The 57,671-nt window shown below is 66.5% G+C and carries 49 protein-coding genes and 1 tRNA gene (1 of these 50 running past the window's edge); 27 read left to right on the top strand and 23 right to left on the bottom strand.

The genetic code is table 11. The features are described from left to right. The 5 genes from AB0M74_RS29665 to AB0M74_RS29645 form a co-directional block, all read left to right on the top strand. On the top strand, window positions 1-211 hold the 3' portion of the coding sequence (locus AB0M74_RS29665) for an AMP-binding protein (RefSeq protein WP_366529595.1). It extends 248 nt beyond the left edge of the window; only the last 211 of its 459 coding nucleotides appear in the window; the start codon falls outside the window, past its left edge; it ends in the stop codon at window positions 209-211. Window positions 212-475: 264 nt separating this feature from the next. Further along, complete coding sequence (locus AB0M74_RS29660; protein ID WP_366529594.1) at window positions 476-13,666, top strand: amino acid adenylation domain-containing protein; 13,191 nt, start codon at window positions 476-478, stop codon at window positions 13,664-13,666. After that, window positions 13,663-14,637 carry an ATP-binding cassette domain-containing protein gene (locus AB0M74_RS29655; protein ID WP_366529593.1) on the top strand — a complete coding sequence of 325 codons (975 nt, stop codon included), beginning with the start codon at window positions 13,663-13,665 and terminating at the stop codon, window positions 14,635-14,637. The genes AB0M74_RS29660 and AB0M74_RS29655 overlap by 4 nt, the downstream gene beginning before the upstream one ends. Next, complete coding sequence (locus AB0M74_RS29650) at window positions 14,634-15,452, top strand: ABC transporter permease (protein WP_366529592.1); 819 nt, start codon at window positions 14,634-14,636, stop codon at window positions 15,450-15,452. Before AB0M74_RS29655 ends, AB0M74_RS29650 begins: the two co-directional genes overlap by 4 nt. After that, window positions 15,452-16,261 carry an ABC transporter permease gene (locus AB0M74_RS29645; RefSeq protein ID WP_366529591.1) on the top strand — a complete coding sequence of 270 codons (810 nt, stop codon included), beginning with the start codon at window positions 15,452-15,454 and terminating at the stop codon, window positions 16,259-16,261. Before AB0M74_RS29650 ends, AB0M74_RS29645 begins: the two co-directional genes overlap by 1 nt. Before the next feature lie 94 nt (window positions 16,262-16,355). Here AB0M74_RS29645 and AB0M74_RS29640 read toward each other — a convergent pair whose 3' ends face one another. The 4 genes from AB0M74_RS29640 to AB0M74_RS29625 form a co-directional block, all read right to left on the bottom strand. Beyond that, window positions 16,356-16,724: a type II toxin-antitoxin system death-on-curing family toxin gene (locus AB0M74_RS29640; RefSeq protein WP_366529590.1), complete on the bottom strand. Its 369-nt coding sequence runs from the start codon at window positions 16,722-16,724 to the stop codon at window positions 16,356-16,358. Further along, a complete protein-coding gene (locus AB0M74_RS29635; RefSeq protein ID WP_366529589.1) occupies window positions 16,721-16,915 on the bottom strand; it encodes a ribbon-helix-helix protein, CopG family in 195 nt (64 codons plus the stop codon). Before AB0M74_RS29635 ends, AB0M74_RS29640 begins: the two co-directional genes overlap by 4 nt. 187 nt (window positions 16,916-17,102) lie before the next feature. Continuing rightward, window positions 17,103-17,978, bottom strand: coding sequence for an oxidoreductase (locus AB0M74_RS29630; RefSeq protein ID WP_366529588.1), 876 nt, complete (start codon window positions 17,976-17,978; stop codon window positions 17,103-17,105). Window positions 17,979-18,098: 120 nt separating this feature from the next. Further along, window positions 18,099-19,475: a lipase family protein gene (locus tag AB0M74_RS29625; protein WP_366529587.1), complete on the bottom strand. Its 1,377-nt coding sequence runs from the start codon at window positions 19,473-19,475 to the stop codon at window positions 18,099-18,101. Between the two features lie 199 nt (window positions 19,476-19,674). Between AB0M74_RS29625 and AB0M74_RS29620 the strand changes: the two genes are divergently transcribed. Next, a complete protein-coding gene (locus AB0M74_RS29620) occupies window positions 19,675-20,307 on the top strand; it encodes a TetR/AcrR family transcriptional regulator (RefSeq protein ID WP_366529586.1) in 633 nt (210 codons plus the stop codon). Window positions 20,308-20,326: 19 nt separating this feature from the next. Here AB0M74_RS29620 and AB0M74_RS29615 read toward each other — a convergent pair whose 3' ends face one another. Both AB0M74_RS29615 and AB0M74_RS29610 read right to left on the bottom strand, forming a co-directional pair. Continuing rightward, window positions 20,327-21,295 carry a sigma-70 family RNA polymerase sigma factor gene (locus AB0M74_RS29615; protein WP_366529585.1) on the bottom strand — a complete coding sequence of 323 codons (969 nt, stop codon included), beginning with the start codon at window positions 21,293-21,295 and terminating at the stop codon, window positions 20,327-20,329. Window positions 21,296-21,395: 100 nt separating this feature from the next. Beyond that, the gene (locus AB0M74_RS29610; protein ID WP_366529584.1) at window positions 21,396-21,710 is read right to left on the bottom strand and encodes a hypothetical protein; all 315 of its coding nucleotides are present in this window, start codon (window positions 21,708-21,710) and stop codon (window positions 21,396-21,398) included. 108 nt (window positions 21,711-21,818) lie between these two features. Between AB0M74_RS29610 and AB0M74_RS29605 the strand changes: the two genes are divergently transcribed. The 6 genes from AB0M74_RS29605 (at window position 21,819) to AB0M74_RS29580 (ending at window position 28,566) form a co-directional block, all read left to right on the top strand. Next, complete coding sequence (locus tag AB0M74_RS29605) at window positions 21,819-22,505, top strand: TetR/AcrR family transcriptional regulator (RefSeq protein ID WP_366529583.1); 687 nt, start codon at window positions 21,819-21,821, stop codon at window positions 22,503-22,505. Window positions 22,506-22,628: 123 nt separating this feature from the next. Then, window positions 22,629-23,309: an alpha/beta hydrolase gene (locus tag AB0M74_RS29600; protein ID WP_366529582.1), complete on the top strand. Its 681-nt coding sequence runs from the start codon at window positions 22,629-22,631 to the stop codon at window positions 23,307-23,309. A gap of 80 nt (window positions 23,310-23,389) precedes the next feature. After that, complete coding sequence (locus tag AB0M74_RS29595) at window positions 23,390-25,426, top strand: MDR family MFS transporter (protein ID WP_366529581.1); 2,037 nt, start codon at window positions 23,390-23,392, stop codon at window positions 25,424-25,426. Between the two features lie 60 nt (window positions 25,427-25,486). Beyond that, complete coding sequence (locus tag AB0M74_RS29590; RefSeq protein WP_366529580.1) at window positions 25,487-26,134, top strand: PadR family transcriptional regulator; 648 nt, start codon at window positions 25,487-25,489, stop codon at window positions 26,132-26,134. 214 nt (window positions 26,135-26,348) lie between these two features. After that, window positions 26,349-27,551 (top strand): FAD-dependent monooxygenase, encoded by a 1,203-nt coding sequence (locus AB0M74_RS29585; RefSeq protein ID WP_366529579.1) that lies wholly within the window; start codon window positions 26,349-26,351, stop codon window positions 27,549-27,551. A gap of 91 nt (window positions 27,552-27,642) precedes the next feature. Continuing rightward, window positions 27,643-28,566, top strand: coding sequence for a LysR family transcriptional regulator (locus AB0M74_RS29580; protein WP_366529578.1), 924 nt, complete (start codon window positions 27,643-27,645; stop codon window positions 28,564-28,566). A 192-nt stretch (window positions 28,567-28,758) separates the two neighbouring features. Here the strand turns inward: AB0M74_RS29580 and AB0M74_RS29575 are convergent, their stop codons facing one another. After that, window positions 28,759-29,568 (bottom strand): helix-turn-helix transcriptional regulator, encoded by an 810-nt coding sequence (locus tag AB0M74_RS29575; protein ID WP_366529577.1) that lies wholly within the window; start codon window positions 29,566-29,568, stop codon window positions 28,759-28,761. 132 nt (window positions 29,569-29,700) lie between these two features. Here AB0M74_RS29575 and AB0M74_RS29570 point away from each other — a divergent pair, with 132 nt between their 5' ends. Together AB0M74_RS29570 and AB0M74_RS29565 are read left to right on the top strand one after the other, a co-directional pair. Then, entirely contained in the window at window positions 29,701-30,144 is a 444-nt protein-coding gene (locus AB0M74_RS29570) for a hypothetical protein (RefSeq protein WP_366529576.1), read from the top strand. Window positions 30,145-30,214: 70 nt separating this feature from the next. Beyond that, window positions 30,215-31,234 carry an NAD(P)-dependent alcohol dehydrogenase gene (locus AB0M74_RS29565; RefSeq protein WP_366529575.1) on the top strand — a complete coding sequence of 340 codons (1,020 nt, stop codon included), beginning with the start codon at window positions 30,215-30,217 and terminating at the stop codon, window positions 31,232-31,234. 108 nt (window positions 31,235-31,342) lie between these two features. On the opposite strand, the gene AB0M74_RS29560 is transcribed toward AB0M74_RS29565, so the two are convergent. Further along, window positions 31,343-31,798, bottom strand: a complete 456-nt coding sequence (locus AB0M74_RS29560; protein ID WP_366529574.1) for a hypothetical protein — start codon at window positions 31,796-31,798, stop codon at window positions 31,343-31,345. 35 nt (window positions 31,799-31,833) lie between these two features. After that, window positions 31,834-32,613 carry an HNH endonuclease family protein gene (locus AB0M74_RS29555; protein ID WP_366529573.1) on the bottom strand — a complete coding sequence of 260 codons (780 nt, stop codon included), beginning with the start codon at window positions 32,611-32,613 and terminating at the stop codon, window positions 31,834-31,836. 710 nt (window positions 32,614-33,323) lie between these two features. On the opposite strand from AB0M74_RS29555, the gene AB0M74_RS29550 reads away from it, so the two are divergent. Then, window positions 33,324-34,196, top strand: coding sequence for a haloalkane dehalogenase (locus AB0M74_RS29550; RefSeq protein WP_366529572.1), 873 nt, complete (start codon window positions 33,324-33,326; stop codon window positions 34,194-34,196). Between the two features lie 170 nt (window positions 34,197-34,366). Beyond that, a complete protein-coding gene (locus tag AB0M74_RS29545) occupies window positions 34,367-35,245 on the top strand; it encodes an RNA polymerase sigma factor (RefSeq protein ID WP_366529571.1) in 879 nt (292 codons plus the stop codon). Between the two features lie 60 nt (window positions 35,246-35,305). Here the strand turns inward: AB0M74_RS29545 and AB0M74_RS29540 are convergent, their stop codons facing one another. Both AB0M74_RS29540 and AB0M74_RS29535 read right to left on the bottom strand, forming a co-directional pair. Then, window positions 35,306-36,547, bottom strand: a complete 1,242-nt coding sequence (locus AB0M74_RS29540; RefSeq protein ID WP_366529570.1) for a TDT family transporter — start codon at window positions 36,545-36,547, stop codon at window positions 35,306-35,308. A 163-nt stretch (window positions 36,548-36,710) separates the two neighbouring features. Then, entirely contained in the window at window positions 36,711-36,998 is a 288-nt protein-coding gene (locus tag AB0M74_RS29535; RefSeq protein ID WP_366529569.1) for a hypothetical protein, read from the bottom strand. Between the two features lie 199 nt (window positions 36,999-37,197). Between AB0M74_RS29535 and AB0M74_RS29530 the strand changes: the two genes are divergently transcribed. Next, window positions 37,198-38,106, top strand: a complete 909-nt coding sequence (locus tag AB0M74_RS29530; protein ID WP_366529568.1) for a LysR family transcriptional regulator — start codon at window positions 37,198-37,200, stop codon at window positions 38,104-38,106. Between the two features lie 61 nt (window positions 38,107-38,167). Here the strand turns inward: AB0M74_RS29530 and AB0M74_RS29525 are convergent, their stop codons facing one another. Further along, window positions 38,168-38,830 (bottom strand): PhoU domain-containing protein, encoded by a 663-nt coding sequence (locus AB0M74_RS29525; protein ID WP_366529567.1) that lies wholly within the window; start codon window positions 38,828-38,830, stop codon window positions 38,168-38,170. Window positions 38,831-39,151: 321 nt separating this feature from the next. Between AB0M74_RS29525 and AB0M74_RS29520 the strand changes: the two genes are divergently transcribed. The 4 genes from AB0M74_RS29520 (at window position 39,152) to AB0M74_RS29505 (ending at window position 43,004) form a co-directional block, all read left to right on the top strand. Then, entirely contained in the window at window positions 39,152-39,547 is a 396-nt protein-coding gene (locus AB0M74_RS29520; protein ID WP_366529566.1) for a nitroreductase/quinone reductase family protein, read from the top strand. Window positions 39,548-39,986: 439 nt separating this feature from the next. Continuing rightward, a complete protein-coding gene (locus tag AB0M74_RS29515) occupies window positions 39,987-41,078 on the top strand; it encodes an ionic transporter y4hA (RefSeq protein WP_366529565.1) in 1,092 nt (363 codons plus the stop codon). Window positions 41,079-41,374: 296 nt separating this feature from the next. Further along, window positions 41,375-42,100: a hypothetical protein gene (locus AB0M74_RS29510; protein ID WP_366529564.1), complete on the top strand. Its 726-nt coding sequence runs from the start codon at window positions 41,375-41,377 to the stop codon at window positions 42,098-42,100. A 64-nt stretch (window positions 42,101-42,164) separates the two neighbouring features. Continuing rightward, on the top strand, window positions 42,165-43,004 hold the full coding sequence (locus AB0M74_RS29505) for an aminoglycoside phosphotransferase family protein (RefSeq protein WP_366529563.1): 840 nt from the start codon (window positions 42,165-42,167) through the stop codon (window positions 43,002-43,004). Window positions 43,005-43,226: 222 nt separating this feature from the next. Here AB0M74_RS29505 and AB0M74_RS29500 read toward each other — a convergent pair whose 3' ends face one another. Further along, window positions 43,227-43,853, bottom strand: a complete 627-nt coding sequence (locus tag AB0M74_RS29500; protein WP_366529562.1) for a TetR/AcrR family transcriptional regulator — start codon at window positions 43,851-43,853, stop codon at window positions 43,227-43,229. Between the two features lie 232 nt (window positions 43,854-44,085). On the opposite strand from AB0M74_RS29500, the gene AB0M74_RS29495 reads away from it, so the two are divergent. Next, window positions 44,086-45,321, top strand: a complete 1,236-nt coding sequence (locus AB0M74_RS29495; RefSeq protein WP_366529561.1) for a cytochrome P450 — start codon at window positions 44,086-44,088, stop codon at window positions 45,319-45,321. 129 nt (window positions 45,322-45,450) lie between these two features. Here AB0M74_RS29495 and AB0M74_RS29490 read toward each other — a convergent pair whose 3' ends face one another. The 4 genes from AB0M74_RS29490 to AB0M74_RS29475 form a co-directional block, all read right to left on the bottom strand. Beyond that, window positions 45,451-45,678: a hypothetical protein gene (locus AB0M74_RS29490; protein ID WP_366529560.1), complete on the bottom strand. Its 228-nt coding sequence runs from the start codon at window positions 45,676-45,678 to the stop codon at window positions 45,451-45,453. A 61-nt stretch (window positions 45,679-45,739) separates the two neighbouring features. Then, window positions 45,740-46,114 (bottom strand): DUF5313 family protein, encoded by a 375-nt coding sequence (locus AB0M74_RS29485; RefSeq protein WP_366529559.1) that lies wholly within the window; start codon window positions 46,112-46,114, stop codon window positions 45,740-45,742. Then, entirely contained in the window at window positions 46,111-46,605 is a 495-nt protein-coding gene (locus AB0M74_RS29480) for a MarR family transcriptional regulator (protein WP_366529558.1), read from the bottom strand. The genes AB0M74_RS29485 and AB0M74_RS29480 overlap by 4 nt, the downstream gene beginning before the upstream one ends. A 185-nt stretch (window positions 46,606-46,790) precedes the next feature. Continuing rightward, window positions 46,791-47,960, bottom strand: a complete 1,170-nt coding sequence (locus AB0M74_RS29475; RefSeq protein WP_366529557.1) for a cytochrome P450 — start codon at window positions 47,958-47,960, stop codon at window positions 46,791-46,793. Window positions 47,961-48,170: 210 nt separating this feature from the next. Between AB0M74_RS29475 and AB0M74_RS29470 the strand changes: the two genes are divergently transcribed. Beyond that, entirely contained in the window at window positions 48,171-48,614 is a 444-nt protein-coding gene (locus tag AB0M74_RS29470) for a hypothetical protein (RefSeq protein ID WP_366529556.1), read from the top strand. Between the two features lie 2 nt (window positions 48,615-48,616). After that, complete coding sequence (locus AB0M74_RS29465; protein ID WP_328412783.1) at window positions 48,617-48,772, top strand: DUF6131 family protein; 156 nt, start codon at window positions 48,617-48,619, stop codon at window positions 48,770-48,772. A gap of 19 nt (window positions 48,773-48,791) precedes the next feature. Here the strand turns inward: AB0M74_RS29465 and AB0M74_RS29460 are convergent, their stop codons facing one another. The 4 genes from AB0M74_RS29460 to AB0M74_RS29445 all read right to left on the bottom strand — a co-directional run bounded on the left by AB0M74_RS29460 (window position 48,792) and on the right by AB0M74_RS29445 (window position 53,101). Further along, window positions 48,792-49,526 carry a VIT family protein gene (locus AB0M74_RS29460; RefSeq protein ID WP_366529555.1) on the bottom strand — a complete coding sequence of 245 codons (735 nt, stop codon included), beginning with the start codon at window positions 49,524-49,526 and terminating at the stop codon, window positions 48,792-48,794. Window positions 49,527-49,536: 10 nt separating this feature from the next. After that, the gene (locus AB0M74_RS29455) at window positions 49,537-51,129 is read right to left on the bottom strand and encodes a GMC family oxidoreductase (RefSeq protein ID WP_366529554.1); all 1,593 of its coding nucleotides are present in this window, start codon (window positions 51,127-51,129) and stop codon (window positions 49,537-49,539) included. 95 nt (window positions 51,130-51,224) lie between these two features. Further along, window positions 51,225-51,770, bottom strand: coding sequence for a YdcF family protein (locus AB0M74_RS29450; protein ID WP_366529553.1), 546 nt, complete (start codon window positions 51,768-51,770; stop codon window positions 51,225-51,227). Window positions 51,771-52,048: 278 nt separating this feature from the next. Continuing rightward, window positions 52,049-53,101 (bottom strand): AraC family transcriptional regulator, encoded by a 1,053-nt coding sequence (locus AB0M74_RS29445; RefSeq protein ID WP_366529552.1) that lies wholly within the window; start codon window positions 53,099-53,101, stop codon window positions 52,049-52,051. 33 nt (window positions 53,102-53,134) lie between these two features. On the opposite strand from AB0M74_RS29445, the gene AB0M74_RS29440 reads away from it, so the two are divergent. Together AB0M74_RS29440 and AB0M74_RS29435 are read left to right on the top strand one after the other, a co-directional pair. Continuing rightward, complete coding sequence (locus AB0M74_RS29440) at window positions 53,135-54,646, top strand: NAD(P)/FAD-dependent oxidoreductase (RefSeq protein ID WP_366529551.1); 1,512 nt, start codon at window positions 53,135-53,137, stop codon at window positions 54,644-54,646. Window positions 54,647-55,193: 547 nt separating this feature from the next. Next, the gene (locus tag AB0M74_RS29435; RefSeq protein ID WP_366529550.1) at window positions 55,194-55,724 is read left to right on the top strand and encodes a hypothetical protein; all 531 of its coding nucleotides are present in this window, start codon (window positions 55,194-55,196) and stop codon (window positions 55,722-55,724) included. A gap of 30 nt (window positions 55,725-55,754) precedes the next feature. On the opposite strand, the gene AB0M74_RS29430 is transcribed toward AB0M74_RS29435, so the two are convergent. Next, a complete protein-coding gene (locus AB0M74_RS29430; protein ID WP_366529549.1) occupies window positions 55,755-56,228 on the bottom strand; it encodes a hypothetical protein in 474 nt (157 codons plus the stop codon). A 35-nt stretch (window positions 56,229-56,263) separates the two neighbouring features. After that, complete coding sequence (locus AB0M74_RS29425) at window positions 56,264-57,337, bottom strand: MerR family transcriptional regulator (RefSeq protein ID WP_366529548.1); 1,074 nt, start codon at window positions 57,335-57,337, stop codon at window positions 56,264-56,266. 141 nt (window positions 57,338-57,478) lie between these two features. Here AB0M74_RS29425 and AB0M74_RS29420 point away from each other — a divergent pair. Continuing rightward, window positions 57,479-57,552: transfer RNA gene (locus AB0M74_RS29420), tRNA-Met, on the top strand. Window positions 57,553-57,671: the final 119 nt, after the last annotated feature.

Genomic DNA, 57,671 nt, shown 5'->3' with positions numbered 1-57,671 from the left:
CATCGCCAAGACCGGCGCTGTCGCCGTCGCGGCGGGCACGCCTACCCACGGCGCCGCCTTCGGTGTGACCACCAAGGCACAGCGCGGCGAGCTCGCCGATTCGCTCGGCTGGCTCCTGCTCGACGATCGCTCGACGCTGGTGCATTACATGACCGGTTCGGACGCGCCGATCACCGACGCGGAACGCGGCACTGTACTCAAGATCGCCTGATCCGGCCCGTCCATCGCGGGCCGGATCCCGGCTCCCCTGGGTAGCTGGGGGAATGCCGCGTTTCGTACCGAGATCACCAACATTCCGAAGACGCCACCTGTCGACACCATCGAGGGGAAAATAGCCATGTGCACGCCGGTCGAACCATCCGCAGCAGTCGTTTCGACGCGGTCGGTTCCGGTCGGCTGAGGAGTGACAACCGCCGAGGGGCCGGTACGGCTCGACCAGCGGACCGAGGTCCGAGATCAGCACGCAGGAATCCCTATGCAGCAGCAATCCCGCTCGCCCATCGCGGCGAGCAATGGTTTGCCCGCGGGTGCGTTCGCGCTGTCCGCGGCCCAACGCGGAATCTGGTTTGCTCAGCACTTTGCTGGTGACAACCCGATTTCCATCGCCCAGTACGTCGAATTCGTCGGCCCGGTCGACGTCGACGTACTGGCCGCATCGGCGCGTCAGGCCGGCCGCGAGTTCGGTACCGGCTACCTGCGCCTGATCGAGGTCGACGACGCCCCCTTCCAGGTCATCGACACCACCCTGGACGACCGGATCATCACCATCGACCTGCGCGCCGAACCCGATCCGGCGGCGGCGGCGCAGGCCTGGATGCGCGCGGAGTACACCGCGCCGCTCGAGCTGCTGCGCGACCGGTTGTGCGACGTCAAGATGTTGCGCCTCGCCGACGACCACTGGTACTGGTATTCGCGAATCCATCACATTGTGCTCGACGGCGTCGGTGCGATCACCATGCTGCAGCGCACGATGGATCTCTACAACGCGGCCATCGAGGGACAGCAGCCTCCGGAGGGCAAGGCCGAGGACCTACGCAAGATCGTCGACGCGGACGTGTCCTATCGCGATTCGGAGCGTTTCGAGGCCGACCGGCAGTACTGGCGCGAGCACCTGGCGGGGATGGCGGAGCCGGTGAACCTTGCCGGCCGCTTCGCCGCGGTCGACGCGCACCCGCGGCTGGTCAGCGGCACACTGGCGGCCGAAACCGCCGAACTGCTCGATGCCGTCGCGAAGGCGAGTTCGTCGAGCATGGCGCCGGTGATCGTGGCCGCGTTCGGCGCGTATCTCGCCGCGATGACCGGTGCGCCCGAGGTGGCGCTGAGTCTGCCGGTGTCCGCGCGTACTACGGCGTCGCTGCGGCGCTCCGGCGGCATGGTCGCCAATGTCGTGCCGTTGCGCCTGACCCTGGATCCGACCGCGACGGTGGGCCAGTTGATCCGGGCGACGCAGAGCGAGCTCACCGGCGCGCTGCGCCGACCGCGCTATCGGCAAGAAGACATCGTCCGCGATCTCGGCTGGGCCCTGGACGAGGCTGCCTCGTTCGGTCCGACGGTGAACCTGATGATGATGGACTCCCGGATCCGCCTCGGGTCGGTCACCGGCCGCCTGCATGTGCTCACCTCCGGGATGATCGAGGACCTGTTCGTCAACGTGTATCCCGGTGTGGCGGGCGAGAGCACGCACATCGATTTCCAGGCCAATCCGAATCTCTACGGTGACACCGAGCTGGTCGCGCACCACGCCCGTTTCAGCGCGTTCCTGTCCCGCTTCCTCGCCGCGGGCGCGGATGCGGCGCTGTCCACGGTGCCGGTAGTGTCCGAGGCCGAGCAGGCCGAGCTTGTTCCGGCGTATGGGCCGAATGGAGTTGTACCGCAAACACTTCCGGGCATTCTCGCCGCGGGCGCTGCTATCGACCCCGACGCGGTCGCCATTCGGGCCGGCGAGATCGTTATGACCTACCGCGAGCTCGACGAGCGCTCGAACAGGTTGGCCCGCTTGCTGATCGCGGCGGGTGCGGGCCCGGAGCGCACAGTGGCGATCTCGATTCCGCGCTCGCTGGAGTCCGTGGTCGGGATGTGGGCGGTGGCCAAGACCGGTGCGGCGTTCGTGCCGATCGACCCGAACTACCCCGCGGACCGGATCCAGCACATGGTCGGCGACAGCGGGATCGTCGCGGGTCTCACCGTCGCCGCGGCGCGGGCAGCGCTGCCGGACCGGGTGGCCTGGCTGATCATGGACGACGATGCGACCGATCGTATGGCAGCGATGCAGGATTCGTCGTCGATTACCGATGCGGAGCGCACCGCGCCCGTGCTGCTCGACCAGACCGCCTACGTCATCTACACCTCGGGATCGACGGGCCTGCCCAAGGGCGTCATGGTGTCACATCGTGGACTGGCGAATCTGGCTACCGGCTCCGGCTCCAGCTTCGGTGTGACCGCCGATTCTGTGGTGGCACACGCTGTCTCGCCGAGTTTCGACATCTCGGTGGAGGAACTGCTTGTCGCCTTCGCCGTCGGCGCGACGGTCGCGGTGGTACCGCCGTCGGCATACGCCGGTGAGGATATGGCGCAGGTGCTACGCACGCACGGCGTCACCCATCTGAATGTGACTCCCGCCGTGGTGGGTTCGCTCGATCCCACGACGCTGCCCGCGCTGCGCACCGTCATCGTCGGCGGCGACGCGTGCCCGCCGGAGCTGGTGGCGAAGTGGTCGGATCGCAGACTGCTCAACGGGTACGGGCCCACCGAAACCACCGTCACCACGACCCTGAGCGCACCGATGGCGCCGGACGCACCCGTCACGATCGGCAGTCTGGTGTGCGGCGTGTCGGCCGTCGTACTCGATCCCTGGTTGCGGCCGGTGGCCATCGGCACGATCGGGGAGCTGTATCTGGCAGGCGACGGCGTCGCCCGCGGCTACCACCAGCGCAACGGGCTCACCGCGAGCCGATTTGTCGCCAACCCGTACGAGCCGGGAGCGCGCATGTACCGCACCGGAGATCTGGCGCGCTGGCATCGGCGCGCGGGACGGCTCGAGCTGGACTACGCCGGGCGCAGCGACTTCCAGGTGAAGGTGCGCGGTTTCCGTATCGAACTCGGTGAGGTCGACGCCGCGCTGCAGCGTCACCCCGACATCGACTTCACCCTGACCATCGGGGCGACGACGCCGTCCGGAGCCACCGCGCTGGTGTCGTATGTGCTGGCGAAGCCGGCCGCGCAGGTGCAGCCAGAAGAATTGAAAGCCTTTGTCGGCGCGACACTTCCGGCCCATATGGTGCCCGGTGTCGTGATGGTGCTCGACAGCCTGCCGCTCACCCCGGTCGGCAAGGTGGATCGCCGGGCACTGCCCGCACCGGATTTCACCGCTCGCAGCACTACACGGCGCGCGCCGAGCACACCGAACGAAGAAGTGCTCGCCCCGCTGTTCGCCGAGGTACTCGGGCTGGACGAGGTGGGTATCGACGAGAATTTCTTCGCACTCGGTGGCGACAGCATCGTGTCCATTCAGCTGGTGTCACGGGCACGGGCGGCAGGTCTTTCCTTCAGCGCGCGAGACGTGTTCGAGCGCAAGACCGTTGCCGGTCTGGCCGCCATCGCCGCCGACGCGGCTGCCCATCAGGTACGCGAGCTGCCCGGTGGCGGTGTCGGCCCGATCGAGCTCACACCGATCGTGCACGCGATGCTGGAGCACGGCCAGCCGTGGCAGCGGTTCAGCCAGGCGGTACTGGTCGGCCTGCCCCGCGGCGTCGAGCGCGCACAGCTGACCAAGGCATTGGCGACGCTCATCGATCATCATGACGTGCTACGCAGCATGCTGCGACGATCGGCGGCGGGCTGGGAATGGGTTGTCGGCGCGGCTGGTTCGGTCGATGCCGACAACCTCATCGACGTCGTCGCCGCCGGTCCGGATCCCGCCGAGACCTACGAGCGCGAGTTGCAGCGCGCGGCCGACCTGCTCGACCCCGCCGCGGGCGTCGTGGTGCGCGTGGTGTTGATCGAGTCACCGGACGCCGATCCGCGGTTGTGGCTGGTGCTGCACCATCTTGTGGTGGACGGGGTGTCGTGGCGAATCCTGTTGCCGGACTTGGTCACCGCATTGATCGGCGGGACATTGGAGCCGGTCGGCACGTCGATGCGGCGCTGGGCGCACGGCCAGGTCGAGGCCGCGGTCGGCCGAGCCGGTGAACTCCCGGTGTGGCAGCGGATTCTGGCCACTCCCGATCAGGAACTCGGTGCCCGCGACCTGGATCCGGCGCAGGACGTGGTCGCGACCATGGCGGACGTGCGCACGACGGTGCCCGCCGAGGTGGCCGGTGCCGTGCTCGAACTGGTGCCGGACCGATTCCACTGCGGCGCCGACGACGCGCTGCTCACCGCGCTCGCCATGGCCGTATGCCGCTGGCGTCCGCGCACGGCTGTGCTGCTCACGCTGGAGGGCCACGGGCGTGAGGAGGCCGTGCTGCCACACGCCGCCGTCGACCGCACCGTTGGCTGGTTCACCAGTGTCTATCCGGTCGCGATCGACCTGACCGGCATCGACCTCGACGACGCCTTCGCGGGCGGCCCCGCGGCCGGAGCCGCCATCAAGGCGGCAAAAGAACAGTTGCGCGCGATCCCGGACAAGGGCGTCGGCTACGGCATGCTGCGCTACCTGAATCCGGAAACCGCTGCCGCGCTGACGGATACCGGGACCCCGCAGATCAGCTTCAACTATCTCGGGCGCGCGGCAACCGGAGGCGCGGGCGCAACCTGGCAGCCCGAGCGATTCGCCGCGACCAATGACGACCGCGCACCCTTGGCCGCCGTCGTCGACATCAACGCCATCATGAGCGACACCGAGCTCGAGGTGACCTGGGGCTACGCAGCACGGATTCTCGACGAGGCACAGGTGCGTGAGCTCGCCGACCTATGGGCGGACGCGCTGCGTGCCCTGGCCGCGCATGCGCGGACCGAGGACGCGGGCGGACACACACCGTCGGATTTCGACCTCGTCGGGGTGACCGCGGCCCAGCTGGACAGTTGGGAGCAGAGCTACCCGGATCTGATCGACGTGTGGCCGCTCTCGCCACTGCAATACGGCCTGCTCTTCCACGCCTGGTACGACTCCGACACCGCCGACGGATACACCGTACAGACCAGGCTCGCCCTTGCCGGTCGCGTCGACGCGCCCCGTTTGCGTTCGGCCGCACAGGCATTGGTCGAACGGCACGAGAACCTGCGGGTCGCCTATGTGGAGACCGACGACGGTCCGCGCCAGCTCGTGCTCGCGGCTGCCGAGATCCGGTGGTACGAGCTGGATCTGAGCGCGATCACCGACACTGTCGAACAAGACCGTGAACTGGAACGCCGCATCGAGGTCGACGCGAGCACCCGTTTCGACCTCACTCGTCCGCCACTGCTGCGTTTCACCCTCATCAGGACCGCGGCCGAGGACTACACACTGGTGATGACGAATCACCACTTGGTGCTCGACGGTTGGTCGACCCCGCTGCTGGTGCGCGAGCTACTGACGATCTACATCACCACCGGCGCGGCGGGGCAGCTCCCCGCGCTGCCGCCCGCCCCTTCCTACCGGGAGTTCCTGTCCTGGCTCGACAGACAGGACAACGCGGCCTCGATCGCGGCGTGGCAGCAGTCGCTGGCCGGGATCGACGCCCCGACGCGCGCGGTGCCGACGCTGGCGGGGATCGAATCCACCGAATCCGGCATGGTTTCGGTAGATCTGCCCGCCGAGGCCGTTGCGCGGCTGGAGAAGTCCGCGCGCGAGGCGGGCGCGACGGTCAACACCTCGGTGCAGGTCGCGTGGGCGCTGCTGCTCGCGATGGTGACCGGCCGCACCGATGTGGTGTTCGGCGGTACGGTGTCCGGCAGGCCGCCGCAGCTGGCGGGCGTCGAGGACATGGTCGGACTGTTCATCAACACGCTGCCGGTGCGGGTGCGCCTGGAGCCGGGTGAGCGGGTCGTCGACCTGCTGGCGCGCCTCCAGTCCGAGCAGGCGCGGCTGCTGGATCATCAGCATGTCGGGCTCGCCGCGATCCACCAGGCCGTCGGGCTTGCCGAACTGTTCGACACACTGACCGTTTTCGAGTCCTACCCGATCGATCGGGAAGTGCTGTCGCAGTCGCTGGATATCGCGGGCATGCGGGTGCTCGATGTGACAGGGACCGACGCGACGCCGTATCCGTTGAACCTCATGGTCATTCCGCTGCCCGGCGGCCCTGCGGGCGACAGCATGCGGATCGCCGTGAAGTTCATGGCCGACCAACTGGCTGCGCCCGCGGCACGCCGGTTGCTCGACCGCTTCGTGCTGCTCCTGACGCAGATCGCCGAAAAACCGCAACAGGCGGTGGCGCTGGTGCAGCATTGCGATCGCGACGAACGCGCCGCCTTGTTGCCGGTCCGCGGGGCCGCCTCGATGCCGCCGCGCACGCTGCCCGAGATCCTGACCTCCGGTGCTGCCATCGCCCCTGATGCCACTGCGGTCAGTGCGGGCGGCGTGTCCATGACCTACCGCGAACTGGACGCCTGGTCGAACCGTTTCGCCAGGGTGCTGCTGCGTCGCGGTGTCGGCCCCGAGGTGTTCGTCGTGCTCGCGCTCACCCGCTCGGTGGAGTCGGTGGTCGCGGTGTGGGCGCTGGCCAAAACCGGCGCGGCCTTCGCGCCGCTGGATCCGAGCTATCCGCCGGAGCGGATCGAGCACATCCTCACCGACTCCAAAGCGCCGATCGGCGTGACGGTCTGTGCGACCGGTGAGACGCTGCCCGGCACCATCGACTGGCTGCTGTTGGACGACCTCAACACCATCCGCAAGGTGATGACGGTGTCCGACGCGGCCATCACCGACGAGGAGCGCGGCCGCGTCATCGACATCGAGCAGACCGCCTACCTGATCTATACCTCGGGTTCCACCGGCAAGCCGAAGGCTGTGCTGCTGAGCCATCGCGGTCTGGCGAACCTGGTGACGACCCAGCGCAATTCGCTCGATCTCGACCCGACCGCACGGGTCTTGCAGGTCGCCTCACCGAGTTTCGACGCGTCGGTGTTCGAACTGCTCATGGCGAACGCCGCCGGTGCGAAGCTGGTGCTGTCACCGCCGGATGTGTACGGCGGCAGCGCGCTCGAGCAGCTGATCCGCGACGAGCGGATCACCCATGCGGTCATCACGCCGTCGGTGCTCGCCACCATGGATCCCAGCGACCTCATCGAGCTGCGCATGCTGGCGGTGGCCGGTGAGGCGATCAGTCCGGAGTTGACCGCGCAGTGGGCACCGGGTCGCCGAATGGTGAACCTGTACGGCCCCACGGAATTCAGCATCTGGGCGACCGGGCCGAGCGAGCTTCGAATCGGCGAACCGGTCACCATCGGCGGACCGGTTCAGGGCGCGGCGGTGATGGTGCTCGACCCGTGGCTGCGTCCCGTCCCGGTCGGCATCACCGGTGAGCTGTACCTGGCGGGACCTGCCCTGGCGCGCGGCTACTTCAATCGGTTCTCGATGACCGCGGGACGATTCGTCGCCAACCCGTACGGCGCGCCGGGGGAGCGGATGTACCGCACCGGCGACATGGTGCGGTGGGTGCCGGATAAGCCCGGTGAGCTGGACTACCAGGGCCGCAGCGACTTCCAGGTGAAGATTCGCGGCCTGCGCATCGAACTCGGCGAGATCGACGCGGTCCTCGCCGCTGACGAACGGGTGGAATACGCGGCGACGATCGGCCGTGCCGGACCGGCGGGGGAGACCGTACTGGTGTCGTATGTGGTTCCCGTCGCCGGGGTGGTGCTGGACACCGAGCAGTTGCGTAACCAGATCGCCACCACGCTGCCGGGATACATGGTCCCCGGCTATCTCATCGCACTGGCCGAGGTTCCACTGACCCCGGTGGGCAAGCTGGACCGCAACGCGCTGCCGGTGCCCGATTTCTCGGTCTCGAGACGCGCCTATCTCGCGCCGCGCACACCCGTCGAGTCGGCCGTCGCGGAGGTGTTCGCCGACGTGCTCGACACCGAGCGGGTCAGCATCGACGAATCGTTCTTCGAGCTCGGCGGCAACTCGCTGAGCGCGACCCGGGTTGTCGCCAGGATCAATTCGGCACTCGGCGCGCGGATCGCGCTGCGCGACCTCTTCGATGCCCCGACCATCGCCCAGCTTTCGGCGCGGATCGTGCCCGCCACCGGTGGCGATCGGAGCAGGTTCGTCCTCGCTGCGCGGATTCGGCCGGACCGAATTCCGTTGTCGCCCGCGCAACAGCGCATGTGGGTGCTCAATCAGTTGGATCCCGGTTCACCCGCCTACAACATCGCGGTGGCGCTGCGGCTCACCGGCACGCTCGATATCGATGCCTTGCGGGTGGCGGTGACCGATGTCGTCGACCGGCACGAAAGTCTGCGCACCGTGTATCCCGCCGACGCGGACGGGCCACGGCAAGTGATCTTGCGCGGTGCGGCAGCGCTGCCCGCGCTAACCGTGGTGGACACCGAAGACGGTGTGCCGCTGCGTAATCGGATCGCCGAGCTGACCGGTACCGGATTCGACATCGGCACCGCGCCGCCGCTGCGGGTCGGATTGTTGCGCGTCGCGCCCGAGGTCCACGTGGTGGTCCTGGTGGTCCATCACATCAGTGCCGACGGTTCGTCGATGGCACCGCTGGCCGGCGACCTGATGACCGCCTATGCCGCGGGCACGGCGGGGCCGCCACCGGCGGTGCAGTATGCCGATTACGCGCTCTGGCACCGCGAGCTGCTCGGTGACGAGCGCGATCCCGAGTCGATGGCCGCGCACCAGATCGGCTACTGGACCGACGCGCTCACCGGTGCACCCGACCTGCTCGAACTCCCCGCCGACCGACCGCGGCCCGCCGTGCAGACAATGCACAGCGCCGATGTGGATTTCGAGATCGACGCGGCGCTGCACCGGGCCATGAGCGAGCTCGCGGCCACGGCCGACGTCAGCCTGTTCATGGTGGTGCACGCCGCGCTCGCGGTATTGCTCGCCCGCCTCGGCGGCACCGACGACGTCGTGATCGGCACGGCGATCGCGGGGCGCGGCGAGGCGGCCCTCGACGGCCTGGTCGGCATGTTCGTCAACACCCTCGCCCTGCGCACACCGGTCGACCCGAACGCGGGCTTCCGCGAGTTCCTCGCGACAGTGCGCTCGACCGACCTCGACGCGTTCGGCAATGCCGATGTGCCGTTCGAACGGCTCGTCCAGGTGCTGAATCCGACACGGTCGACCGCGCACCACCCGATCTTCCAGGTATCGCTGTCGCTCCAGAACTTCGTCGAGCCGACCCTCGAATTGCCCGGTCTGCGCATCGAGGTCGAGGACCTCGACCGGGACGCCGCGCAGTTCGACCTGACTTTCGATCTGCGAGAACATCTCTCAGGGACCGAACCAGCCGGGCTGAGCGGCGTACTGTCCTACGCGACGGACCTGTTCGACGCGGCCACCGCGGCGACAGTGGTGGCCCGGTGGCAGCGTGTGCTGAATGCAGTGGTCCTCGACAGCGATCAGCCCATCTCCGCTATCGACGTGCTCGCGGAATCCGAGCGCGAGACCCTGGTTCCGGTGCGCGGTCCGGCCGGCGTCGGAAAATCGACGCTGGCGCAGGTCTTCGCTGCGTCGGTGTCGACCTATCCGGAGCGACCTGCCTTTGTCGTCGAAGGGCGCACCACTACCTACCGCGCGCTGGACGCCCGCGCCAACCAGCTCGCCCGCGTCCTGATCGGCGCCGGTGCCGGGCCGGAAACCATAGTCGCGCTCGGTCTCACCCGAGGGGCCGAACTGCTCACCGGCATGTGGGCGGCGGCGAAGGCCGGTGCGGCGTTCCTGCCGGTCGATCCGAAGTACCCGGCCGACCGTATCGAGCACATGCTGACCGATTCCGGCGCGGTGCTCGGACTCACCGTGGCCGCGCATCGGGTCCAATTGCCGGACGGCGCACAGTGGCTGGTGCTCGACGATGCCCAGTTCACCGCACGCATCGAGTCGATGAGCGACGATGCCGTGCGGACCGACGAACTGCTCGGCCCGGTTCATCCGGACCAACCCGCCTGGATGATCTACACATCAGGGTCGACCGGAACACCGAAGGGTGTCTCGGTGGCGCATCGCGGCATCGCCGATCTGATTACGGCGCAACGGGAGCAGCTCGCGCTCGATGAGAATTCGCGAGTCCTGCAGGTGGCGTCACCGAGTTTCGACGCCTCGGTGTTCGAGGCGATCATGGCGTTCGGCTCGGGCAGCGCGGCGGTGGTCGCACCGCCGGATGTATTCGGTGGCATACCACTCGCCGAGCTGATCGGTGCCGAGCAGGTGACGCATATGGTGATCACCCCGTCGGCGCTCGCGACGATGGACCCGGCGGCGGTGTCGAGCGTGCGGGTGCTCGCGGTGGCCGGTGAGGCGGTCGGTGCGGAGCTGGTCGAGCGGTGGGCGCAGGGGCGCATCATGCTGAACCTCTACGGACCCACCGAATCCACCATCTGGACAACGAGTTCTACCCCACTGGCCGTGGGTGCTCCGGTGACCATCGGCGGGCCGATCCGTGGTTCGGCGGTCCTGGTGCTCGACGATCGGCTGCGCCCGGTCCCGGTCGGGGTCGCGGGCGAACTGTATATCGCGGGACCCGCGTTGGCGAGGGGCTACCACGGCAGGCCGGAGCTGAACGCGACCCGGTTCGTCGCCGATCCTTTCGGCGCGCCGGGAGAACGGATGTACCGCACCGGTGATCTCGTCCGGTGGACGCGCGACCGACAGCTGGAGTACATCGGGCGGACCGACTTCCAGGTCAAGGTGCGCGGGCAGCGCATCGAGCTCGGCGAGATCGATGCCGTGCTCGGGCGCGCCGACGGCGTGGAGTTCGCGGTGACGCTCGGTGTGCGCGGGCCCGCGGGCTCGACAGCATTGGCGGCGTACTTGGTTCCGGCGGCCGACCACACGCTCGACCTCGCGCAACTGCGCGCCTTCGCCGCGGAAACTTTGCCCGCGTACATGGTTCCCGCCGCGTTCGTCGTCCTCGACGAGATCCCGATCAACGCGGTCGGCAAGCTCGATCGCCGCGCGTTGCCCGATCCCGTGTTCGACGATGTCGAGACCGAATATCGGGCGCCGCAAACACCTTCCGAGGAGCGGCTGGCGGAGATCTTCGCGGAGCTGCTCGGCCGCGACAAGGTGGGCGTGCACGATTCGTTCTTCGCACTCGGTGGCGACAGTATTCTCGCGATCCAACTGGTGTCGCGGGCGCGGATGCACGGCCTGGTGCTCACACCGCTGCAAATATTCGAGCATCGCACCGTCGAAGCGCTTGCGGCGCTCGCCGACGCCGCGGGCGAGGTGGTGATTCTGGAAGAGCTGCCCGGCGGCGGCGTCGGTGAGCTGCCGCTGACGCCGATCGTGCGATACATGATCGAGCGGGGTGGGAACTTCGACCGGTTCGCCCAGACCGCGGTCCTGGAGCTACCGGTCGGCATCGAGCGCGCGCAACTCGTCGCGACGCTCTCGGCCGTGATCGATCGGCACGACATGCTGCGTGCCAGGCTGTCTCAGGACGCCATGGCCGAATGGCGAGTACGGGTCGGCGAGCCCGGCTCGATCGATGTGGACGCGCTCGTGCACCGCATCGAGTTCGACGCCGATGCCGATACCGTGGATGTCCGCGAATACGCCATCGCGGAAGTGGATTCCGCGCTGAACCGACTGGATCCGGCCAACGGCGTGGTTTTGCAGTTGATCTGGCTCGATCCCGTCGGTGACGCCGGTGTGCGGCGTAGGCCCGGCCGCCTGATCGTCGTCGCGCACCACCTCGTCGTGGACGGTGTGTCGTGGCGAATTCTGGTGCCGGACTTGATTGCCGCATGGGCCCAGGTCTCCACCGGAGGCACCCCTATTCTCGCCGAAACCGGAACCTCTCTGCGTCGCTGGTCGCACGCGCTGACCGAGGAGGCACATCGGGAAGCTCGGATAGCCGAGCTGACCTACTGGCGCGACGTGGTCGACGGGCCCGACCCGCAGATCGGCCCCCGCGAGCTCGACCCGGCCATCGATCAAGCGCACACCATGCGGATGATCGAGTTCGATGTGTCCGCGGAGGTGACCACCGGACTACTGACGACACTGCCCGCACTCTTCCACGGAGGTGCCGACGATGCTCTGCTCGCCACATTGGCCTTGGCTCTGCTGCGCTGGCGGGCCACCCGTGCGGACCATGACGGTGACGGCTCGCCGACGGAATCCTCCGGTGCGAGCAGCTCTGCGCTCATCCGACTCGAAGGACACGGTCGTCAAGAGGAGGTGATCCCCGGTGCTGATCTCTCGCGGACTGTCGGATGGTTCACCAGCATCTATCCGGTGCGAGTGGATCTTGCCGAGATCGACCTCGACGCCGCATTGTCCGGCGGCCCTGCGATGGGCTCGGCGATTCGAGCGGTGAAGCACCAGTTGCGTGCCGTGCCGGACAAGGGCATCGGTTTCGGGTTGCTGCGCTACCTGAACTCCGTTGCGGCGGAACAACTGCCGAAACGGCTGCCGGGGCGGGTCAGCTTCAACTATCTCGGCCGCTATGCCTCGGCGAGTATTCCGGCCGGGTTGGAGGGGCTCGGCTGGCTGCCGACCGACGAGTTCGGCGATCTGCACCCCGCCGAGCATCCGGACGTGCCGTTGATGTCCGAGATCGACATCAACGCTGTGGTTCTCGGCGATCGACTGCACGTGAGCATCGGCTATCCCGAAACTTTGCTGGACCGTGGTGATGTCGCGGAGCTGGCGCGGATCTGGACCGAGGCCCTCGGCACGGCAGCGGACTTCGCTCAGACGCCGCACGCGCAGCAGGCGGCCGCCGAGGAGGCTGCCCTTGCCGCGCAACCGGTCGCCGAAGCCGGACCGGGCGGACTCGGACTGGACGTGCTGCTGCCGATCCGGCTCGGCGGCGACGAACCGGCATTGTTCTGTATCCACCCGTCGTCCGGCATGGCATGGACCTACCTCGGGCTGGCGGATGCATTGGCGCCGGGCCGTCCGATCTACGGTCTGCAGGCTCCGGATCTCAGTGGCGCACCGTCGGTTCGGTCTATCGACGAGTTCGCCGACCGCTACGTCGCCGAGATCCGCCGGGTGCAGCCCGACGGCCCCTACCACCTGCTGGGCTGGTCTTTCGGCGGGCTCATCGCGCAGGCGATTGCCACGAAGCTGGAGCAGGCAGGCGCGTCGGTCGGGGTGCTGGCGCTGCTGGATGCCGACACCGCCGACATCGACGGTGACACCATAGAGCGGCTCACCGCGGGTGCCTTCGTCAATACCTTCGGCGCGGTCTTCGGTATCCACGATGTCCCCGCCGAGGCGACCGCACAGCAGGCGGCGGATCTTATCCGCGACCGGATGGGTGGCGTTTCGATCATCGGCGCGGACACCCTCGAACGAATGGCAGGCTCTTACAACGCGTCGGCGCGCACCAGGACCGGCTATCAGCGCCCGATCTACCACGGCGACGTGCTGTATTTCCATGCCACCGTGGACACTTCGGACATTTTCGGTCCGGACGGCTGGCGACCGTATGTCACCGGCGAGATCACCACCATCGAGGTCGACGTGACCCATGACGAACTGACCGCACCACACGCGCTGGCAGCCATCGCCCGCGTACTCGACGAGCAGCTGGGAGGCAGGCGATGAGTTCCGACACCGGAGTCCTCGTCGAGGGTATCGAGAAATCCTTCGGCGCTGTGCAGGCATTGCGCGGTATCGATTTCACGGCGACCCCGGGGGAGGTGCTCGGCATCCTCGGACCCAACGGTGCGGGCAAGACCACCATGGTCAACATCCTGTCGACGCTGATCGCGCCGGACAGCGGCCGAGCAACGGTGGCGGGGCACGACGTCGTGGCCGATCCCGCCGCAGTGCGCAGATCCATCATGCTGACCGGACAATTCGCCGCCCTCGACGACATGCTCAGCGGCTACGAGAACCTCGTGTTGTTCGGCAGGTTGATGGGGCTGCGCAAGGGGGCCGCCAAGGCGCGCGCGGATGAGCTGCTCACCGAATTCGATCTGGTGGGCGCCGCGAATCGCCGAGTCGGCACTTATTCGGGTGGTATGCGCAGGCGCATCGATATTGCCTGCGGTCTGGTGGTCCGCCCGGATGTGGTGTTCCTCGATGAGCCGACCACCGGCCTGGATCCGCGCAGCAGACAAGGAGTATGGGATCTGGTGTCCAGCTTCAAGAAGAACGGCATCACCACCCTGCTGACCACCCAGTATCTGGAGGAAGCCGACGCGCTCTGCGATCGGATCATCGTCATCGACCACGGTGTGGTGATCGCGCAGGGCACCGCCGACGAGCTGAAATCGCGGACCGGCGGCAGCTATTGCGAGGTGGTGCCGCTGGATCTCAAGGACGTGCCCGCCATCGCGACCGCGCTCGGATCATTGCTGCCGGAGGAGACCCGCACCGCTCTGACACCCGATTCGGATCGCATCGCCATCCCGGCGGTCGATGGCGCCAAGACCCTCGCGGAGGCGCTGCGGCGGCTGGACGGATCCGGGATCGAATTGGTCGACATCGCACTGCGCAGGCCGTCGCTCGACGATGTATTCCTGCAGCTGACCGGTCATCTCGCCTCGGTAGACGGTGAGGCGGGCTCGTGACGGCGGGTACCTGGCTGACCTCCGCCCGTGCGACCCCGGCCACGGTGCAGCAGTGGTGGGTGCTCACCGCGCGGTTGATCGTGCCGTCGGTCAAGACCGGCGAAGTACTGGCGTCGATTCTCGCGCCAGCGGCCTTCACCGCCAGCTTCTACATCCCGTTGAAGACGGTGATGACCTTCTCCGGCCATGGCTTCAGCAGCTACGCGCAGTACATGATGTCGCTGGTCATCCTGCAGGCGGCGGCCTTCACGGCCATCTCGGCCGCATTCCGCGCCGCCTCCGACGCTGTCGCGGGGCTGGACCGCCGGTTCGGCTCGATGCCCATCGGGCCATTGGTGCCCGTCGCGGCGCGCATGTCCGGCAATATCTTTCGACTGCTCCTCGCCTTGGCCGCCGCAGTGGTGTGCGGGTATGTCATCGGCTTCCGTTTCCGTCTCGACGCCGCCCACACGCTCGGTTTCCTGGCGTTCTCCTTGCTCATCGGCATCGCATTGACGCTCGGCGCGGATGTCATCGGGACGGCGTCGAAGAGTCCCGAGACCGTCACGCAGGCGCTGGTGTTGCCGCCGTTGATTTTCGGCATGCTATCGACGGGGTTGGCTCCGGCCAGCCAATTTCCGCACTGGGTGCAGTGGTTTGTGCGCAACCAGCCGATCTCGCAGTTCGCCATCGCACTGCGGGCGCTGGCCGGCGACACCAAAGGCAATGCCGGTGAGGTGACCTGGTCGCTGATGGGTCCACCGCTGCTGTGGGCGTTGGGAATCCTTGTCGTGTGTATTCCGATCGCCGTCCGGCTGAGCTCGAGGAGGGCGTAATGACACTGTTTGCCACGCCCGGCGTTCGCGGCTCCGAGGCATCACCGGTGTCGCTGGTGCGGCACACGATTCTGCAGACCCAGCGACTGCTGCTGCGCTCGGTGCGCCATCCGGTTGCCCTGCTGGAGACGCTGATCATTCCGTGCCTGCTGTTGTTCATGCTCGACACCGTCATCGGTGGTCAGATCGAGAAGTTCACCGGTGGCGACGCGCTCTACGGTTCGGTGCCGATGGTCGCCATCGTCGGCGCGCTGTCCGGCGCGGTGGCCAGCGGCGTGATGCTCGGGCGCGAACGCGACGCCGGTCTGCTCGCCCGGTTCTGGGTGCTGCCCGTCCACCGTGCTTCCGGCCTGGTGGCCAGGATCCTCGCCGAGGGCTGCCGTATCCTCGCCGGAACGTTTGTCGTCATCGTTGTCGGGTATCTGCTCGGGTTCCGCTTCCAGCAGGGTGTGTTGGCGACGCTGGTGTTCCTGCTGGTGCCGGTGCTCTTCGGCCTCGCTTTCGCCACCATCGTCACCGCCATCGCGGTCTACACCGCGAAAGCGACTCTCGTCGAGGGCATAACGATCCTGAGCTCGCTGCTGATGTTCTTCAGTACCGGCTTCGTCCCGCTCGTTGCCTATCCGCAGTGGATTCAGCCGGTGGTGCGCAACCAGCCGCTCTCGGTCGCGGTCGACGCGATGCGGGCACTTGCACTCGGCGGCCCGCTCGCCAGGCCGCTGACGCTGACGATCATCTGGTCGCTCGGCGCGATCATCGTGTTCGCCGTCCCGGCGACGGTGGGCTATCGACGGGCCAGCCGGAGATAGGCTCGGGCGCACTGGAAGCCACCCGGGGGTCGGTGTCCCAATCTGGGCGCTTCTGATGTCTAGTCGAAGACAAGTCCCCTGAGACGACTCACTGTCATTTGGTCCATTCTTCCAGCAGCTCGGCAATCTCGGGCACTTCCATATCGCCTTGCGCAATCGCATTCATGGCTTTCTCCTGGGCCTCCGGGAATGCCTTGACGTGTTCGCCGTTGATTCGCAACATAATTGCCGCCGCAAGGAATGCGGTCCTCTTGTTGCCATCAACGAGAGCGCGATTCCGTGCGGTCGCATGCAGCAGTGCCGCCGCCTTGTCGATGAGACGTGGGTACGCCTCATGCCCGAACACCGTGGTGCGGGGACGTTCCACCGAGGCAGCCAACAAGCCTGCGTCGCGAACCGCGGCATGTCCGCCGTTCACTGCGGTAGCGATGGCCAGTAGCTCCTCGAGGGTGAGGTATTTCATGCCAGTCGGTCGAGCAGTTCGGCATGCTCGGTCATAGTTTCGGCGAGTAGTCGGTCGAACGCTTCGGCTCGGCGTGTCAGGTGAAGGTGGATCGCCTCTTGAGCAATCTCTTGCTTGCTGCGGCCTTCCCGCTGAGCCTGCTCGGTGAGTGCTCGGTCATCGTCGTCATTGAGTCTGAGTGTCATAGCCATGCGAGTCATGATACCTCGGTGGTATCACGTGGTGACGAGGTCTTCGGCAAGTACGTGACCTCGCCCAATCTGGTGACCGAACCCGCCGGGCTCTCGCAAAATTGTGCTGTCGGTCCGGAACTGATCGGGATCGGTGTGGCTCGCCGGTGCTACGGCCGACGAGCCTGCACGCTGCCGAATTCGGGTCTCAGAACTTGTAGGAGATCCCTGTCATGCGCTCGGATTCCTCCCAGAGCCGACGTTGCAGTTCTCGGCTGTTCGACAGTTTGCTCGACGGCGCCGCCTCCACCGGCCCTTGGCTCTGGAAGAACCTGGTCGGGCCCCAGTAGGTGTCCGGGTCGGCGTCCGGCATGGTCGCCGCGAACAGCGTCGAATGCGCGGCCTTGGCCGGGGAGTGGCCGATCAGGCGGATGAAGGGCTTGCTGATCCAGTCGATCGGGGTCTCGGTCCTGGCGAACAGGTCGGTGGCCGAGACACCGGGGTGCACTACGTAGGAGCGTTTACTGGAACCGGATTCGGTCAGTCGGTGCTGTAATTCCCTGCCGAACATCAGGTTCGCGAGCTTGGATTGGGCATAGGCCAGATTGCGCTGGTATCGACGGTTTTCGTAGTTCAGGTCATCGATCCACAGCTTGGGGGTCTGCTTGTGGGCGATGCTCGCGAGGCTTACCACCCGATCGCGTATCCGGTCCAGCAGCAGCCCGGTCAGCGCGAAGTGGCCGAGATGGTTGACGCCGAACTGGGTTTCGAACCCGTCCTTGGTGCGGGAGAAGGGCACGTTCATCAGGCCGGCGTTATTGATCAGCACGTCGAATTCGCCGGTATCGTCGGCGAATCGGCGCACCGAGGCCAGATCCGCGAGATCCAGCACGGCGACACGGACATCGCCGTCGATGCGCTCGGCGATCGTCTTGGCCTTCTCCGCGTTGCGGCAGGCCATGATCACCGTGCCGCCTTTGGCTGCCAGCACGGTGGTGGTCTCGACGCCGAGGCCGCCATTGGCTCCGGTGACGACAAAGGTGCGCCCGCTCTGGTCCGGTACTTCTTGTGGATTCCACGCCATGGTCCAGACCTTACTCTTGAGTAAGTTTCAGGGGAAGGGAGACACGGGTTTGTGATCCGAGCGTCTCAGACGCCAATTCCCGCGGGGCCGAAAACGCCCGGACACGCGGGGCGAACTACTTCAGCGCCCGCTGCCGATCGGCTGCTGGAATGCCGCGGCCAGCACCGCGCCCGCTGTCTGTTCCCAGACCTGCCAGGTCGTCGGATCAAGCATCATCGAGCCGACATCGTTGGTCGAGCAGCCCGCGGCGACCGGAGCGCCCGCGTAGCGATCTTTCAGCCACAACAGTGCCCGTGGTGCGCCGATGGGATCGAGGGTGAGGTGTTCGCTGAAGTGATCGCGGGTGTACTCGACCCGCGCGTTCGGATCCTGGCAATAGGTGTCGACCACCGTGTTGACCGGTCCGACCGGAATCAGCCAGTCCGCATTGGCCTGATACATGTACATCGGCACATCCGGAACTTGCTGTCCCATCCGAGTTTTCGCCAGCGTCTCGGCGACGGTCGGATCACTGAATGGATCGGCGTCGAGCATGCCGAGGTTGTTGCCGAACGGGAACAGTGCCGCCTGATAGCTCGCGCAGAGCTGGTCCTTGGCTATCAGCATGACGCGCCCGAGTGGGTTCATATGCTGTTCGAGGAAGGTGCGCAACGCGGGGTACTCGCGCGATACGCCCAGTGTGCCCGCCATGATCAGGCCGGCGGACAGATTGCCGTTGGCCAGCTTCAGCGCCGCCGTGAGATCGGCGGGGATGCCGCCTTCCGCGACGCCGACCACCTTCAGTTCCGGTGCGTATTCGCCGCGCAGTTCGGCGGCGTGACCGGTCGCGATCGCACCGCCGGAGTAGCCCATCAGGCCGACTCTCGTCTGCGTCCCCGATAGCTGCATCGGGTCGAAGTGTTCCGCGGCGCGAATGCCGTCCAGGGTGATGCGCCCGGCCAGTGGGCCTGCGGCGTAGGCCGAGTCCGGTCCCTGATGGTCGGGGACCACCACGGCCCAGCCTTGTGCCAGCGCGGCCTGCACCTCGAGGAATTGTGCGGCGACCAGTGTCGAACCGGTGATGGTCGCCGGGATCGAGCCCATCTGCAGTTGATAGGACGGCATGCAGTAGTTGCCGGTGGAGTCCTCGGCGATCTGGTAGGAGAACAGCGGCCGATCCGCGACGTACCCGCGTGGCTTGATCACCGTGGCGACCGCGGGGATCGCCTCGCCGCGGGTGTTCGTCGAGCGATAGGACAGCTGCCAGGCATCGACATTGACCGGAAGCAGCGACAGGTTGGCCAGATTCACCTGTCGCGCGGCGATGAGTTCGCCGGGAGCCTTGTCCAGGTAGCTCTCAGGGGTTGGGCGGTAGAACGCCGGGTCGAAGCCGGGTGGCAGCGGCGGAATCGGGAACGGCAGCGCCGGCTGGACCGGCGGATTGTTCGGCGGTGGCGCCGCGGGCGCTGGTGCGACGAGTGTGACGTGCAGAGCTGCGAGGGTGGCCAGTGTCGCCACCGTCGCTCGCCGGCGTCTGGAACTGATGAGAGCGGGCAAGGTGAACCTCTTCGTCCAGCCGGGCCAATGTGATCCCGGATGGTCTCACATTAAACATGTGGCGACGGTCACGCCGCAAGAAGCACTCGGCGATCCGTGGACAAACCGCCGTTCCAGCGGCCACGGCGCTGGCGATCCCCCCTTCGCTACGGTGGTGGGCGTGACAACCACGGTGGGCAGGCAATACGGCGGTCGTGCCGTGGTCGAGCGGAAGGCCGAGCGCCGCCTGCGGTTCCTCGACGCGGCGACCAAGATCTTCGCCGAACGCGGTTACCCCGCGTGCTCGCTCGCGGATGTCTGCGCCGCGGCAGGACTGTCCAAGCGGCAGTTCTATGAGGAGTTCCAGGCCAGGGAAGACATCCTGATCGCGGCCTACGACCGCATTCAGGACGAGGCCGCGGCGGCCATCATCGCGGCACTCGAGCAGCTCGATCCGAGCTCCGACATCACTGCCGCGATGACCACGGTGTTGACCGCGTATCTCCAGTCGGTCGGCGCCGACCCGTACCGGGCCAAGGTCGCGTTCATCGAGGTGGTCGGTGTCAGCGAGCGGATGGAACATCACCGGCGCGAGCGCCGCCACTCCTGGGGGACGGTGCTTGAATCCCTGGTGGTGCCCGCCGTCACCGCGGGCGGTCGCGTGCGCGGTGGACCTGGTCTCAGCACCAGCGCCCTGATCGGCGCGATCAACGGACTCGCCCACGAGTGGCTGCTCGCCGACCCGCGCCCACCGGTCGAGGCGCTGGTCGAGGTGCTCGTTCCGGTGGCGGTGGCGTTGATCGAAACGCCATGACCGCCACCGGGATACCGTGTTAGGCGAGCATGCCCTCCAGTGCGCGGGTGCACGACGGTCTGCGCAATTTGCTTATACCCTTGGCTTCGATCTGCCGGACGCGTTCGCGAGATACGCCGAGGGCGGTGCCGATTTCCGCCAAGGTCCGTGGCTCGCCGCGATCCAGGCCGAAGCGCAGCCCGATCACCTCGGCCTCCTTGGCGGTGAGCGTCGCGAGTGCCGCGTCGAGCTGAACTCGCATCATGCCCGCGGCTACCACCTCGGCTGGGTCGGGAACATCGTCGGCGAGCAGGCTGCCGAGTTCGGTGTCGTCCTCCTCGCCGACTGGGGTGTGCAGCGAAATCGGTTCGCGCCCATGGCGCATCACCTCCTCGACCTGGGTGATCGATAGATCGAGCTCGGTGGCCACCTCTGCGGCGGTCGCCTCGCGGCCCAGCTGCTGCGACAGCGTGCGGCGGGTGCGGGTGACGCGGTTGAGCACGTCCACCACATGCACGGGGATGCGGATGGTGCGGCCCTGGTCGGCTAGTGCGCGGCCGATCGACTGGCGGATCCACCAGGTGGCGTAGGTGGACAGCTTGAGCCCGCGCCGGTGATCGAATTTCTCTACCGCGCGGATCAATCCGAAAGTGCCCTCCTGGATCAGGTCCAGCAGCGACATGCTCGTCGGTGTCGGGTAGCGCTTGGCGACGGAGACGACAAGGCGCAGGTTGGCCTGGACCATGTGCTCTTTGGCGCGTCTGCCGTCCGCGGCGGTGCGCCGCAGTACGTGCCGCTTTGCTGCGGTGAGTTCGATTCCCGCGGCGGCGCTTTCGTCCAAGCGTTGCTGGGCGAGCGTACCCGCCTCGATGCGTTCGCCGAGCTCCACTTCCTGCGCTGCGGTCAGTAGCGCGGTCCGCCCGATCTTGCGCAGGTAGTCCTTGATGGGGTCCGCGCTGACCATGCCGTTGGCCGTGCGGGTGGAGCGAGTGGCGCAGATCTGGGTCACGGGTGCGCCTTTCGGTCGAGCGAGGGCAGAGGCCGGTAGTCGATGCGAGCGGGCCGTATCGACTACCGGCTGGTCGTGCGGATTCAGCGGCGGTGCGGATTCAGTGGCCGGGAATCCGCAGCGGACGCCGTGGCTGCGGGCGGAATCCTTGTCCTTTGGATGCGTTGCTCGACTGACGGCCGCGCCTGTCGTTGCGGCCGGGGAACCCGGTCGTGGTCCGGATCTTGTGGGCGGCACCGTGATTCGCCGATCGTGCTGCCGCGGGCTCGCCCGACTTCGGCGACGAGCTCTGCTCGAGTATGCCGCGGATCGCGGCGGTCGGCGTGCTGTGGTACTCGGCCATGGTGGCTGCTCCCTCGTGGCTGGTCTGCATCGTGTTGTGGGTCGGGGCTGCTGCATCGTGACCGTGGGGCATCCGCTTCTCCTTCGTCTTCGTCGTCTTGCGGCGACGAGAACAAATTTAGAACAGACCTAAAAATATGTCAAGCATAAATTTATGACGACATCAGGTAGTCTCGTCGACATGAGTGCACAGACCGTCGACACGGGCGCCGAGCAGGGACTTCGGGCCAAAAAGAAGCAGCAGACGAGGGAGAAGATCTCGCACCAGGCCACGCTGCTGTTCCTGGAGCGCGGATTCGACAAGGTGACCATCGCGGACGTTGCCGCGGCCGCCGAGGTCGCCAAGATGACCGTGACCAACTACTTCCCGCGCAAGGAAGACCTCGCACTGGATCTGGGCGAGGTGTTCGTGGACCAGCTCGGCCGCGCCGTCCGCGAACGAGCGGCGGGAGAGTCCGCGCTCGCTGCGTTGCGACGTGCCTACCTGGCTGCGGTCGCCGATCGGGATCCGGTCGTCGGATTCTCCGGTCCGGAGTTCGCCGGGCTGATCGCGGGCAGTTCTGCCCTGGTCGCCAGGCTGCGCGAATTCCATGAGGAGCGGGAAGCGGCGCTGGCGCGAACCCTCGCGAGCGAAACCGGTACCGCGCCGGACGACATCACGCCGAGGGTGGCGGCCGCGCTATTGGGCGGAGTGCATCGGGTGCTGTTCGACGAGACGATGCGCCGCACGCTCGCCGGTGAGTCCAACGACGACATCGCCGCCGCGCTGCACGGGTACATCGGGATCGCCTTCGCCGCGCTGGAGCCGTCGTTGGCCGACTACGCGGTGCGGGCCGCTGATCGAAGTGAGCCGGTCACCATCGAGTGAACAGCGAGGCTATCGGCGATTGCCGAGCGCGATGACGTCGTTTGCGGAAGGATTGCCGACAGCGGTTCAGTAGCTCGCGTGTTGTTCGGCATGCTCCCGATACCACGATTCCGGAGGTCCGCAATGGTCAACATCTTGCTCGTGCACGGCGCTATCGCCGACGGCTCGTCCTGGTCCGGTGTTGTCCCTACGCTCCAGGCCGCCGGCCACCATGTCGTGGCCGTACAACAGCCGCTGTCCTCGATTCCCGACGATGTCACCAAGGTGCGGCAAGCGCTCGACATCCTCGAAGGCCCGACCGTAGTCGTCGGCCATTCCTTCGGCGGCTGCGTCATCACCAATGCCGCGCACGGAGCCAGGAATGTGAAGGGGCTGGTCTACGTCGCGGCGTTCGCGCCGGACGAGGGGGAGACGGTCACAGCGCTCGGTGAGCCGTTCGGCCGGCCACCCTCGGCGCAATTCTTCGTGACCGACCCGCAGGGCCGGGTGACTTTGCCGCAGGACAAGTTCGTCGAGTACTTCGCCTTCGACGTCGATCCGGTGCAGGCGCGCATCATGGCCGCGGTGCAGGGTCCGAGCGATGCGGCGCGCTTCGACTTCGTCTCGGGTCCGCCCGCCTGGCGCGAATTCCCGAGCTGGTACGTCGTCGCGGGCAACGACCTGATCATCGGCACGCAACTCGAAGAGGTGCTCGCCGAGCGGATGGGCGCGAAGACCACCAAGGTCGCGGGCGCCAGTCACGCGGTCATGGTGTCCAACCCGGAGGCGGTCGCCCAGGCGATCCTCGAGGCGGCGGCGGGCTGAGTGCCTGAGCTGGTTGCCTCCCATTTGCCTGGGCTCGTGTCGCACCGGCCCGACCGTCGAATTCGGCACATACTGAACCGATGACCGGTGCAGTCGCTGTCGCCGACACCTCCGCGCCCGCACCCTTGAGCAGGGCGCGGACCAACATCGTGTTCGGCACCATCGTGCTCGGCATGCTGATGGCCGCGCTCGATCAGACCATCGTCTCTACCGCACTGCCGACGATCGTCGCCGATCTCGGCGGTGCGGGCCACATGGCCTGGGTGGTCACGTCCTATCTGCTCGCCGAGGCGGTGGCGACCGCACTGGCGGGCAAGCTCGGCGATCTATTCGGCCGCAAGCTGGTGTTCCAGCTCAGCGCGCTGATCTTCATCGTCGGCTCGATGGTCGCGGGCCTGGCCAATGGCATGCTGTTGCTGATCATCGCGCGCGCCGTCCAGGGCCTCGGTGCCGGTGGCCTCATGGTCACGGCGATGGCGCTGATCGCCGATATCATCCCGCTGCGCGAACGCGGCAAGTATCAGGGTGCGCTCGGCGCGGTCTTCGGCGTCACCACGGTGATCGGCCCGACGCTCGGCGGGTTGTTCACCGACCATGCGAGCTGGCGCTGGTGCTTCTACGTCAACGTGCCCGTCGCGATCATCATGATCGCCCTTGCGGCGCGCACGATCCCGCGGGTGCGGGCCGTGATCAAGCCCATCATCGATTACGCGGGCATCGGGTTGGTCGCGCTCGGCGTCTCCAGTCTCATCCTCGGATTGGAATGGGGCGGCACCGAATATCCGTGGGGTTCTCGGCAGATCATCGGCCTGTTCGTCGCCTCGGTGCTACTGCTCGCGGCGTTTGTCGCGGTCGAATTGCGGGCGACCGAACCGATGCTGCCGATGGGATTGTTCCGCAGCAGAGTGTTCACGGTCTGCTCGATCCTGAGCTTCATCGTCGGCTTCGCGATGCTCGGCTCGATGACCTACCTGCCCGCGTATCTGCAATACGTGAACGGGGTGTCGGCCACCGCCTCCGGTGTTCGGACGTTGCCGCTGGTCGCGGGACTGCTGTTCACCTCGATCCTGTCCGGGCAGATCGTCGGAAAGACCGGTCGCTACCGGTATTTCCCGATCGTGGGCACCGCGGTAATGGCGGTCGGTCTGTACCTGATGTCCACGATGGGCCGAAACACCGGCATCTGGCAGGAATCGCTGTACATGCTGATCCTCGGTCTCGGCATCGGCCTTGCCATGCAGGTGCTGACCATCGTCGTGCAGAACACGGTGCCCTACGCGCAATTGGGCACGGCAACTTCAGGCGTCACTTTCTTCCGCACCCTCGGCAGCGCTTTCGGCACCGCAATATTCGGCACGTTGTACACCAACCGGCTCGACACCGATCTGACCGCGGCCTTGACCGAGGTGAAGGTCGTGCCGCCCGCGGTGGCCGCGAATCCGCAGCAGCTGCGAGCCCTGCCCGCCGATGTCGCCACGCCGATCATCGACGCCTACGCACAGTCCATCGACCACGTCTTCCTGTGGGTGGTCCCGGTCGCGCTCGTCGGTTTCGTTGTCGCGTGGTTCCTGAAGGAAGTACCGCTGCGCGACAGCGTCCGGGCCGACGCTTCCGATGTGGGCGAGGGCTTTTCGGTGCCCGATTCCCCGGACCGCCTGGTGTTGCTGGAGCGCGCGGTCGCCGGCGTGATGCGCAAGGCGCACGCGAAGGGGCCGGTCGGACCGCGCATTCTCGCGGACTCGGGGTCGACGTTGAGTCCGGGCCGGGCGTGGGCGCTCGGCCAGGTGTACATGCACACCCGGGTCCGCGGTGTGGCCACGCTCGATGCCATCGCGCACGCACACAAGATGCCGCCCGAAGTGATTCGCCCGATCTATGTGCAGGTGATCGCCGCGGGTTATGTCACCGCCGACGATGGCCGCGTTCGACTCACCGATTCCGGCCGTGCCGAGGTCGACCGGCTTCACGCTTCGTGGCGACGGTGGCTCGATACCCAGCTCGACGACTGGGACTACCGCGACCCCGCCGACCGCGCGCTGCTCGATCAGGCGCTGGAGAACATCGCCACCAAGCTCCTCGACGAGGAGGCCCAGGAGCGCGAACCTGTCGATGCTTGATCCCCTTGCGCGCAATTACTCGTAGACGTATATTCGTTTACGAGTAAACGGGAGGTAGCGATGGCCACGAAGCGCAAGGTGAACAACCTGCTGGCGCTTGCGGTGCTCTCGGTGATCGTCGAGCGGCCGATGCATCGATACGAGATCGCGTCGACGCTGCGTGATCGCGGCAAAGACCGCGACATGGACATCAAATGGGGCTCGCTGTACACGGTCGTACAGAATCTGGAAAAAGCCGGCTTTCTCGAGATCGTCGGCAGCGAGCGCGACGGGGCGCGCCCGGAACGCACGATCTACCGGATCACTGACGCCGGTCGCACGGAAATGGCCGACTGGACAAGAGAATTGATCGCCACCCCGGAACCCGAACATTACCGGTTCACTGCGGGACTCTCCATCGCGTCGGCGCTACCGCCGGACGAGGTGGCCGAGTTACTCAGCAGGCGCATCGAGGCGTTGGGTCACATCATCACCGCGGTGCGCCGAGAACTCGACGGACTCGCCACTACGCTGCCACGGCTGTTCATCATCGAGTCCGAGTACGGGCTCGCGATGCTGGAAGCCGAGCAGGCCTGGGCGCGGTCGTTCCGCGATGAGCTCACCTCGGGGAGCTTCCCCGGTGTGGACTGGTGGCGGCAGTTGCATGCCGAGGGCGTGGAGCCCGCGGAAGTCGTGAAGCTCGTCGAAGGGGGGAACGCGCCGCTATAGGGCGCCATTGTCGGATCGCTGTCATCGTCGGATCGAGACCAGGCTCGGCGGGGTGCGGCAACACCGCCGCCGAGCCCGATGTAACCGTCTCGAACCGTGCCCGCATACGCGCACTCGGCCACGAGGTTGGCAACCACAGGATAACTGGGTGAGCGGCAGGCGGGTCGGTTCGGGGATTCCACCCAACCCATATCGCACAAACCTGGAGACACCCATGTCCAGAACACGAACCGCACTTGTCATCGGCGGCGGCGTCGCCGGACCTGTCGCGGCCACCGCGCTGCGCAAGGCGGGCATCGACGCCCGCGTCTACGAGGCGTACCCCGGCCCGACCTTCGGCGTCGGCAGCGGGCTTGCGCTCGCTCCGAACGGCGTTGCCGCACTGGACATCATCGGTGCGGGCGATCGCATTCGAGAAATGGCCGCGCCGATCACCGATATGGCGATGTCGGTCGGCGGCAAGCAGATGCGCCTGCCGACGCTGCCCGACACCCTGCTGCAACTGGTCGATCGCAACGAACTACATCAGGCGCTACACGATCACGCGGTCGCCGCGGGCGTTGCCTTCGAATACAACAAACGGCTGGTCGGCGTCGATGAGCGCGAGTCGGGCGTCACCGCGCATTTCGCCGACGGCACCAGCGCCACGGCGGATGTGCTGATCGGGGCCGATGGCATCCGTTCGACCGTTCGCGGCCTCATCGACCCGAATGCGCCGGGACCGGAGTACACCGGCATGCTCGGTTTCGGTGCGATGGTCGACAGTGATCTCGACATCGAGCCGGGGACAATGACTTTCGCCTTCGGAAAGCAAGCGTATTACCTGTACGGAGCGGTCGAGCCGGGCCGGATCATGTGGGGCGCGAACCTCCCGCACAAGGAGTACATGTCGCTGAGTGAGGCGCGGGCGGTCCCGGCCGAGCAATGGTTGAAAATCTTGCGTGAGACCTACGCCGAGGACACCCCCGGCGGTGAGCTCGCCCGCAATACCACCGCGGAAACCCTCGAAACGACCGGAGCCCTGCACATCATGCCGCCGGTTCCGAACTGGTACCGAGGTCGCATGGTGCTGGTCGGTGACTCGGTGCACGCGCCGTCCAATAGCTCCGGCCAGGGTGCGTCACTCGCCATCGAGAGCGCCGTCCAACTGGCCCGGTGCCTGCGGGACCTGCCGGACCCGGCATCGGCCTTCGCCGCCTACGAGCGGTCGCGGCGCTCGCGGGTGGAAGGCATCGCCGCTCGGGCCGCGAAGATCAATCACAGCAAGACGCCGGGTCCAGTGGCACGCAAGGTGATGCCGGTGATCATGCGGGTGATGGTCAGGTTCATGGACCTGGAGAAGACCATGGGCGCCGAGCAGCGCTACCGCATCGACTGGGATGCTCCTGCGGATCAGCAGCCGGTGGCAGTCGGCTGACTCGAACTCGGCCGTGGTCGGTGCCGCACCTGCCACGGCCGAGTCGGCGTGGACGCGACCGACGCCCAATGTTCGGCAATAAGCTTGCCGGGTGACCGATAGGAATTCCGATGGCGATCTGGATCTGAACCAGTTGCGCAGCTTCCTGGCCGTGCACCGTGCGGGATCCATCACCGCGGGTGCGCGGCTGATCGGTCTGTCCCAGCCGACAGTGACCACCCAGCTGCAAGCGCTGGAGAAGCAGCTCGGCTATCGGCTGTTCGACCGGCTGCCGCGTGGCGTGGCAGCGACCGCCGCCGCCGTCGAACTCGCCGCCAGGGTGGCCGGGCCGCTGGACGCGCTCAGCGGCATCGTGGGCGACACGATACCGGCTCGACCGATCACCCAGCCGCCGGTCCGCCTGGCCGGGCCTGCCGAAATGCTTGCGGTGCAGGCACTTCCCGCACTTGCCCCGTTGATCGCCGATGGCGTTCGGCTGAGTGTCACGGCAGGGCTTTCTGAGGAACTGCTCGCCGGGCTGCGTGCCGGGCACTACGACCTGGTCGTATCCACCGTCCGGCCGCGCGGCCGGGCAGTTGTCGCCGAACCGCTCGCCGACGAGGAGTTCGTCCTGGTCGCCGCACCGTCTACCGCGGAGCGGATCGATCTAGCCCGGTTGCGTGCCGAGGGGCCGACGGCGCTGAGCGGCGTCCCCTTGGTCAGTTACGCCGTGGATCTGCCTATCCTGCGGCGGTATTGGCGGCACGTGTTCGGCGTGCGGCTGGCCGCCGACCCGGCCGTCGTAGTTGCCGATCTCCGCGCGGTCGCTGCCCTGGTCACCGCGGGTGGCGGCATCAGTGTGCTGCCGCGCTACCTGTGCGCCGCACGCCTCACCACCGGTGCGTTGGTCGCACTGCTCGAACCCGACGATCCACCGATCAACACCGGATTCCTGGTGCGCAGACCCGGTACCACGACTCGCCCGCACATCGATCTGGTTTACGAGCACCTACTGGCGGTGCGCCGCGAGTGGTGAGCCTGTGCACACCAAGTGGCCTGCACTGCCACCGCCGGCCGGCGGCCGCTGCACCCTGAGTCAGGTCGACTGTGCGGCTGCGGCTGTCGTGGATGTGCCGAGATGTCACGCGTCGGCAGGTGCGTGACGACCTCGAACAGACTCGCTGCGACTGCGCGACTGCGTTGCGCTCGGCCGGGGTGCGGTCAGTCCTCAGTCGGTCTCGGCGCCGCCTCGGCGGCGCGCGTGGCGGCGCAGGATGTCGGCGGTCTGCTCGTCGGCGGGCAGGAAAGCCTCCAGATGCAACTCCGAGAGGGTGATGTCGACGGCGGTGGCGAACGAGGTGATGGTGGTGATGAGTCTGAGTTCGCCGTCGTCGCTGTGCAGCCGCAGCGGCACCGCGAAGCCGAGGTGGTCCGGGCCCGGATTCGCTTCTGGAAGATAGCTTTCCAGCTCGGCAATGAAATCGTCGAGGCCGGCATCGGGGTGCCGCATGGCTTTGCCGCGCAGGCTTTCGGTGACGTGTCTGCCCCACTCCGGCAGGTTCACCACGCGTTGCGCGAGACCATCGGGATGCAGCGCGAGACGCAGCACATTGATCGGCGGCGTCAGCAACTCTGGCGCGACACCCTCGGTGAGCACATCGAAAGCGGCGTTGGCGGCGAGCAGAATTCCGTAGGGTCGCACGACAACCGCCGGGTAGGGCATGTGCCCGTCGAGTATGCGCACCAGCGCGTCACGTACCGGGCCCAACGCTTCGGTGTCGATATCCGATTCGGGGAAGACCGGCGCGAACCCGGCCGACAGCAACAGTCCATTGCGCTCGCGCAGCGACAGCTCCAACGACTCGGCCAACCGGACCACCATGGTCCGGCCCGGCCTCGATCGCCCCTGTTCCAGGAAGCTCAGATACCGCTGGCTGGTGTCCGCGCGAATCGCGAGGTCGAGCTGGCTCACCCGACGTTGGGTTCGCCAGTGCCGTAGCTGCGTGGCGAATGGGCTCGGTTCTAGCACCGTCGTCATGGCTCCAGTGAATCCGACCGAGCTTATCCGCGCCATTCCTCACAGGGAATTATCGGGGTGTACCTGCGGCTAATACCGTTCATTCCCTGCTGGGAATCGCGCACCTGATCGGCCTCGACAAAGCTCTGTGTCATGAGCAAGCAATTCGATGAGAACGAACTGGCCGCACTGACCGAGCGCTACGTCGCCATGTGGAACGAGCCCGACGCCGAGAACCGCAGCAAGCTGATCCGCGAACTGTGGGCGGCCGACGGAGCCCAGGTACTCGCCGACCCGCCGCAGGAAATCCGCGAGGCGGCCGCAGCACTCGCCTTCCCGATTCCGACTCTGGAGGTCCGCGGGCACGACGCCCTCGAGCGCCGGGTCACCCGCGCCTACGAAATGTTCGTCGCACCGGGCGAGCACGCCTTCGCCGCCCGCGGCCGGGCCACCCAGCTGTCGGTGAACCTCGTCGGCATCACCTGGCTGATGGTCTCGCAGGCCGACGGATCGGTCGCGGGCGGCGGCTACGACGTGCTCGCCCTCGACGAGGACGGGCGCATCCGGGTCGACCACCAGTTCATCGGTGTCGCCTGACACCGAGCGTTTCGCACCACAGAGTTTCGCACCACAGAGTTTCAGCACGACAGAGTTTCAGGAGTACGTCATGAATGCGATTGCCTACCACCTCGATCCGCTGCGCGGCCTCGAAGGACTTACGACTCGGGCGCAGGAGGTTCCCGAACCGGGTCCGAACCAAGTGGTCATCCGGGTGCGCGCGGCGTCGATCAACCGACGCGACCTGATGCTGATGGAGGGCACCTATCCGCTGCCCGCGACTCCCGGCATCATTCCGTTGTCGGACGGGGTCGGCGAGGTGATCGCGGTGGGCGACCAGGTGACGCGCGCCGCGCTCGGTGACCGGGTGACCGCCTCGTACTTCGTGCGGTGGATCGACGGACCGCAGCGGCTGGCCCAGGTCGCCGAACAGTACGGCGCCAACTTCAACGGAATGCTCGCCACCTACGCACTGATCGAGCAGGACTCGGTGGTGCACGTGCCCGAGCACCTCACCGATGCCGAGGCGGCCACGCTGACCTGTGCAGGTGTCGTCGCGTGGGCGGCACTGACCAAGCCACAGCCGGTGGGTCCGGGTGAGACGGTGCTGACCGTCGGCAGCGGTACGGTTGCGCTCTACGGCGTGCAGCACGCCAAAATGCTGGGCGCCCGCGTCATCTCGATCACCTCGGGCCCCGACAAGGCCGAGCGGCTGCGCAAGCTCGGTGCGGATGAGGTCGTCGACCGGAGCCGTACACCGGACTGGGACGAGGCGGTGCTGGAGCTCACCGAGGGCCACGGTGTCGAGCATGTGCTGGAAGCTGTTGGGCTGCCGACCCTGTCGAAGTCGGTGAGGTCCGCCGGGTACAACGCGATGATCACCATGATCGGCGCGACGCAGATGTCGGAGGGTCGGCCCTTCGAGAATCCGTTCGTCGGCCCGTATCTCGGCATCCGCCGCATTGCCGTCGGCAGCCGTACCGACTTCGAGGCGATGAACCGCGCGATCACCGAACACCGGCTGCACCCGGTCATTGATCGGACGTTCCCGCTCGACCAGGCTGTCGAGGCTTACCGCTACTTCCGCGACGGCAACCCGTTCGGCAAGGTCGTCGTCACGATGCCCTGATCAGGGCCATGCGTCGAGTTCCGCTGTCATGGCGACCTTTCGGCTGGCTTCCGCCCGAGGCCGATGGGTGACTTCGACCGGATCTTTCTGGTCGCTTCGACTGTCTGCCTACCGGTCGCTGTCGGCTGGCGGGTTGTTGTGGTTGTCAGTTGGTTGGCCGGTTCGAGGGTCGGCTGGTGGGTTGCGTTGGTTGTCAGCTGGTTGGCCGGCCCGAGTGTCAGCCGCTCGGCTACCCCGGCCATCGGTCGGCTGGTCGATCGGACTGTCAGTAGACCGGCCGGTGCCAGGGGACTTGTTGCCCTGGTGGTCAGCAGGTGGGTCGTCCTTCGCTTCGGCCGGTGTCGCCTCGAACGGCACGGTATTGCCTGCGGCGTCACGTATACCGATACCGGCTTCGATAGCGGCTGCGAGGTCGGCGACGGTGCCCCAGGAGCGCGGAGGCTCGGCGTCGAGGTTGCCGATGGTGTACCAGCTGTCGTTGCCTCGATAGCGGACCAAGCCCTTGCCGGTCTTGTCGACGGTGACATCGAGGTCGCCGGACACCGTCCCTTCCTCGTCGGTCATGACAGCTGCGTTGGCGGAAATCTCGATGATGTCGCTTATTTGAACTCTCCTCGACGGACGCAGTCCTCGACTGCGGTGCGCAGTGCGGCGTGTTCGGCGGGATCAACGGTCAGCGCGTATTTTACCTTGATCTTGATGTATCGCTCGAGATAGGCGCACCGGAAAGTTCCGGGAGGCAGATAGCTCGCGGCGTCTCGGTCACCCTTGGATCTGTTGGCCGAGGGATCGGACGCCTCCAGGTTGATCGCGTCATTGGCGATGCGGCGGCGAGTGTCTTCATCACGCTTGTCGGCACCTGACCGCCATGCCTCGGCCAGCGCGACGATGTGTTCGGCATCGACGGAAGCCGGATCGGTCATCCACTTGTACGGCTTGAGTTTTCCGGTCTTGGAGTCGAGAAATCCATACTGGTCGCGCCAGCCACCGTCGCGGCCGACCTTCAGTTCGCAGGTTTTCGGATCGAGCGTGACCGAGCCGGTGGCGTCGCGGAGCATCATCACCTCACGGCTGGTGCAGCGGCTGTACTGAGCGAAGTCCGGGCCGAAGCCGTGTTCGGGCTTGTTGGAATCCCAGTGCGGGAATTTTTCGCGGCTGTAATCGGCCGTTGCCGCCTCGGGTGCGTCCACGAGCTGCCCGAGCAGCTCGGTGGCGTCCTTGCTGGAAATCGTTGCCGCGCCGGCCGAACCGGGTCCGCCTCCGTCGCCGTCGGCCGGCTTGTCGATATAGGCGTAGGCAATGGCTACGAGCGCAGCGAGGCAGATGGGCGCGCACACGGCGAAGATTCGACGCACGGTGCGGGAGGAGAACACATTCACGAGAACACCGACATCATCGAACTTCCTTACACGAACACCGAACTGAGAACGGGCGTCAAGCTACCGGCTTCGGCTCGTTATGGAAGTCATTGTCCGTTATGACCTTCGGCACAGTCCATGGGAAACTTCGCGTGCGCCAAGGGGGCTGGAAACGCAGATCACCCCCGAGTCGCCGTGCCGGCGCCGACTCAGGGGTGATCGATCACGATCGAGCGTTTTGTTCTGTCATGTGACGGGGAGTGGGCCGGTTGTCCAGACCGGGGTCCGTGCCCAGCGTTCGAGGCCGATGAGGGAGGTCTCGGGCGCTTGTCGCGTGACCGGCTCGTCGTGACGGTTTACGGAACGTTGTCGGGCGGTGGAGTGCGCTGATCTGCGTGTTGCCGATGCATCGCGTACCTCCGTTCACTCACCGCAGTTCCTACGTAGAGAGATAGTAGATGATTGTGGATCTCTTTGCAATCACATTACCTTCTGGGTGACTGATCCAGGTGGGTGGTGGAAGATGTTGAAACTGTTACTACCTGAGTACGGAAATACTGCTCATCTGGGGATGCGTGGATGGCGGTAGCGGTGGAGTCGGCTACCCGTCGCGCATCGTGAAGTGATGAGCGTCACAGTAGGGCGGCGGGCAAAGCGGTCACAGTAGCCCGAAGTCGTGTGTCCAAACGGGGTGAAGGCAGATCGAGCCGGATCCAGGAAAGGCACACATCATGGCTACCATCGACGTTCTCGACTCGTTCATCAACTACATCGACCTCGGTACCGGCTCGGTTCCGGTGGTGTTCCTGCACGGCAACCCGACCTCGTCGCATCTGTGGCGCAAGGTGATTGCGCATGTCAGCGACCAGACCCGCATTCTGGCGCCGGATTTGATCGGCATGGGAGCATCCGGAAAGCCCGACAGCGACTACCGCCTTGTCGACCATGCCCGTTACCTGGACACCTGGTTCGACTCGCTCGGGCTGGACCAGGTGATCATCGTCGGCCACGACTGGGGCGGTGCGCTCGGTATGGATTGGGCGGCACGCCATTCCGGCAGGGTTCGCGGCATCGCGTTGATCGAGACATTCCTGCGGCCCATGCGCTGGGATGAGATGCCACCGCTCGGCGCCGAGCTGTTCCGCAAGTTCCGCACCGTGGAAGGGGAACGAATGGTGCTGGAGGAGAACACCTTCATCGAGTTCAATCTGCCGAAGGGTGTTGTCGATCTGTTGCCCGAGGACCATGACGTCTACCGCGCGCCCTACCCGACCCCGGAGTCGCGCAAACCGCTGCTGGTATGGCCGCGTGAATTCCCGCTCGACGGCGAACCGGCCGATGTCGTTGCCATCGTGGAGCACTATGACCGCTGGATGACGCAGTCGCCCGAGGTGCCGAAGCTGGTGATGGCGCTGGACAACGGTGTCGGCCTCGGATCGCCGGAAGTTGTTGCCTGGGCAGCGGAGACCTTCGCCGCGGTCGAGGTCGTTTCGGTGGGCAATGCGGGCCACCACACTCCGGAGGACCGGCCCGACGCCATCGGTGGGGCGGTGTCGGCCTGGATGCGCAAGCACGCGTTGACCGAGGTGCCCGGGCAGGCGTGAGTGTCGAGCATGATGGGTCGGGATGTCGTCCGAGGCGTTCGGTGGGTCCAGTTCGATGGATCGGTGCCGAGTCTCGGTGGTCGGGACAGATCACTCGACCCGTTAGATTCGTGCTGTGTGGTGCGCCGGGATCGCTTGCGCGGAGTCGGTGTCCAACGAAAGATTGTGAGGTGGACACCGAGCTCGACACCGATTCGCTCACCCCCGACGAGGTCGCCCTTGCCGAGGAACGGGGGCTGGTCACGCGTGCGGTGGCCGGTGAGAGCGCGGCGATTTCCGATGTCGTCCGCCAGTTGCAAGACCCGCTGTATCGGCTGGCCCTGCGCATGGTCTGGCGACCGGCCGAGGCGGAGGACGCGACGCAGGAGATCCTGCTGCGGGTGGTCGGCAATCTCTCGACCTGGCGCGCCGAAGCGAAGCTGCTCACCTGGGCTTACCGCATCGGTGTCAACTATCTGCTGAATCTGCGCAGGCAGACCCCGCAGGAGGCGGCGCAGCTGAGTCTCGACACCTTTCGAGAAGGCTTGGCCGACGGACTCGCCGCCGAGGACTATCGCGGGCCGGAGTCCGCGTTGCTCTCGGCCGAGGTCCGCCTCAACTGCAGCCAGGCCATGCTGCAGTGTCTGGCCCGTGACGAGCGCATCGCCTTCGTGCTCGGCGAGGTCTTCGAGCTGAGTTCCACCGATGCCGCATGGATCCTCGACATCACCGCACCCGCCTATCGAAAGCGGCTGGAGCGGGCCAAGAAGCGCATCGGCACCTTCCTCGACGCGACGTGCGGGGTCGCGAATCCCGAGGCTTTCTGCCGCTGCTCGCGGCGGGTGAACAAGGCGGTGGAACTCGGCAGGATCGATCCGCGCCGACCACGGTTCGCGACGCATTCGATCAGTGTGGGAGGCCGTACCGTCACCGAGGCCGAGGATCAGATGATCCGGTTGCACGACGTGGCCGCCGTACTGCGCGCGCATCCCGATTACGCCGCGCCGGAGGCGAAAATGCAGGCGATCTCCGGACTTCTGGGATCCGGCCGATTTCCGCTACTTGACTGAACACCGCCAGCGGTCGAGGTGAGTGGATTCCCGCGGTTCGCGTGACCATTCACGGTGTGATCAGGCGGTGGCGGGGGCAGGGCGGAGCAATGTTCCGTCCAGCAAGCCGCGGGCCGTCCGCACGCCCACTACGGCCCAAGCGCTGACCAACACGATGTACAGCGCCACTGCGGCGGCCGCGAACAGGTTGGCGCCGGTGTGGCTGTAGAGGACGGTGCTGCCGGTGACGCAGGTGCCGAGGGGGAAGGTGAAGCCCCACCAGGTGAGGTTGAACTTCAGTGTGCCCGCGCGGGCCGTCTTCGCGGTGACCGTGATGGCGAGCGCCAGCCACAGCATGGCGAAGCCCCAGGTGGCGACGCCGAAGATGACCGAGAAGACGGTCAGGCCCTTGGCGTAGAGGTCGGGCAGGGCGGTGGGGGCGGCATTGGCCAAAAGACCTGCGGCGGTGAAAGATTGGCCGAGGGGACCGAGCACGAGCCACAGGGTGGGAACCATGCCCGCTTCGGGGATGCCGTAGTGCGCCAGCCGGGACCAGATCATGGTGATGGTGACGAGCGCGGCGATCAGGCTCATGCCGAACATGGCCACGCACAGCACAATCATGGTCAGTCGGATCTGGCCCGCCGGGGCATAGGGCAGCAGCAACGCACCCAGGGCGGCCGACACCATCGGCGGCACTACGGGCATCAGCCAACCGCCGAAGGCGGCGTTCGGCTCGAAGTGGTGATGGGTGAACATGCGGTACGGAATCGCGATCGCGGTCAGCAGCCCGAGCGCGGTACCCGCCGACCACAGCACCCAGTCCACGGCCACCGCCGCCGACAGGCCGATGACATCACGCCCGAGCAACAGCGTGCCCGCACCGACAGTCAGCAGCGCCATCGGAGGAGCGCCGAAGAACTGCGACATCACCGGGTGATTCCACTGGCCACGCGCCGAGTCGGGAAAACGCATCCACTGCACAGCCCACGCCGAACTCAGCACCACGAGCAGCAGCGCGGCCAGCCCCCACGTCACAATCGCCGTACCCCGCAGCCCGGGGAACTGCAAGGGCAGCGTGGCGGCAGCATTGCCGACAATCCCAGTCCCCATCACCGCGGCGAACCAGTTCGGCCCCAGCTGCCGCAGCCCCGCCCTGCGGCGCGGTCCTTCCTCCGGCAAGGCGCTGAGCCGGTTCTCCCCGGCAGCGCTCGGCATAGTCTCGTGCGCGGCTGCGAGGTGGCCTCGACGTGCGTCGTCGTAGTCGAGCTCGCCGAAGAGACGCCGCGATCCGGCGGGGTGAGGAGTCACTGTGGCGGTCATGTCTCCAGCGTCGCCGCCGGCGGACATTGCGAGTAGGCACTGCGTTCCTATGGGTACATAGAGTCGTTCTATGCCCGATCGTTGCGATGGCTTCAGCCTGCGAGGCGGTTGGCGATGGATTGCCACACGGGGGTGTTGTAGCTCGCTTTTGTCGCAAGCGAATTCAGGCTTGACTCCGCGCGACCAGTGAGGCGAGCGGGTGTGGGCCGGGGAGCGCGGAGGTGATGCCGAGGTCTGGTCTTGCGCAGGTGTAGAAGTGGTGATGTAACCGGACCTCTTGCTTGATCGCTGCCGCATAGGCGACGTATGCCTCCCGCCGTGCGCTGTCCCACCGAGCTGCCTGGTCACGGTTCCACTGCAATCGGTCTTTGCGGACGCCGAAGCGGTAGCTGACCCACGCGGATGTGACACCTGTGACGATCGCAATCGCAGCACTGTAGAGCGCAAGCATGGCTAGAGGCTACGCGGTGCTGCGAGATTCGCGGTGTGTGCTTCTGGCATCGAACTAGCTGCACTGCAAGAAGATTCGTGTGTATGCGGCTCGCATCCACTGCGCGTCCTGGTGGGGATGCGCTGCACGGCTCTCGTCTGTCTGTGATGCCCAGTGTGTTCGCGCGGTCCATCGGACGCCGATGGCATAGACTCGATCTATGCCCCTGTCGCCGCGTGTCCCCGACCTGGCTGCGCTCGACCTGCTGCTGTCGGTAATCGAGCTGGGTAGCCTGGGCCGCGCCGCGCAGGCACACGGCATCAGCCAGCCATCGGCGTCCTCGCGGATCCGCTATCTGGAGAAGCTCGTCGGTCTGCCGGTCCTGGAGCGCACCACGCTCGGCTCCCGGCCCACACCCGCGGGTGCGCTCATCGCTGAATGGGCGCGCGCCGTGGTCGACGCCGCCGGGCAGCTCGACGCGGGCATCGACACTCTGCGGGCCGAACGTGACTCGCGCCTTCGGGTCGCCGCCAGTCAGACTATCGCGGAGTATCTGTTCCCCGGCTGGCTGATGACCTTGCGCGCTGCCGTCCCCGATACCACCATTGCCTTGGAATCCGGGAACTCCGTCGAGGTCGCGCACGCTGTGGTCGACGGCAAGGCCGCCATCGGGTTCATCGAGAGTCCGCAGAACTTCCGTGGCATCGAAAGTCATATCGTCGCGCGGGACCAACTGGTCGTCGTGGTGGCCCCGCAGCACGGCTGGGCCCGGCACGGTGCGGTCGCCCTCGAGGAGCTCGCCGAAACCCCGCTGATCCAGCGCGAAGTCGGGTCGGGCACCCGAACCTGGTTCGAGCATGCGATCGGACGCGGCGTCCCGGGCTGGCAGCCGACCGTTGCTCTGGAGTTGTCCTCGACGACCGCCATCAAAACCGCGGTCGCCTCCGGTGTGGGTCCCGCAGTCCTCAGCTCGCTGGCCGTTGCCGCGGAGATCACCGCGGGCACCCTGGTCTCGCCCACTGTGACCGGCCTCGACCTCGCCCGCACTCTGCGTGCCATCTGGCCGACCGGGCAGCGACTGACCGGTCCCGCCCGCGATCTCTACGCCATCGCGCGCCGCACCAGGTAGCGCCGCGTCGTCAAGGCGGAAATAGCAAGGTCGACGGACTCCATGGTGTTGTGCGAGAGCATCAGGGGGCATTCTCGGGCTGCGCCGTCGGCGGAATTCCGGTGTCCAAAAAGCGGATCAGTCGATCGATACGGGCGGTGTGGTCGACGCAGCGTTCCAGATGATTGCCGACGAGGGCGATATCGATGGAGGCGTCGGTGGGGCCGGACCACACCGGGTCGGTGAGGGCCGCGTGCAGTTGCTGGCGCAGTTCGTCCATGGTGGGTACGTCGGATGCCGGTTCGGCGGGCGGTTGATGGCCGGTGGCGACCGCTTGGCCCGCGATGGCGGTACGGTGCGCGGCGAGCCGGCCCATGGCCACCAACAGGTCCATGATCGACCGCGGAGCAACGGGTTCAGGGTGGGATTGGTAGACCTGCTCGGCGGCGCGGCTGATCAGCATGCCGATTCTGGACAGTTCGCTGGCGATCTGAATGGCGGTGACCACATGGCGCAGGTCTCTGGCGACCGGTGCTTGCAGCGCGAGCAACACCACGGTCCGCGCCTCGCAGGCGCTGTACATCTGCTGTAGCTGCTCGTCGAGCGCGAACACTTCGTAGGTGGCGGTGAGGTCGGCGTCGACGAGCGCATCGGTGACCCGCTCTGCGGCATCGTGGGCGAGCCTGCACATCAGCGTCAAGTCATTGGTCAACGCGACGAGCTCGCGAGTGAACTGGGTCCGCACCGGCAAATTGTCGCCTATCCGCGCCCAATCGAGTACTCGAAAGGTATTTCGGCCGCCGCATCGGCCGGAATGCGCAGGCTGTGGCGTTACGGCCGGAACGATTCGCGACCTGGACGGCCACCCGATCGCGGCGCGGGAAATCCTCGGCCCGCACAGAATGCGCATTAATTCGACGTCGGCCCGGTCACCGTGCCGATGAGGGATGGGTCCAGGGCTTCAGGACGAAAACATGGCGGCGAGCAGAATTCGTCCCCTCGCCCACCTATGCCCCGCTGGATCTGGCACTCGGCCGAGGCCGGGATTCGGTGTTACCGTCGATATGTGCCGAGCAAGCGCGATATTCAACATCGAGTGGTGACGGCGTTTCAGCGACGAATCGGCAATCCGATCCTGCGCAAGCTGCCGAATCAACAGCTCCTCGAGACCATCGGGCGGGTGAGCGGTCAACCGCGCATCACACCGATCGGCGGACGGCGGATCGGCACCGAATTCTGGCTCGTTTCCGAATTCGGCCAGCGCTCGCAGTACATCCGGAATATCAACGAGAACAATCGAGTTCGAGTGCGCCTGCACGGCCGATGGCACCCCGGCACCGCGCACCTGCTGCCCGACGACGACGCCCGCGCTCGACTGCGCCTGCTGCCCAAGGCCAACAGCTCGGCGGTCCGATTGGTCGGCACCGACCTGCTGACCGTCCGCATCGATCTGGACGACTGAGGTCGGTGGATGGCCTCGATCGGAGCGGTTCCAGCGGCCGAGGACGACGACGTAGGCAATGCCGTGTGGAAGATCGAGTGCACCAACAATTGCGGCACGCGCACCTAGGTCATCACCGATGAGAGTGGGTAGCAGCGCTACGCCCACGAAGACACAGTTCGACATCGCCTCGCGCCGGATCTCCGAGCCGGAGGAGGTCGCGGCGCTGGTGACCCTCCCTGGTTTCCGGAAAGGCCGCCAACATCGTCGGCGCTGACCTGGTCATCGACGGCGGGACGATCAAGACGAGCTGACCGGCCCCGCCGTCCGCGATCAGCTAGCGGGCGGCGGGTTGCGGCGCGGCGGCATACCGGTCCGAAGTGCCTGACGCCCGTCGTCATTGCGCAATCGCGATCCCTGCATCACCGAGTGCGGGGTATTTGCTGACACGATGGTTGGCATGATCCGTGCGTCAATAACCCGATGGACCGTGTTCGTACCGATGTTTGCCGCCGCTACGCTGGCTCTGACCTGGGGGCGAAGTGTGCATTCGGTGGGTGTGATCATCGTGGTCGCGGCGTTGATGGGCGCGGTCCTCGCGGCGGTGCGGCACGCGGAGGCGGTTGCGCATCGGGTGGGCGAACCGTTCGGATCGCTGGTGCTCGCGATCGCGGTGACCGTGATAGAGGTAGCGCTGATCGTCACGCTGATGAGCTCCGGTGGTGAGAAGACCGCATCACTTGCGCGTGACACGGTGTTCGCTGCGGTGATGATCACCTGCAACGGGATCTTCGGTCTGTCGCTGTTTGTCGGCGCGTTGCGCAGGCGGGTCGCGGTGTTCAACGCCGAGGGCACCGGTGCGGCACTGGCCACGGTGGCGACGCTGGCCACGCTCAGTCTGGTGTTGCCGACGTTCACCACGAGCAAGCCGGGTCCGGAGTTCTCGACCGCTCAACTGGTGTTCGCCGCGGTGGCCTCGCTGGCGCTGTATGGGTTGTTCGTCATGGTGCAGACGGTGCGACATCCCGACGACTTCCTGCCGGTCGAGGGCGACGGCGTGGTCACCGACGATGACGTCTGCGACGAGCGCCCATCGGGGCGTGCCACGTTGATCAGTCTTGCGCTGCTGTTCGTTTCGCTGATCGGTGTCGTCGGGCTTGCCAAGGTGGTGTCGCCGTCCATCGAGTCGGCGGTCGTGTACGCCGGGCTGCCCCCGTCGGCGGTCGGGGTGGCGATCGCGCTGCTGGTGCTGCTTCCGGAGACCCTCGCCGCGGTGCGGGCCGCCCGTCGTGACCAGGTGCAGATCAGCCTCAACCTCGCGCTCGGTTCGGCGATGGCGAGTATCGGCCTGACCATCCCGGCGATCGCGCTGGCAAGTATCTGGCTGGCGGGTCCGCTGGTGCTCGGTCTCGGTGCCACCCAGATGGTGCTGCTCGGTTTGACGGTTGTGGTGGGTGTGCTCACCGTGGTGCCCGGTCGGGCGACGCTGCTCCAAGGTGGCGTTCACTTGGCGCTGTTCTCTGCTTTTGTGTTCCTGGCCGCCAGTCCATAGCGGTTCCGACCGGAATCATGAATCACTTGGCTGGGCATGGTGAACGGCGAGTAAGTGGCGAGGGCCGCGCATCGACCTCGGCAGCCTGATCGGTCAGGCCCTGCGCGAGACCGGTGACGACTCGATCAAGGTTCGCCTCACCGTCAAGTAGTCGGCAATCCTTCAGCATCCTGAACTCGATGGCTACTACCTGCGGCGACACGTAATGTCGAAGTTGATCTTTTACAACGCAACTTTCGGTAACGTGCCACCTGGCGAGCTTTTCGTGACGGTGTAGTCCCGACGAAGGCGGTGCGATGGTGGATCCCGGCGGCAGTTCGGAGCCCGGCGGCGGACCCGACAACACGCGGATGTTGGTCATCGCGGCCGTCCTCACAGCGATGCTCGCCTTGGTGGTCGCGGCCGCACTGGTCCTGCGCGCCGATCAGCAAGCCGATGACGACAAGAACCCGCCCTCGGCAACGTCCACCTCGGCCTCGGCTGCTACGTCAGCGGGCAGGCCCGTGCCGCACGTATCGCCAACCATTCGTCCATCGAGCCCGCTGCTGCCACACGTCCAACCGGCGCGTCGGATCGGCGACGACTGCTCACACGACAACCTCGTCGCCCAGTGGCAGCTGCGCGATGGGGTATGGGTGTGCGCGCCGCGGGCGCAGGCCGGCGACGCGCATCGCGTCGGTGACGACTGTTCCGCGGGTGGCATTGTCGCCCAGTGGGGCGTAGCCCCGGATGGGCTGTGGGTGTGTACACCGCAGCAGCAGAGTCGTGTAGAACATCGGGTCGGTGACGACTGTTCCGCGGGTGGCATTGTCGCCCAGTGGGGCCTGGCCCCCGACGGGGTGTGGGTGTGTGCCCCGCCGCAGCAAGTTCGTGAAGAACACCGGGTCGGGGACGACTGCTCGCACGATGACGTCATCGCGCAGTGGGGCCGCACCCCCGACGGTCATTGGGTGTGCATTCCACCGGTGCAAGGCGGCGGGGAGCCCGCGCCGCCGCCCCCGGGATCAGGCGAAATTCGATAGACACGGCTGAGATGCTCGATGGGTGATTGTCGTCCCGGATTTCTTTGCCAACCGCCTAGTCGACATGGAACCAGCGGCCGAGGTCTGGCTGGATCGGCTGCCCGAACAAGCCGCCGAATACGCCGACCGCTGGCGGGTGCGCATTGTCGGTGAGCCGATGCACGGATACGCGGGCATTGTGCTGCCGGTGCTCGGAAACGACGGCACCCCCGCCGTCCTGAAACTCAGCTATATCACGCCGGAAACCCGCGACGAGCCGCTCGCCCTCGCCGCCTGGCAGGGGCAGGGTGCGGCGCAGTTGCTCGACAGCGACGCCGAACACGGTGTGCTCCTGCTCGAGCGCCTCGACCCCAGCCGGTCGCTGGAAACCGAGCCGATCGATCAGGCGGTGCCGATCATCGCGGGCCTGCTGCGCCGCCTCGCCATCCCCGCGCCGTCCGGCCTTTCCCGCGACCTCAGGACCGAGACCGAACGCTGGGCCGAGGAATTGCCGAGTGAATGGGAGCGACTCGGCTCCCCCTTTCCACGCAAGATGCTCGACGCCGCCGTGGAGGTGTGTCGTCAATGGGGACCGACCGCGGACCGCCTCCTGGTGAACGAGGACCTGCACTTCGAGAACGTGCTCGGCGGTTTCCGCGAATCCTGGCAGGTTATCGACCCGCAGCCGCTCGTCGGCGACCTCGAATTCACTATGCTCTCGCTGCTGTGGAACCGTCGGACCGAGTCCGTCCTCGACGACCGCTTCGCCGCTATCGTCGACACCGCGGGTCTCGACGCCGAACGTGCCCGCGCCTGGACCCTGTTGCGTGCCGTCCAGAACTGGCTGTGGTTCGTGGCCGACGACGATACCGAGGACTTCGGCTGGTCCGCTGTCCAAGCCATCGCCCCCTGGGCGATGCGCTGAGCACACGGCAATGAAACGAAAGCTGGCCCGGCACATCACCCGCCCGGCCCCCGCCCCGTCGCGTAACCAGGTGCGCGCGGACACCACCGTGACCAGACCGCCCGACAAGTCGGCGCCCCGCCGCCCGATTCGTCGCCGGTGAGCCGCGGAGGAAGCCTGCGCTGCGCCGTGGCATCGACCCGGCCATTCGGTCGGTCCGGATGCGCGTCCCCACCACGGTTTTCACCGGGTCACGACGGGGATGACGAATCGGTCGACGAGCGTGCGTTCGGTGGTGGGATCGCTTGCGGGCCAGAACAATAGCGACAGCACCACACGGACGATCCATTGTCCGGCGGCTGGGTCGTCGGCGGTTGCGGTGAGGGTGGTCGCGGCGTCCGCGAGTCGCGGGTTGCCCGCTAGGAAGGTGCCGACTTCCTGTGGAGTCGTAGCGGCGAGGAAGGCGACTGCTACCGGGTCGGACCGGACGGCGTCGAGGGCGGCGAGGATGGCCGCCGCGACCCGATCGGGGCCGGTGAGTGTGGCGATCGAACGCTGGATGGTCGCGGCGATCCGGGTGGTCGAGGCCGTGAGCACAGCCTCACGTAAGGCGGACTTGCCGCCGACGTAGCGGTAGACGGTGGCACGAGAGCAACCCGCGTGCGCGGCGACGTGGTCGATGTTGAGTCCGGCCATGCCGTGGCGTGCGATCAGCTCGGCCGCGGCCGCGTGGATGCGTTCGACGGCGAGCGCGCGACGGTCGCCGCCGACCAGCCAGTCCGGCGGTGGCCCCGAACGGACGCTTTTGGCGGCGACCGACGTGGATCGGCGGGTTTCCCTGGAAGGTGTCCGGGTCGGCCGGTCGGGCATCGCCGAGCTCCTGTTCTGCGGAGAGATACGGTTGAACAATTTTGTCTCACCTCGAGACATTTCGACAGGCATATCCACGATGGTCCGCAGGTGGGCAACCTGCTCGAGAAAGGACGTGACCTGGTGGTTCGAGGCCAGTTTCTCAGTTTTCCGCGGCTATTGACGGGGGCGGTCGCCGGCGCGAAATCTGGTGGGTGAAAGCGGATATCGCGCGTCAGGAAAGGCGGATCGGATGACCCGTGCGTTGGATGAGCTCGATGTGTTCGACCAGGGGTTTCTCGACGATCCGTACCCGCTCTACGAGCGACTGCGCACAACCGCACCGGTGCACCGAGTCGCCGATACCGATTTCTATCTGGTGAGTCGCTGGGATCTGGTCATGGAGGCGACCACCCGGGTCACCCACTTCTCCTCGAATCTCACCGGCGCGCTGGTGCAACTACCCGACGGAACGGCCGCGGTGTTCGACATGGACGGCGGCGGCCGGGCGGTGCACGTCCTGGCCACCGGCGACGATCCCACCCATATGGCGCATCGACGGGTGGTGTTGCCCGCCCTCGTCGCGAAACGTATCCGAGCCCTGGAGCCCGCGATCGCCGCGAACGTGAATCGGCTGTGGGAGCACGGTTTTCGCGACGGCCACATCGAATGGATGTCGGCGCTGGCCGACCGGCTGCCGATGATCATGGTGGCAGGCCTGATCGGTTTGCCCGACGAGGATATTCCGCAGCTCGTGGCCTGGGGTTACGCCAGCACCGAGCTGCTCGGTGGTGTGGTGACGACCGAGCGGCTCGGCGTCGTCGTCACCGCTGCTACCGAACTCGCCGGATATCTGCATCGACAGTTCGTCTCCGCGTGCGCCCAGCCCGGTGACAATCTGCTCGGCGACCTCGCGAAAGCCTGTGCTGCAGGCGAACTCGACTCCGAGGTCGCCGTGCTGATTCTCGTTCAGCTGGTCGGAGCGGGCGGTGAATCCACCGCGGGCCTCATCGGCAACGCCGCTGGACTTCTTGCCGCCGATCCGACGCTCCAGCAGCGGCTGCGCGAGGACCGGGACCTTCTCGCGCCGTTCCTCGAAGAGGCCCTCCGGGTGGAATCGCCCTTCCGCGCCCATCATCGGCATGTCGTCGCCGACACCACGCTCGGCGAGGTCTGTCTCCCCGCAGGCGGTCACCTCCTGCTGCTCTGGGGCGCCGCCAACCGAGACCCCGCGGTTTTCCCCGACCCCGACGAGATCCGCCTCGACCGCGCCACCCGACGCAATCACCTCGCCTTCGGCAAGGGCATCCATTTCTGTGTGGGCGCCACCCTCGCCCGCCTCGAAGCCGAACTTGCGCTGCACGCACTGCTGACCCGCACCACTTCGTTCCGGCTCGCCCCGGAACCCGCAGCCGCCCAATGGGTCCCGAGCATCTTCGTCCGCCGCCGCCACCGACTGTCGCTGGTCATCGATCGAACCCTGCCGTAGTCGACTGACTTCCACGCTCGGCTGTCCGGCATCCAGAATGGCCAGACGCGCAACCGATCAATCCCAGAACCCGCCACATCCTCGACGCCAACACGACGAGTGCACCCTCACGGCCACCTCGACGACCCCTCACCGACCGAGCCCTGGCACATGGTTGCGGGAAACTGCCGGGATGTTGGACTTGGCCCACTGTTTCATCAGGACCTGCCAGCCATCGTCGGGGAGGGCTTTCATGCCCGCGGCGCGGCGGACCAGCTCGGTGTCGGTGGTGCCGGGGACGAGGGTGTTGACGTGGATGCCGTCGGCGGCGTAGTCGAGGGCGGCGGATTGGACCGGACCGTGACGCTGGTCGCGCACTGCGTCCAGCCGGTATGTTCGATCCTCGTCGTCGGGTCGGTGCCGGCTCTGTCGATGGCTCTCAGTGTGGGTGCTGCGCAGCGTATCTCGCGCGTTCGGCAGCGCGTCGCCGTGCGCGTTCCGGGTTCTCCAGATCAGCGGGCAGGCCATGTTCGGCGAGTCGATGCGCGCGGTTCATCGGCATGAAAGCTGTGGTGTAGAAGAGCGCGAGCAGCACTGCGAGCAGGACCATCGAGCCGCGGAGCCAGAGTTCCCCGGGAAACAGCAGGAACATCGCGAACAGCGGGCTGAAGGGGACCATGCCGCGGAGGAGATGGCGTGGGGCGGCGTATTTTCCGGTGAGGTCTTTGCGGACCCAGCCGCGCAGGGAATCGGGAAGACGGCGGCCGAAGGCGTAGCCGATCCATTGCATCGGGTTCGGGCGCGCCTGGCTCATCGGCGGACTCCTGTCGTTGTGCCGGAAGGCTCTTCGTCATTACCCAGCAAAGCTCGGCGGGCGGCCTCGTTGACGCGGTTGAGGACGTCGCGCAGTTCTTCCAGGTCCGACATCGGTACACCGAGGCGCGCCACCACCGCCGGCGGGATCTGCTCGGCCTGTTTGCGCAATTCGATGCCGGCTGGGGTCAGGTCGACCAGCAAATTTCGTTCGTCACGTAGATCGCGGGTCCTGGTAATCAGTCCGGCTGCCTCCAGTCGCTTCAGCAGCGGAGACAGTGTCGGGGAATCCAGCTGGATCGCTTCGGCGATCGCTTTGACCGACATCGGCGCCTCGCCCCACAGTGCAAGCATCACCAGATACTGCGGGTGGGTCAGCCCCAGCGGTTCGAGCAGCGGGCGGTAAACGCCGAGCACCGCGCGGTTGGCGACGGCCAACGCGAAACACACTTGGCGATCCAACTGCAGTGGGTCGTCGCTCCGAGTCTCCATCGCTCCTCCTGATTCCCCGACAGGTTAGCGCATTAATTGTTAATGCATGAAGTAAATGTGCGCGACGCCTCAGCGTCGCAGCGCCGACAACGCGCCGGATCTCGTTTCAGCGCTCAATCTGTGCACCCGCGAAGAACGACGGCAACGCGCCGTCATGGCCGGTGTGCCGTGGTGGTGACGTGCCGTCAGCCGAGTTTCACCGGCAGCGTCAGCGGACCGCGATGCCTGAACCCGGAGCGCCACACTATGTCTCGTGGTGAGACCGTCAGTGTGGTGCCGGGCCAACGGGTGAACAACGCGCCGAGGGTGGCGGCGGTGATGGTACGCACCAACGCGGTGCCGAGACAGGAGTGGATGCCGTAGCCGAGGCCGAGGTGTGGGTTGTGCTTGCGGCCGAGATCCAGTTCGCCCGGCCGCGCGAAGACACCGGGATCGTGGTTGGCCGCGGCCAGACACAACAGCACCGTCTGACCGGGCCGAATCGTGTAGTCGCCGAACCCGAGGTCGGCGGTCGCGAAGCGCGGTCCCGCCAGCACCTGCGGCGACACGTACCGCAGCAACTCCTCGACGGCGGGCTGCCTGCTGGATGCGGAGTGTAGTGCGGGTAGCTGGTCGGGGTGGTTCAGCAGCGCGAGGATAGAGCCGGCGAGCAGATCGGTGAGCACCTCGTACCAGACGAACAGCAGGTAGAACAGCAGTCCGGGAAGCTCTTGCGTCGACGGCGAGCCGGTGTCGTCATGGGCGGCGACCAATCTGCCGAGCAGGGTATCGGCCCGCTCCGCTCGCGCCTGCTCGGTCGCCGCGGTGATGATGGTCTGCATCGTCGCAAGCGTGTCCCGGGCGCGTGGGGGAGCGGCGGAAGTGAGCAATGTCGAATTCGCCCACGCCGCAAGGGCTTCCCGCTCCTCGGACCCGAGACCGAGTAGTTCGCCGAGCACGGCGGCGGGCAGCGGAACCGCGAGCCGTTCGATCAGATCGACTTCCGCGTCGGAATCCACTTTCCGCAGTAGGGATTCGACGAGTGACGGGGCGAGTCGGTCCCACTCGGTCAGCCGTCGCGGCGAGAGTTCGCCGGTTACGAGCTTGCGCAAGCGCGCATGATCGCCGGGTGCGGTGACGAGCAGTGCGTCCAGCGGTGGCGGGACCGCGAAGCCACGGTAGTCTGTGCCCGCGGTGCGAACGTCGCTGGTCAGCCGGTCATCCAGCAGGCCGGCCCGAACATGGTCGTATCGCGTCACCAGCCACGCGGGTGGACCATCCGGCGTCCGCACCCGGTGCACACCGCCCTCGCGCCGCAGTCGGTCCAGGACCGGCCAAGGGTCCGCCGCGAACTCGGCATCGAAAACGTCTTGCACCAGTCACCATCCCCGTTGTCCGCCAACATCTCCCGTTGGCGCCCGACGCGACCAAAGTACACGTGACCGTGGCGCCCCACGCCCGGCTCGTGCGGGCCGTGACGGACTTATCCCGATCCCGGGTGCTCCAACGTTTCGTGGTCCGTTGTTTGACTCCTGAATTACCGGGAATAGCGGAGTTGTAACACCAACCAGTGCATCGGAATTGTCATGATCATACTTATCGGACTCGTCGTATTGATAGCCGCGGTAATCATCGGCGTTGCCGGGGTGGCGGCCAATATGGGCGAAGTAAGCACATCCACGAATGATTTCGCCATGTTCGACTACCACTTCACGGCCGACGCAGGCCAGCTGTTCGGCTACGGAGCTGCCGTCGGCGCCATCGGGATGCTGGGGCTGAGCCTCTTGTTGGCCGGTGTCTGGCGCACATCTCGTCGTGGTATTGCGACGCGGCGTGAGCTGCGGCAGACCCGCAAGGAGGTGGCGGCGGTCCGCCGTAGCACGCCACCGGACGCCACCTCACCGCCTCCCGCAGCACCACCTGCCTCGCGGCAGGCAAGCCCGCCGCCGAGCGGTAAACCTGCCCGGAACTGGAGCCGGTTCCTGCGCCAACCGTCCGGGAAAACCCCGGTCGAAACAGTTAGGAAATGACCATGATTGTTTTAGGACTTATTCTGCTTGTCGTCGGATACCTGCTCGGTATTCCGTTGCTCACCACCGCAGGCATCATTCTGCTGATTATCGGAGCGGTGCTCTGGATCGCCGGATCGGTGGGTCGCCCTGTCGGCGGTAGGCGTCACTATTACTAGAACGTCGACCAGCGGCGATTCAGATCCCGGACACATTGGCGAGCTGGCCGATGGCATAGGTGATTGCCATGGCCAGCGCGCCGCCGATGACAACACGCACAACAGCCCGGCCGCGTCGGCTGCCACCGAGGCGGGCGCTGACCGAACCGGTGACGGCCAACGCGACCAGCACCGACCCGAAGGTCACCGGAATGCGAGCCGTGGTGGGCGGCAACATGATTGCCAGCAACGGCAGCAACGCACCGAGGATGAACGAGACCGCCGAGGAGAGGGCCGCCTGCCACGGATTGGTCAGCTGGTGCGGGTTCAGCCCGAGCTCGGCCTCGGCATGCGCGGTGAACGCGTCGTGCGCGGTCAGCTCCTCGGCGACCTGACGCGCGGTGGCCGGCGACAAGCCCTTGGCCTGATAGATGTCGGCAAGTTCGGCAAGTTCGAAATCCGGTTCATCTCTCAATTCCATACGCTCTTTGGCCAACAGCGCGCGCTCGGAGTCTCGCTGGGTACTGACCGAGACGTACTCACCGACCGCCATGGAGATCGCGCCCGCGCTGAGTCCGGCGATGCCCGCGGTGAAGATGGCCGGCAGACTTGTCGTCGCCGCGGCGACACCGACGACCAGACCCGCGGTCGACACGATGCCGTCGTTCGCGCCGAGCACGCCCGCGCGCAGCCAGTTCAGCCTCGACGCCAAGCCCTCGGCGTGCGGCTCGTGCGGATGCGGCGCACCTCTGCCCGGCTCGGTCGTCTCGCTCATAAGCCGCACCCTATGTCAAAGTCCGCAACGTATCGGCCAGCCGAACCGCCAACGCCACGATGGTCAGGGTCGGATTGGCGTGACCGGTGGTCGGGAACACCGAACTGCCCGCGATGAACAGGTTGGCCACGCCGTGCACCCGGCACTCGACATCGACGACGCCGTCGCGGGGGTCGACCGACATCCTGGTCGTTCCGGTCGGATGCGCCCAGTCGGTGAGCTGCAGTGGTAACGCGCCGGCTTCGCGCGCCCAGTCGTAGAGGGCGGGCGCCGGGAAACCGAGACGGGTGAATTCATCGATCGTGAGTGCGGCCGCGCGGCGAACAGTGGTGTCCTCCTGGGCGTTGACCCGCCAGTCGATCCGCGCCAGCGGCATGCCGAGTCGATCGGTGCGGTCGGTCAGCATGACGCGGCTGTCCGGGTTGGGCACCTGCTCGACCATGCAGCGCAACTCGATTCGGTCGAGTTTGTGCGGCAGCCCGCTGTGCTGGATGAGCCTGCGCCGCGCACCCGACAGCAGCAAACCCGAATTGGCGAGTGCCACCTTGGCGTCGTGCGTGGTGCCGCGGCCGCGCAGCAGTTGCTTCACCGAATCCCATGGATCGTTCTCGGCGGGCACCTCTTGCAGCCACAGTGCGCAATTGAGCAGGCCCTCGGTCGCCTGGATCTCGGGTGACAGCGCGACACCGTGCAGAAAGGTGTGTTTGCCGTGCGGTGTCTTGACCACGTATTTACCGAAACGTTCCAGCGCACTGCCCGCGACCGCCGGGTCGAGCGCACCGACCGCGCCGCAGCGGTGGTCCATCAGATAGCGTCCGACCAGGTTGTGCCGGTTGCCGATGCCCTCCGGCCGGACATGCCGCGAGGCGAGTAACAGGCGGGGATTTCCGATGCCGCCGGTGGCGAGCACGAACATCGCGGCCCGCACCGTTCGCGGTCGTGGATCGGCGCCCGCGACCTGCAGCGAATCCACCCGAGCACCCTGCTGATCGGTATCGATGTGGACGACGGTGGCGTTGACCAGAACGCGGACATTCGGCGCGACAAGGTCTTTCACATGCGCGCCGAATCGCTTGGAGTCGAATGGGTCCACCGGATCCCGGCTGATCTGCCAGAAGTAGGGGCGCAAGCGCGCCGGATCCAGGGCATCGGACGGTTGTGGGCGACCGGCCAATTGCCAGAACGCGTCGTCGGTGAAGCCACTGCCATAACCGATCCCGATGTGCGCGGCGGCCCGCTCGAGAAACGGTTCGAGTTCACCTGCGCCGATCGGCCAGCCCGAGTGCGCGACCCAGCGGCGGTCGCTGAAATCGAGCTCGTCGAGCAGCCCGCAGCGTCCGCTCCAGGTGTGTGACGCGCCGCCGAGAATTCGGTCCCCCGCGACCCGCGTCGATTGGGCTCGGTGCGCGCCCACATTGTCGATATCGGCGAGTGCGTCTATCTCCTCGGACAATTCGAGGCCGCCGCTCTCCAACACCAGCACTCGCCGCGATGTGCCCGCCAGCTCGGCCGCGAGAGTCAACCCTGCCGGGCCCGACCCGACGATGCATACATCCGCGGACAATTCGTCGTCCCCGACCGATCGCAAATCATCGATACGCAACGGAGGTCCTCTCCCGCAAACACCCCGGCCACGAACCCCCCTGGCAGGCTCGCGTCCGTCAACTGTAAAAGGCGGGCCGGACTTTTGCCGGTGCTTCAGCAGCCCCGGCTGAAGAATGCGCGTATATAGCCCGCGGACTGTCGGACATACATCCAGGTCCAGAACTGCACGCCGGAGTCGCTCGGGCTCGCCACCATGGTCAACTCGCCGTCGAAGCACTTGCTCACGATGTACCTGGCCCGTGATACATGCGGGGTGTAGGTCACCACGATGATGTGGTGCCAGCCGAACAACTGTGCCCGGCGACGGATTTCGCGTGCCTCCCCGTCGGTCGTCCACGGATTCGGGACGAAACAGTCGACCTGGAAGTCGAATCGCCCGGCGCAGTACTTGTCCATCGCCCGGTCGTTGATGCCGGTCGATCGCGAGATCAGCAACTGTGGGGCGTATCCACGCCGCGCGAGATCCAGACCCACATCGAAGCGTTCGTAGGCTGTCCCGCCGAGCACCACGATCGCGTCCGCCTTACGCAGTGGATCTGTCTGCGGATGGATATAGACCGGCACGCCCGCCAGCCCGAGAACGACGACCAGGGCCAGCAGCGTACCCAACAGCAGACCAGCTCTTCGCCGGCCGGGCACGCCTCGACGATACTCGAGCTCGGGCAGTGGACGGCGCTGTAAGGAGGTGTGTCGGAATGAATATGACCTGATCCGGGGCTTGTCGGGCGTAGGTTGTGGCATCGGCTCGGGCCGGGCTTCGCGGTTCAGCTCGTCGTCGGAGACAGCGGTCATACCAACCAGCGTGCCATCGGGTCGACAGTGTGGGCGGTTCGCGCTGGCAGGCAGGCCGATTCAGGACGAAGGGGAGGTGGACACCCTCGCGGATCCGGCGTGCCGCAAAGGCTCCCGGCGGGGAGCTAGGGCCGGCCAGGTGCACCGTCGCGGCGGATGGCTGTGGGGGTGGTGGCCCACCAGCGGCGGCAGCTGCGGGTGAGGGTGGCTTGTTCGGAGAGGCCGATGAGGGAGGCGACCTGGCTCATCGGCATGTCGGTGGTGGTGAGGTAGCGGCGAGCAGCATCACGGCGGACGTGGTCGAGGATGGCCGCGAATGAGGTGCCCTCTGCGGCGAGGCGGCGTTGGAGAGTGCGGGGGTGCGCGGTCAAAAGTTTGGAGACGGCGCCGATTTCGGGCGGTGTGGTACCCAGTAGCTGCTGAACGGCGGCGCGCACCTTGGGGACCAGGGATGCGTTCGCGCCGCCTGATTGCTCGGCGAGGAAGGCCATCGCCAGGCGGTGTAGATTTTCGTCGCCACCGCTGAGCGGACGCGTTGCGAGGCTGTTCGGCACGCGCAGGACCGCTGCGGGACGGTCGATGCGCACGGGGGCTCCGAACAGTTCTTCGTAGGTATGCAGCGGCGCTTGCGGGCGATAGGGAAGTTCGACCGAGCGCAGGCCGTAGCGATCCTCGACCAGACGTTGAATCGTGCGGTGCACGAATGCCAAGCCGAGGTCGGTGCCCTGAATAGGGGTCGGATCGCCGGGCGGCACGCCGTAGCGCAGGGCCATCACCCCACGATCACCGTAGGGGTCGGGTTCGAGGATCAGGCTGAGTGAGCGGGCATGCAGGAACAGGTAGCGCGAGGAGCATTCGACGACATCGGCCAGGGTCGGTGAATTGCGGATGGCCAGCGCCAACGGACCCAGCATGTCGAGATCCTGGCGGCGCGCGATGCGCAGGCCGAGGTCGGGGCAGTCGAGCCGTTGCGCTGCCAGCTCCAGGACCGCCGCGACGGCCTGGTCGGGTACCAGCAGGTCGTCGGCGTCGAGCGCGGCAATGGGCAGGCCGCAGGCGGTGGCGAACTCCTCGGCGTTGCCGCCCAGCTCGGCCACCGTGGCGCGAAATCCGCGTAGACCCGCGGATCGAATCACCGACATGTCGCTCAGAATCAAATACTTGTCGTGCAAAGTCAAGAAGCTGTTCCTGAACCCTCCCACACTGGAGTCATGACCGAGACCGTCGTAGCTCCGGAACACCTCGATGTCGTGATCGTCGGCGCAGGCTTGTCGGGAATCGGTGCCGCCTATCGGCTGCAGACCGAATGCCCGACCAAGACCTATGCGGTCCTCGAGGCACGGGACGCACTGGGCGGCACCTGGGATCTGTTCCGCTATCCGGGTATTCGCTCGGACTCCGACATGTTCACCCTCGGCTATCCGTTCAAGCCGTGGCGGGACGCCAAGTCGATCGCCGACGGCCCGTCGATCCTGCGCTATGTCCAGGAGACGGCCACCGAGTACGGCATCGACCGGAACATCCGCTACGGAACGAAGGTCGTCGCGGCCGACTGGTCCACCGAGACGGCCCGCTGGACGCTCACCCTTGAATCCCGCGACGCCTCGGGTGCCACCGGGCAGCATACGCTGACCTGCGGCTTTCTCTATGCCTGCGCCGGATACTACAACTACGACCACGGTCACGCCCCCGAGTTCGCCGGCGCCGACACCTTCGACGGACAGATCGTGCACCCGCAGTTCTGGCCCGAAGACCTCGACTACGCGGGCAAGCAGGTGGTCGTCATCGGCAGCGGCGCCACCGCCGTCACCCTGGTTCCGTCGATGGCCGATCAGGCCGAGTTGGTGACGATGCTGCAGCGCTCACCGACCTGGATCAGCGCCGTGCCCGGCCGGGACAAGCTGGCCGACCGCCTCCGCGCGACGCTGCCACCCAATCTGGCGCATCGCCTGATCCGCACCAAGAACATCCTGTTCAACATCGGCTTCTATCAGTACTGCCGACGCCGCCCTGAGGCCGCGCGCAAACTGCTCACCGGTCTGACCACGCGCATTCTGAAGGACGAACAGGCGGTCGCCGAACACTTCACGCCGACCTACGATCCGTGGGATCAGCGCCTGTGCGCCGTGCCCAACGCCGACTTCTTCAAGGCGATGAAGAAAGGCAAGGCCGAGGTCGTCACCGATCACATCGATTCCTTTGTCCCCGAAGGTATCCGGCTGAAGTCCGGCCGAATCCTCGCGGCCGACATCATCATCACCGCGACCGGTCTGCAACTGCTGGCCTTCGGTGGTATCGCCCCGCAGGTCGACGGCGAGCCGGTCGCGCTGTCGGATCAATTCGTCTGGCAGGGCGCAATGCTCACCGGCGTCCCCAATTTCGCGGTCTGCATCGGCTACACCAACGCATCCTGGACCCTGCGCGCCGACCTGACCTCGCGGCTGGTCTGCCGGGTCCTCAACCATATGGACAACAACAGCTACGCCGCGGTAGTGCCCAAGCCCGACGGAAAGCTCGACGAACGCCCGCTGCTCGACCTCGCCTCCGGATACGTCCAACGCTCGATCGGCGACTTTCCCCGCCAAGGCGACCGCCACCCGTGGAAGGTCAGGCAGAACTACCTGCTCGACTCCGCGACCACCATGCGCACCAGCCTGCACAAAACGCTCGAGGCCACCCCGAAGTCCGCAGTGCGCCACCGCGACCTGTCGGTCACCTCCTGACCGACGTGGTGCGGCGGAACTCATCGGTCGTGTGGGCGGAACCGGACCGTGCCACCGCTACCCCGGCGCGATCCCGTTGCGCACTGATCGAGCCAACTCGGGAGCCGATGAAATCGGAACTTCGTAATGTGCCTCAGGGCGGTCGGGCAGACCCGCGCCCGCCCACCGATATCGGAGGCGTCCGCCCCCTCAATCCGCTCGGGCAGCGATGTATCGTTGCGATCCATTGTTGCCAACGTCGGGAAGCGTGCGTGCGACCGTATCACGAAAGGCCCAGTGTGACAGGGGTATTGCTCGTTCACGGAGTGCGACCACCGTGACGAGCGCGACACCTGTCTCTGGGGGTTCGCCTACGCTCTGATTCATGGCCGCCCAGCAGACTCCGTGGTCAGATCCGCCCAGGATTTGGTCCAATGAGCGGCGCCGTGCCCCGACTTCGGGGCCGACGCAGGTCGGTGTCGGTGGTGGACGACCACTACGCCACGGCGGTTCTCCGGTCAGTGATCCCGGTCAGGCGCCTGACACTACAGCGGTATTCGGCCCCCCGGTGCCGTATTCGCCCGCCGAGGAGGCCGGCCGTCGGGAGCTGTACGGCGCGCAGGCCGCCGAACACAGCGAGGCTCCGCCGCAACATTCGCAGCCCGAGCCGCCGAACAGAACTGGATTGTTGATCGGGGTGGGCGTGGTCCTGCTGATCATCATCGGCCTGTTTCCCATAGTACTGCACGACAATTCGACGTCGACGAGCAGCTCATCGAATGTCAAGGCGGCGCAGGCTACGACGACGAGCGTCAAGGTCGGCCCGGCGGCGTCCGCTGCCAAGTTCGTCCGCGGGATTGCTGCCGGCCGGGTCGCTGCCAACGACGGAGCGACGCTCACGGTCGAAGGCGTGCTGGGCAGCGTGGCGGTGGTGCGCATCGACGCACGCACTCGGGTCTTGATGTTGGCCGCCGTCCGCGCGGCCGACGTAAAAGTCGGCACGATGGTTATCGTGCAGGGGGACAAAGCATCCGATGGCACCATTATGGCGAAATACATCGTGGGTGAGCCACTGGGCGCCGCTTTCGGGGGGCGATGATCAGGTAGTCCGTGGCGTGATCACCCGGTGTCAACGCCCGTCGGGCGCGGACTTTCTGCGCGCTGTTTCCCGCACACGAATCGACTGGGCGATCTCGTCCACCGCCTTGCGAACGATCTCTCCGTAAGCGTCGTCGCCCAGGGTGTCGAGGCTGTCACGTGCCGCGTCGATCTCACGTTGCGCGGCGTCGAAGGAGCCGAGTCGGCGATAGTTGTCTGCCAGGTTCAGGTGCAGTGACGGGTAGAAGCCACGCACGTCGAGTCGGGCGTCGTATCGCCTGGCGCGGTCGCCGGTCAGGCTGTCTGCCGCGTCCAGCGCCCGGATATCCCACGAAAGCGCCTGCGCCGCATCCTCGTACAGATCAGCCAGGTAGTGCGCAACAGTGCAGCGATGCAACGGGTCACCCTGTGGCCCGAGGGCATCCCAGATCTCCATCAGCGCAGTGCGGGCGGCGTCCGGCGAACCCTCGCTCCCGAGGGTGATCGCGCGCGTGATCGCCGCCATCGTTTCATCCGGCGATCCTGCTGTGGCCGAGGCCGTCATGATTTATGTCCCTTCGAGTTCGGGTTGGCTGTGGGCATTACCAGCGTGGTGAGGTCGCCGTCGGTCGCCGAACGGATGAGGACCGGCAAGTCGGGCGCGGCGATGTCGAGCATGATCTCCGGGCCGAGCGCGGCACGGATCGCGGGCGACAGGGTCGTGGTGGCGAAGGCGACATCGATGCCGGGTCCGGTGAGCGCCACAGGCAGCCGTTCGGTGCGGCCGTCGGCGCGCGACAAGACCAGCTCCGCCGCTTCGACGGAGAAGACGATCGTGCCGTCGTAGCCTTCGGTCATGTCCAACAGTCGGTCGCGTATCACCAGCACGCGCGTCCGCACCGGTGCCAGCCCCGCCAGCATTGCGCGATAGTCCGGGAACGAATCATCGATCGTGCGGCATCGGTGTTCGATGCCGCCGGCTACGACGACGAGCGCTCCCGTCTGGGGGGCCACGGTGACCTCCTCGGCTTCGCGAAGCCAGGAACCGATCGACGCGAGGTCGCCCGCGTCGACAACAAGCGACCAGTCAGCGGCTGGTCGGCCCACCGCCACCGTTCTTGTTGAAAGCCGATACCGGTCTGTTGCCGTCAATGTCAGTGAACTCGCGCTCGCTTCGATCAGAACACCGGCGAGTGCGGGTATTTCGCCGGTCCGGGCCGTGGCGGAACGCACTTGGTCGATTGCCGCTGCGAGCGTCGTAGCCGACAAGACAGTCTGCCCCGCGGCCTCATTGCCGATCGAGCTCTTGATCGTGCAAGCAACCACCGCCGCCTCATCTGCTTGGCGCCGCAGTTCCAGCACATGCGCGTCGAGCAATCGCGCCGCCTGCTCGACATCTCCCGCCAAGATCTCCGAAATGATCTCGAGCGGCACCCCGATCCCTCTGAGCTGCCGAATCGTCACCGCTCGCGCGCACTGCGATTCGCGGTAGTACCGGTACCCGGTCACACCATCGACCCGCGCGGGAACCAGTAGCCCGCAGTCGTCATAGAACCGCAGCGCACTCGGCGTGAGCCCACTGGCCCGCGCCAGCACCCCGATGGTCATCAACTCCGCCGACCCGAATTCCGTCACTCGGCCATCATGGAGCTTCAGGTAACCCGAAGGTCAACACGGCCGCCCCGTCAGCGGCGAACCGCTTGGCTGGTCTCGTGAGATCTGGCCCGGCCGTTGGTGAATCTGTCCTCAGAAGTCGAGTAGAGTGGTGACTACCGACGCGGGGTGGAGCAGCTCGGTAGCTCGCTGGGCTCATAACCCAGAGGTCGCAGGTTCAAATCCTGTCCCCGCTACTAAGAAACGGCCCGGAACGCAATGGGCGGTTTCAAGGGGTCGTCGCAACACTGCCTGGTGTTAGGCGGTGAGTAGATCACGCAGGCGCTCGGCTGGGGTATCCCAGTCGAGCGTTTTG

The sequence above is a fragment of the Nocardia sp. NPDC051463 genome (genome assembly GCF_040681975.1).
Lineage (GTDB): Bacteria > Actinomycetota > Actinomycetes > Mycobacteriales > Mycobacteriaceae > Nocardia.
Note: the sequence above shows the minus strand (reverse complement) of the source record. Positions and strands in the feature narration are given on the sequence as shown.

What these genes read in the sequence shown, in the direction of transcription:
- AB0M74_RS29660 (WP_366529594.1), top strand. Translation starts at nt 476, where the DNA reads ATGCAGCAGCAATCCCGCTCGCCCATCGCGGCGAGCAATGGTTTGCCC.
- AB0M74_RS29655 (WP_366529593.1), top strand. Translation starts at nt 13,663, where the DNA reads ATGAGTTCCGACACCGGAGTCCTCGTCGAGGGTATCGAGAAATCCTTC.
- AB0M74_RS29645 (WP_366529591.1), top strand. Translation starts at nt 15,452, where the DNA reads ATGACACTGTTTGCCACGCCCGGCGTTCGCGGCTCCGAGGCATCACCG.
- AB0M74_RS29640 (WP_366529590.1), bottom strand. Translation starts at nt 16,724, where the DNA reads ATGAAATACCTCACCCTCGAGGAGCTACTGGCCATCGCTACCGCAGTG.
- AB0M74_RS29635 (WP_366529589.1), bottom strand. Translation starts at nt 16,915, where the DNA reads ATGGCTATGACACTCAGACTCAATGACGACGATGACCGAGCACTCACC.
- AB0M74_RS29630 (WP_366529588.1), bottom strand. Translation starts at nt 17,978, where the DNA reads ATGGCGTGGAATCCACAAGAAGTACCGGACCAGAGCGGGCGCACCTTT.
- AB0M74_RS29610 (WP_366529584.1), bottom strand. Translation starts at nt 21,710, where the DNA reads ATGCCCCACGGTCACGATGCAGCAGCCCCGACCCACAACACGATGCAG.
- AB0M74_RS29605 (WP_366529583.1), top strand. Translation starts at nt 21,819, where the DNA reads ATGAGTGCACAGACCGTCGACACGGGCGCCGAGCAGGGACTTCGGGCC.
- AB0M74_RS29600 (WP_366529582.1), top strand. Translation starts at nt 22,629, where the DNA reads ATGGTCAACATCTTGCTCGTGCACGGCGCTATCGCCGACGGCTCGTCC.
- AB0M74_RS29595 (WP_366529581.1), top strand. Translation starts at nt 23,390, where the DNA reads ATGACCGGTGCAGTCGCTGTCGCCGACACCTCCGCGCCCGCACCCTTG.
- AB0M74_RS29590 (WP_366529580.1), top strand. Translation starts at nt 25,487, where the DNA reads ATGGCCACGAAGCGCAAGGTGAACAACCTGCTGGCGCTTGCGGTGCTC.
- AB0M74_RS29585 (WP_366529579.1), top strand. Translation starts at nt 26,349, where the DNA reads ATGTCCAGAACACGAACCGCACTTGTCATCGGCGGCGGCGTCGCCGGA.
- AB0M74_RS29575 (WP_366529577.1), bottom strand. Translation starts at nt 29,568, where the DNA reads ATGACGACGGTGCTAGAACCGAGCCCATTCGCCACGCAGCTACGGCAC.
- AB0M74_RS29570 (WP_366529576.1), top strand. Translation starts at nt 29,701, where the DNA reads ATGAGCAAGCAATTCGATGAGAACGAACTGGCCGCACTGACCGAGCGC.
- AB0M74_RS29565 (WP_366529575.1), top strand. Translation starts at nt 30,215, where the DNA reads ATGAATGCGATTGCCTACCACCTCGATCCGCTGCGCGGCCTCGAAGGA.
- AB0M74_RS29560 (WP_366529574.1), bottom strand. Translation starts at nt 31,798, where the DNA reads ATGACCGACGAGGAAGGGACGGTGTCCGGCGACCTCGATGTCACCGTC.
- AB0M74_RS29550 (WP_366529572.1), top strand. Translation starts at nt 33,324, where the DNA reads ATGGCTACCATCGACGTTCTCGACTCGTTCATCAACTACATCGACCTC.
- AB0M74_RS29540 (WP_366529570.1), bottom strand. Translation starts at nt 36,547, where the DNA reads ATGACCGCCACAGTGACTCCTCACCCCGCCGGATCGCGGCGTCTCTTC.
- AB0M74_RS29535 (WP_366529569.1), bottom strand. Translation starts at nt 36,998, where the DNA reads ATGCTTGCGCTCTACAGTGCTGCGATTGCGATCGTCACAGGTGTCACA.
- AB0M74_RS29530 (WP_366529568.1), top strand. Translation starts at nt 37,198, where the DNA reads ATGCCCCTGTCGCCGCGTGTCCCCGACCTGGCTGCGCTCGACCTGCTG.
- AB0M74_RS29515 (WP_366529565.1), top strand. Translation starts at nt 39,987, where the DNA reads ATGATCCGTGCGTCAATAACCCGATGGACCGTGTTCGTACCGATGTTT.
- AB0M74_RS29510 (WP_366529564.1), top strand. Translation starts at nt 41,375, where the DNA reads ATGGTGGATCCCGGCGGCAGTTCGGAGCCCGGCGGCGGACCCGACAAC.
- AB0M74_RS29505 (WP_366529563.1), top strand. Translation starts at nt 42,165, where the DNA reads ATGGAACCAGCGGCCGAGGTCTGGCTGGATCGGCTGCCCGAACAAGCC.
- AB0M74_RS29500 (WP_366529562.1), bottom strand. Translation starts at nt 43,853, where the DNA reads ATGCCCGACCGGCCGACCCGGACACCTTCCAGGGAAACCCGCCGATCC.
- AB0M74_RS29495 (WP_366529561.1), top strand. Translation starts at nt 44,086, where the DNA reads ATGACCCGTGCGTTGGATGAGCTCGATGTGTTCGACCAGGGGTTTCTC.
- AB0M74_RS29485 (WP_366529559.1), bottom strand. Translation starts at nt 46,114, where the DNA reads ATGAGCCAGGCGCGCCCGAACCCGATGCAATGGATCGGCTACGCCTTC.
- AB0M74_RS29480 (WP_366529558.1), bottom strand. Translation starts at nt 46,605, where the DNA reads ATGGAGACTCGGAGCGACGACCCACTGCAGTTGGATCGCCAAGTGTGT.
- AB0M74_RS29470 (WP_366529556.1), top strand. Translation starts at nt 48,171, where the DNA reads ATGATCATACTTATCGGACTCGTCGTATTGATAGCCGCGGTAATCATC.
- AB0M74_RS29465 (WP_328412783.1), top strand. Translation starts at nt 48,617, where the DNA reads ATGATTGTTTTAGGACTTATTCTGCTTGTCGTCGGATACCTGCTCGGT.
- AB0M74_RS29460 (WP_366529555.1), bottom strand. Translation starts at nt 49,526, where the DNA reads ATGAGCGAGACGACCGAGCCGGGCAGAGGTGCGCCGCATCCGCACGAG.
- AB0M74_RS29440 (WP_366529551.1), top strand. Translation starts at nt 53,135, where the DNA reads ATGACCGAGACCGTCGTAGCTCCGGAACACCTCGATGTCGTGATCGTC.
- AB0M74_RS29430 (WP_366529549.1), bottom strand. Translation starts at nt 56,228, where the DNA reads ATGGCGGCGATCACGCGCGCGATCACCCTCGGGAGCGAGGGTTCGCCG.